A 56,090-nucleotide genomic window follows, 5' to 3' on the forward strand; every position below is an offset into this window, starting at 1 on the left:
CAAGACGGAGGGAGCGGTGAAGGCACTGCAGCACCGCGCCGTCCGCCGGCTGGCCGACCTGCTGCCGGAGGGGCTGCGGTGACCGCCGACCGGCCCGCCGTATCGGATGCCCCCGCCGGCTCGTTGCCCCGGCGAGAACACCGCCCCCACGACCACGCCCGACACCTCGGAGGCACCCGGTGAGCACGGACGACGGCACGGCGCCCCCGCGCGCCGCCCGCGCCGTGCGCGGTCGGGAGGACGTGGTCCTCGCCCGCCTGCAGACGCTGGCCACCGCTCTGGACGACGAGCCGGACCCGGCGTTCCGCACCGCCACGCGGGAGCGGCTGGTGGCCATGGCTGCGGTGCGCACCCCGGAACCGGCGGCCCGGCGGGGTGCGTGGCGGCGGCTGTCCCTGCTCCGGCACGAGGTCCGGACGGCGGCCTGGCGGACCCGGCTCACCGCCGGCCTGACCGGGGCGGCCCTGACCGTGACGGCGCTCGGCACGCTCGTGGCCCTCGCCACCGATGCCCGGCCGGGCGACGTCCTCTACGGCCTCAAGCGCGGGACCGAGCAGACCCAGCTCGCCCTGGCCGGTGACGACCGCGGGGCCACGCTGCTGGAGTTCGCGGGCACCCGGCTCGACGAGCTGGCCGCGCTGACCGACCGCAGTCCGGCCGTCGTCGTCGACGTCCTGGACACCATGGACGCCCAGACCGTCGAGGGCGCGTCGCTGCTCGCCACCCGGGCGGTGTCCGCCGCCGACGCCGCGCCCGCCGACCAGCTGGCCGACTGGGCGGCCCGGCAGGACGCGGAGCTCGCCGCCCTGCGGCCGGCCGTCCCCGGCGGCGCCGCCGCTGCCACCGGGAACTCGCTCGAGCTGCTCGCCGAGGTGACCCGGCGCGCGGCCGACCTGCGGACCGCAGTCGCCTGCCCGGGGGGACCGGCCACCCGGGGCAGCGACGAGCTGGGCCCCGTGCCCGTCGCCTGCCCGGAGGCGGCGCCGCCGTCCGGCGTCGACGAGGACGGCACCGGCGCACCGGGCAGCCCGGCCCCGGAGAGCGCGGCGGTCCCCGGGACCGCGCCGTCCTCCCCGACGGCCCCGGCTCCGGCTCCGCCCGCGCAGGGAGCGCCGCCGGCGACCGGTTCGCCGACGTCCCCAGCCCCCGGATCGGCTCCCGGCACCGGGACCGCGCCGGCACCTGACCGGGGCGGGGCGACGCCGTCCACACCGCCGGGGCCACCGGCCTCGACGCCCGCGCCGCTGCCGCTCCCCCTGCCCCTCCCGCCGCGCGGCGGCCCGCCGGGCAGCTCGTCCCCGCCCGCACCGGTTCCGCCGCTGATCGACACGCCGCTCCCGGTCTGCATCCCCCTGCTGGTGTGCTGAGCCCGCGTCCCGGCGGCACCGCGGGCTGCCACTAGGGTCACAGACCAGTCACGAACCGCCGTCGTCCCGCCGCGGGCCGCGCGGCGGCGCAGGGTCGACAGGGAGGTCGTCGTGCCGGGACTGCCGTTCCGCGGGCGCCGCGGACGCCGCTCCGCGGACCTGCCCGACGAGGGGACGCGCGCCTCCGTCGCCGGTGCCGCCTCCGCCGCAGCGGCCGAGGTCGAGCCCGCGCCCGCCGTCGTCCCCGACCTCGCCGCGGCCGCCTTCTTCGACGTGGACAACACGATGATGATGGGCGCGTCGCTGTTCTGGTTCGCCCGCGGACTGGCTGCCCGCAAGTACTTCCGCGCCCGCGACCTCGCGCTGTTCGTCTGGCAGCAGGCCAAGTTCCGGGTGGCCGGCAACGAGAGCGCCGACGACATGCTCACCATCCGGGAGAACGCGCTGGCGTTCGTCGCCGGCCGGCCGGTGGCCGAGATCGTCGAGGTGAGCGAGGAGATCTACGACGAGCTGATGGCCGAGCGCATCTGGGCGGGCACCCGGGTGCTCGCCCAGCGCCACCTCGACGCCGGGCAGCGGGTGTGGCTGGTCACCGCGACCCCCGTCGAGCTGGCCCGCATCATCGCCCACCGGCTCGGGCTGACCGGGGCCCTGGGCACCGTCGCGGAGGTGGTCGACGGGCACTACACCGGGCGGCTGGTCGGCGAGATGATGCACGGGGAGGCGAAGGCCGAGGCGGTGCGCGCCCTGGCCGAGCGGGAGGGGCTGGACCTCTCCCGGTGCACCGCCTACAGCGACAGCTCGAACGACCTGCCGATGCTGACCCTCACCGGCACCGCGGTGGCGGTGAACCCGGACACCGAGCTGCGCGCCGTCGCGCGGTCCCGCGGCTGGGAGGTCAAGGACTTCCGCACCGGCCGCAAGGCGGCCAAGATCGGCGTGCCCACGGTGGCTGCCGCCGCGGTCTCCGGTGGCGTCGTCGGCGGGGCGCTGGCCCTCCGCCGCCGCCGGCTCGAGTGACGTCCTCGCCCGGCCTCGTCAGGGGCGCGCCGAGCGAGGCGTGGGGGGACGAGGGTCTTCTCTCAGCCCCAGACGGACGAGCGCTTGAGCAGCAGCTGGTAGAGCGACTGCTGGATCGTCTCGCGGACCTGGTCGGTCAGGTTGAACACCAGCATCGGGTCCTCGGCCGCGGCCGGGCCGTAGGACGCCGTCTCGATCGGCTCCCCGAACGCGATCAGCCACTTCGACGGCAGCGGCACCAGTCCCAGCGGCCCGAGCGCGGGGAACGTCGGCGTCACGGGGAAGTAGGGCAGGCCGAGCAACCGGGCCAGGGTCTTGGCGTTGTGCAGCAGGGGATAGATCTCCTCGGCGCCCACGATCGCGCAGGGCACGATCGGCACACCGGTCCGCAGAGCCGCTGTGACGAAACCTCCCCGGCCGAACCGCTGCAGGGTGTACCGCTCGCGGAACGGCTTGCCGACGCCCTTGAACCCCTCGGGGAAGACGCCGACCAGCTCACCGTCGGTCAGGAGCCGCTCGGCGTCCTCGTTGCACGCGAGGGTCGACCCGAGCTTGCGGGACAGCGACCCGACCACGGGCAGGTCGAACACGAGGTCGGCACCGAGCAGCCGCAGCCGCCGCCGGGCCGGGTGGTCGTCGTGCAGCGCCACGGTCGCCATGAGCGCGTCGACCGGCACCGTGCCCGAGTGGTTGGCCACGACCAGCGCGCCGCCGACGTCGGGCACGTTCTCGGCGCCGTGCGTCTCCACCCGGAACCACCGGTTGAACAGCGGCCGCAGCAGGGGCAGCAGCACGTGGTCGGTGAGGTCGGGGTCGAAGCCGAACTCGTCCGTCTCGTAGTCACCGGTCAGCCGGCGGCGGAGGAACTCCAGGCCACCGGTGAGCTGGTCCTCCCAGGAGGGGGACGACGGCGGCGGCGGGTGCTGCTCGTCGTCGTCGGGCCGCAGCGGGATCACGCGGGCCTCAGGCATCCCGCACCGCCCGCAGACCCGGGGGCGCCGGGGCCGGTCGGAGCCGCTGTCCCACCGAGCCGGCCGCCGATCCCAGCCCCTGCACGAGGTGCGAGGCGCGCGACGTGGCGCGCCGGACCAGGTCGGGGGAGATCACCGGGGGCACCGTACGCGCGTAGTCAGCCAGCGCCTGCGCGGTGGTGTGGCGCGGGGTGTAGCCGAACTCCTCACGCAGGACGGTCGTGTCCACGACCCGGCCGAAGTTGAGGAAGCGCATCTGCTCCGGGGAGTAGTCGACGAAGCCCAGGCGGCGGGTCAGCCGGCTCACCGAGCCCAGCGCCGGGCTGGGCAGCGGCACCTGCAACCGCCCCAGCCGGCGGAGGACCTGCGACAGCAGCAGCGTGCCCTCGCCGCCGACGTTCACCGTGCCGTTGCAGTCCCCTGTGGTCGCCCGGGTCAGCACGGCCAGGGCGTCGTCCTCGTGCAGCAACTGCACCCGCGCGTCGTACCCCAGCGCCGTGGGCACCACCGGCATGCGCAGGAAGTGCGTCAGCAGCGAGTCGATGCGCGGGCCGATGAAGTTGGTGAACCGCAGGGCCGCGACCCCGACGTCGGGCCGGCGGCGGGCGAAGGACCGGACGTAGCCCTCGATGTCCACGCTGTCCTTGGCGAACCCGCCGGACGGGACCCGCCGGGCCTGCATCGCCTCGGTGAAGACGGCGGGATCGCGCGAGGAGGCGCCGTAGACGGCGCTGGTCGACTTCAGCACGAACCGGCGGACCGCGGGCGCGCGCTGACAGGCGGCGAGGAGCTGCATCGTCCCGATGACGTTGAGCTCCTTCATCGGCCCCCGGCCACCGGAGCCGGCGGGCGTGGAGCTGATGTTCATGTGGACGACGGTGTCGACCGAGGCCGTGGTGATGACCTTGCCGATCAGCGGGTTGCGGATGTCGGCCCGGACGAACTCGGTGCGGCCGAGCCGGCGCAGCATCTCCGGCGACGGGGGGACGGTGTCCACCCCGATGACCCGCTCGATCGAGCGGTCCTGAGCGAGCTCGGCCGCCAGCGCACCGCCGAGCCACCGGCTCACGCCGGTGACCAGCACGACCGCAGGCGGCACGAGCGTCAGCTCACTTCTTGTTGCGTCGCTGGACGCGGGTCTTCTTGAGCAGCTTGCGGTGCTTCTTCTTCGCCATCCGCTTGCGGCGCTTCTTGATGACCGAACCCATGTCCCAGTGCTCCCGACGTCGTCGCTGCGCGGCGTCCACCGGTGACCGGGAGGTCATGCCGGACGCCACGCGAGGTGATCAGCTCGTGTGCGACGGCCCGGACCGCAGGGTCCCGGCGTCGCTCGGCGTCCGAGCGTACCCGGCGCCCCCGCGGCGACGCTGCCACGGGAAGGCGACCGGCTGGTGCAGCTCCCCGCACGGGGTGGTCCCCCTGCCGCGCCGCACGAGAGGTGACGAGGACGGGCGACCGTCGTGCAGGGACCCGCCGCGAGCTCGCGAGCGGTGGGGGTAGCGAGGTCCTCGTTCAGGCGATGTCGGTGTAGGCGTCGCGCAGGTAGTCCTGGACGGCGCGCTCGGGGACCCGGAAGGACCGGCCGACGCGGACGGCGGAGAGGTCGCCGGCGTGCACGAGGCGGTACACGGTCATCTTCGAGACGCGCATCATGCTGGCGACCTCGGCGACCGTCAGGAAGGTGACGGCGGCGCGGGGCTGGGGCACGGGCGGGCGACCCACCGGCATGGCGGCCGGATGGGCCGGGCCGATCGGGCGGGCCATGCTGGCGGCCGAGATCGGGCGGGGCATCTGACGCGGGCCGGGGACGCCCGGGCGGGCGTAGGCGGCGGCGGTGGCGGTGCGCTGGGGCATGGTCATGTCTTCATCTCCGGACCTAGCACGCGTCGGGCGCCGGCTTCCCCACCGACTACGGGACACGCACGTGCTGATACAGAGAGTAGGGGGAAGGGTGTGACAGAAGCGATGGAAGAAACGAACATGCGGACCGGTCCGTCCTGGGCAGAACTACACCTATGTGGCTCTGTCGACATGTGCCCTGGCGCGTCCTCGACGACACGTCCTCGTCCAATCACGCAGCGTCGACATGTCGGCCCGCTCCCGCGGTAGGTTCAGCGGTCCCCTGAGCCCCGGCCCAGCTCCACCGAGCGGGCGTGCGCGGCCTCGATGGCGGCGATCAGTGCCGCGCGGACGCCGTGCCGCTCGAGTTCCCGGATCGCGGCGATCGTCGTCCCGCCGGGGCTGGTGACGGCCTCGCGCAACTGGACCGGGTGCTCTCCCGAGTCGCGGAGCATCACCGCGGACCCCAGGGCGGTCTGCACGATCAGGTCCGCGGCCAGCGCGCGCGGCAGCCCGAGCAGGATGCCGGCGTCGATCATCGCCTCGACCAGGAAGAAGAAGTACGCCGGGCCGCTGCCCGACAGCGCGGTCACGGCGTCCTGCTGGCCCTCCGGCACCCGGCGCACCCGGCCCACCGCGGCCAGCAGCGCCTCGGCCTCGTCCAGGTGGGACTCGTCGGCGTGCGCCCCGGCCGAGAGCACGCTCATGCCCTCGTCCACCAGCGCCGGGGTGTTGGGCATGACCCGCACGACCGGCACGCCCGCGGGCAGCGCCGCCTCGAGGGTGGACGTCGGGACGCCGGCGGCCACCGACACCACCAGGTGCCCGGCGTCGACCGTGTCCGCCAGCAGCCCGAGCAGGGTGCCGATGTCCTGGGGCTTGACCGCGAGCAGGAGCACGCGGGCGCGCGCGGCCGCCTCGGCCAGCCCGAGCACCGGCACGCCGTACCGGGCGGTCAGTTCCGCCCCCCGCTCCGGGCTCCGCTCGCAGACGACGATCCCGTCGGGCCCCCCGCGCCGCACCAGCCCGGAGAGCAGGGCCTCCCCGATCTTGCCGCCGCCGATGATCGCCAGCCCTCGGCGCCCTTCCCCCGCGGCGGTCACGACCGGCCCGCGAGCCGGCGCAGCACGGCGGCCGGGGCGCCCTCCCCGGACGGCACGGCCACACGCACCCCGTGCCCGCCGGCGACCAGCCGGCGCTGCTGCTCGGTGCTGACTCTCCACGGCATGACGTACTCCCAGCTCTCGGGTGCTCGCTCGTTCCAGGCGGCGCGCTCGCCGGCGATGGCGACCAGCCGCGGGTCGGTGGTGCCGATCGCGGGCTGGCCGGCCCCGGCCATCAGCACGTCCAGGCAGCGCACGAAGGCGAGGTCGGCCGCCGCTCCGCGCCCGCCGGTCAGCCGGACCCGCCCCCCGGCCAGCGCACGACAGCGGTCCTCCGCATCGGGCCGGTGCGCCGGCATGACCACGGTGGCCGAGGGCAGCCGCTCCGCCAGCGCACGGACGGCGGCGGACTGCCCGGCCAGGGCGACACGCAGCCCGGCCTCGGCCGCGGCGCGCGCGACCGGGGCCGCTGCGGCGCCCAGCCGGTCCACCGGCACCGTCAGCTCGCACCGCGCGGCGAGCCCGGCGCCGGCCACCCGGCCGGCCAGCTCGACCAGCTCCGCGGCGGGGTCGGAGGCGCCGGGCACGTGCTCCAGCGCGACGGTGAGGCCGGTGGCGGTCAGCTCGCCGGCCACCCGGACGGCGTCGTCGACCCGCGGTCCGGCCCCGGCGAGGACGCCGGCCGGCCGGCCGAGCAGGCGGCGCAGCGGGGTGGGGTTCAGCGCGCGCACGCTGCGAACCGTAGTGCCGCCGGGTGTGCCGCTCGCGGGGCCGGGGTAGCCGCCGCCGCATGGCCGACGAGCTGAACGGGATGAAGGTGGCGGTCCTCGCGACCGACGGTGTCGAGCAGGTCGAGCTGGACCGGCCCTGGCAGGCCCTGGAGGAGGCCGGCGCCGAGCCCGAGCTGGTGTCCCTGGAGGCGGGGGAGATCACCGCGTACGACCACATCGACAAGGCCGACACCAAGAAGGTGGACGCCGTCGTCAGTTCCGCCGACCCCGACCGCTACGCCGCGCTCCTCCTCCCGGGTGGCGTCATCAACGGCGACTTCATCCGCGCCGACGCCGACGCGGTGGCCTTCGTGACGGCGTTCTTCGAGGCCGGCAAGCCGGTGGCCGCGATCTGCCACGCGCCGTGGGTGCTGGTCGAGGCCGACGTCGTCCGCGGCCGGCGGATGACCTCCTGGCCCTCGCTGCAGACCGACCTGCGCAACGCCGGGGCGACGTGGGTGGACGAGGAGGTCGTCGTCGACGGCACCCTGGTGACCAGCCGTCAGCCCGACGACCTCGACGCGTTCTCCGCCGCCATGGTCGAGCAGTTCGCCGCCGGCCCCGCGGAGGAGGACGACGAGTAGGAGGACCCCGTCCTCCCCGCCCTCCGCACGCGCGGGGCGGGACCCGGGACACGGCCCCTCTGCGGGGGGCCGTGTCCTCTCTCAGCCGCCGGCGAGCAGGCCCGCGGCCGGGGCGATGGTGAGCAGCGTGCCGGCGAAGACGAGGACGGCGGTCAGCCGGGCGCCGATGTGCTCCTTGTCCTGCCGCTGCCGCCAGGCCCCGACCCCGGCCACCAGCGCGGCGACCGCCACGGGGGCCAGCAGGACGGCGAGGTAGGGCAGCAGCTCCCAGAGCACGGTGAACAGGAAGTAGATGCCGACGCCCGCGGCCAGGGCGACGACGAGTTCGCCGGCGAAGCGGAGCCAGGCGAGCGCCCCCTCCTGGGCGCCGAGCGCCTCGTCCTCGAGGAGGGGTGTGTCGGCGTCGGCCCGGACGACCGGGATCGGGCCGGTCGAGGGGCCCGCGTCCGACGTCCTCGCGCGGCCGGTGCCGGCCCGGACGGCGCCGGTGTCGGCGGCACCGGCGAGCACGCCCGTGGTCGACGTCGCGCCCGGGACGCCGGGCTTCCGGGAGGGCCGCAGCCCCGGGATGGCCGCGGTCGAGGGCTCGGGCCGGCCGCGCCGACGGTCGGGGGACGGCGCGGGAGGGGCGAGGTCCCCGGTCCGGTCGGCCGCCCGCCGGCCCGAGGGGAGCCCGGCCCGGCCGGTGTCGGACATCCGCCCGCCGTCCGCGCCGCGACGCCGGATGCCGGTGTCGCCGGTCTCCCCGACGTCACCCCGCTGGCGGATGGGGGCGTCACCCGTCTCGCCCGGGCGGCGGCGGCGCCCGCGCGCCGGCGACTCGACCCCGGCCTCGCGCAGGATGTCGGCCAGCGGACGGCCCCCGGTGTCCGGGTCCCGCCGGACGCTGTCGCGGTCCCTCGCGGAGCTGGTCATCCCTGTCCTCCCAGCCAGTCCAGTCGGCGCAGGATGACGCCCTCCCTCAGTGCCCACGGGCAGATCCGGACGGACGGTACGTCGAGGGCCCGCATCGCGGCCTGCGCCACGACGGCACCGGCGGGCACCTGGTGGGCGCGGTCGGGCGACACGCCGCGCAGCTCGGCCAGCGCCGAGGACTCGATGCGTGACACGAACCCGATCAGCTGGCCGAGGCCGTCGAGGGTGAGGTGCCGCGGCACCTGCAGCCCGGCGGAGTACGGGGCGGCACCGGTCAGCCGGGCCAGGGTGCGGAAGGTCTTGCTCGTGGCTGCGACGAGGTCCGGCGGACCGTCGGCGAGCAGCTTCTTCGCCGCCGGCCGCAGCAGGTCCGTGGCGTACGCGTCGAGTTCGTGGAGGGCGGCGAGGTCCGGCCGACCGCCCGAGTGCGCCTCCGGCAGGAAGCGGCGGGTCATCCGCCCGGCCCCCAGCGGCAGCGACAGCGCGACGTCGGGGTCCTCGTCGTACCCGCTGGCCAGTTCCAGCGAGCCGCCGCCGATGTCGAGGACCAGCAGCCGCCCGGCGCTCCAGCCGTACCACCGGCGGACGGCCAGGAAGGTCAGCCGGGCCTCGTCCTCGCCGGTGGTCACCTGGAGCTCGACGCCGGTCTGCTCGGCGACCCGTGCCAGCACGTCGAGGCCGTTGTCCGCGTCGCGGATGGCCGAGGTGACCAGCGCCAACACCTCGTCGCACTTCTGCCGCTCGGCCTGCTCGCACGCCTTGCGGACGGCCTTGACCAGCGCCTTCTCGCCCTCCTTGGACAGCACGTTGTCCGCCCCGACGTGCTCGGCCAGGCGCAGCACCGAGCGGTCGTCGTGCATCGGGGTGGGGTGCGCACCGGTGTGGGCGTCGACCACGAGGAGGTGCACGGTGTTCGATCCGACGTCCAGAACCCCGAGCCGCATGGGTCCAGTCTGCCGGTCCGGCTCGGGGCGGGCTGATCCGGCCGGTGGCCGAGCCCGGCGAGACGGTCGCGGTGGCGGCCACCGGGCCCCGGGGCCCGCGCCGGGCGGCCACCTACGCTCGGCCGGTGCCCGACGCCCCACCTCCCGAGGTGCAGCCGGACTTCGCCCGCGAGTGGGTGGAGTTCCCCGACCCCGCTGATCCGGCGCACGTGGTCCGCGCCGACCTGACCTGGCTGGCGTCGGCCTGGACCTGCGTGTTCGGGCGGGGCTGCGCCGGGGTGGTCGAGGGTCGACCCGACGACGGCTGCTGCAGCCACGGCGCCTTCTTCACCGACGCCGACGACCTGGCGCGGGTCACCGCGGCGGTGGCCGACCTGGACGACGAGGACTGGCAGCTGGCCGCGGTCGGCCGGCGGAGCTGGACCGAGGAGGACCTGGCGGACGAGGAGGGATCCTCCGACGGCGCGGACCCGGTGCGCTCGCTGCGCACGCGGCTGGTCGACGGCGCATGCGTGTTCCTCAACCGGCCCGGGTTCCCCGGCGGCGCCGGCTGCGCGCTGCACCGCATGGCCGTGCGCGAGCAGCTGCACCCGCTGCTCACCAAGCCCGACGTGTGCTGGCAGCTGCCGGTGCGCCGTGAGCAGGAGCGCGTCGAGCGACCCGACGGCAGCACGGTGCTGGTCTCCACGATCGGCGAGTTCGACCGGCGCGCCTGGGGCCCCGGCGGTGCCGACCTGCACTGGTGGTGCACCGGCTCCCCCGCGGCACACGTGGCCGTCGAGCCGCTGGTCTCGACCTACGCCGCGGAGCTGACGGCCCTCCTCGGCGTCCCGGCGTACACCGAACTGCGTCGCCTGACCGAGGCCCGGCTGGACCTCGGCCTGGTCGCCCCGCACCCCGCGAGCCCGGCCCCGCAGCCCCTCGTCCTGCACCGCCGACGGCCCGGGCCGACTCCCCCGACAGGGGTGCAGTCGCACTGACCCGGGGCCGCCCGCCACTACCCTTCCCAGGACGGGGCGGACGAGCGGACGGCGAGGACTGTGACCGAGGACCACGCGGCGGCGGGCCCACCCCGGACCGGGGAGCGGTCGGGCGCTGACGCGCGTCCCGACAACGCCTTCCTCGCCCTCGTGCGCATCCCCGTCTTCCGCCGGCTGTGGGCAGCGATCACCGTCTCGAGCCTCGGTGACTGGCTCGGCCTGCTGGCCACCACCGCGATGGCCCAGCAGCTGACCCGCGACGAGTCGCTCGCGGTCCAGGGAGCGGCGATCTCCGGGGTCATCCTCACCCGGCTGCTGCCCGACCTGGTGCTGGGCCCGCTGGCCGGGGCGCTCGCCGACCGGCTGGACCGGCGCACCACCGTGATCATCGGCGAGCTGCTGGCCTTCTCCCTGTACCTGTCGATCGCGGTCAGCTACGAGCTGACCTGGCTCTACGTCGCCCAGTTCCTCGTCGAGGCGGTCGGGCTGTTCACCAACCCGGCCAAGCAGGCGATGTGGGTGGCGATCGTGCCCCGCGAGCGGCTGGCAGTGGCCAACCAGGTGTCCCTGTTCTCGGTCTACGGCGCGGTCCCGATCGCCGCCCTGCTGTTCGCGCTGCTGTCGACGGTGAGCCGGGTGTTCCCCGGCTCCGAGGGCAGCGAGGCGCAGGCGGCGATCGTCGTCGCGCTGGTGTTCAACGCCTGCACCTTCCTGGTCAGCTCGGCCACCGTGCTGCTGTCCCGCTCCCTCATCCCCGGCACACCGGCCGACCGGGACGGCGCCCAGCGCAACGTCTTCTCCCTCGTCGTCGAGGGCGTGGCGTTCCTGCGGGGACAGCCGCTGATGCGGGCGCTCTACGTCGGCGTCATCGGTGCCTTCGGTGCCGGGGGCCTCACCATCGGCGTCGCCCAGCTCTACGTCGCCACCCTGCAGGCGGGCACCGCCGGCTACGGCGTGGTCTTCGGCGTCGTGTTCACCGGCCTGGCGATCGGCATGCTGGTCGGGCCCCGCATCCTCCCCACGGTGCCCCGGCGCAGCGTCTTCTCGCACGCGATCGGACTGGCCGGACTGGCGCTGCTGGCCATGTCGGTGCTGCGGGACTTCGTGCTGGCCACCGGCGCCGCCTTCCTCGTCGGCCTGTTCGCCGGGGTCAGCTGGATCATCGGCTACACGCTGATCGGCTTCGAGGTCGAGGACCGGCTGCGTGGCCGGGTGTTCGCGTTCGTCATCTCCTCGGTGCGCATCGTGCTGCTGCTCGCCGTGGCGGTCGGTCCGGGCCTGGCCGGCCTGCTGGGCACCCACGACCTCCGCCTGGGCAACCTGGTGCTGACCCTCACGGGGCCGGGGCTGACCCTGCTGATCGGTGGGCTGCTCGCGCTGGTGGTGAGCGCCTACGCCACCCGCCAGGTCGCTCCCGGCCGGTCCCGGACCCGGTTCCGGGACATGCTGCGACTGCTGTGGGGCAGCTCGGACATCCTGTCGGCGTCGGCCAGCGGCGTGGGGCTGTTCATCGTCGTGGAGGGTGCCGACCGCGACCTCACCCGCCGGTACACCGCCGACCTCGCCCAGGTGCTGCGCGAGTGCGGCTGCCCGGTGGAGGTGACCTCCGAGCCGAGCGACACCCACCTGGGCCGGCAGGTCCGCAGCGTGCTGTTCCCGCCGTCGCCCGGCACGGGCACCGGCTACCCCGCCCCGGAGGAGCTCGCGCTCGACGACGACGGGCGTCCGGTGGGCGCGTACACCGCCGCGCTGCTGGCCGCGGCCGACCGCGCCCAGCACGTGGCGACGGTGATCCGCCCGGCGCTGGAGCGCAACCAGGTGGTCCTCAACACCCACTACGTGGACACGTCGATCGCCTTCCACGGCGCCGGCCAGGGGCTCGACGCCGACCGCATCTTCCGGACGTCGCTGTGGGCGACCCGCGGGCTGCTCCCCGACCTCACCGTCGTCGTGGACTCGCCGGTCACCGCCGCACCCGCCGGCGCGGACGGCTCGGCGGTGCGCCGCGCGTTCCTGGCCCAGGCCGAGGCCGCGCCCGACCGCTACGTCGTCGTCCCGGGAGAGCTGTTGGAGGCGGGCGCGGTCGAGGGTGGCACCGGGCTGGTCTCCCCCGCCGTCCGCCGGCGGGTGACCACCCTGCTCGCCCTCCGCTACCCGGCCGCCGCCGAGGGCGCGGTGCACCCGTCGAGCCCGCCGGCCGACCCGCCGGTGGCCGCCACCTCGGCCGGTCCGACGGGTCGGGGCGACCGCTCCGTAGGCTGACCGGGTGAGCGCTCCCGCGGTGTGGACCGCCGAGGACACCGAGGACGTGCGCTGCTGCCTGTGCGGCATCCCCGGCACGCTCGTGCACGACGTCTCCCCGTTCGGCGTGGTGCGCTGTCCGCGGTGCGACCTCGTCTTCATCAGTCCCCGGCTGCGGCCCGAGGCCCTTCAGCGGCTCTACGACGACGCCGGCTACTTCGAGGGCGGGGTCTACGGCAGCGCGGTGTCCTCCGCCGACGAGGGCGGCACGGCGTCGGCCGCCGGTGGGCGGTTCTCCCCGGCGATGGTGCTGCAGAAGACCTGGACCGCCGGCCGGTTGCGGCTGATCGAGCAGACCCTGGGCGGCGCGCCCACGGGCGGGCGGCTGCTGGAGGTCGGCTCCGGATACGGCCTCTTCCTCGCCGCGGCCCGGGACGCGGGCTGGACGACGTCGGGCGTGGAGCTCTCCCGCACCGGCGCGGGGCACGCCCAGGGAACGCTCGGGCTCGACGTCTTCTGCGGCCAGCTAGAGGACGCCCCTCTGCGCCCGGGCTTCGACGTGGTGGTGGCCTGGGACACCGTCGAGCACGTGCCCGACCCCCTGGCGTTCTGGCGGACGGTGCGGTCGCTGGTGGCCGACGACGGCGTCGTGCTGTTCTCGACGCCCTACGTCTCGTCGCTGCCGGCTCGACTGCTGGGCACCCGCTGGTGGACGCTCAAGCCGACCGAGCACATCTGGCACTTCACCCCGCGCACCCACGCGCTGGTGGCGGCCCGCGCCGGTCTGGCGCTGACCCGGGTCATCCGCAGCCCCCTGGCACCGGCCAACGCCGGCCGGCTGGACTCCCTGGTCGGCATCGCCCGGCCCATCCCCCAGTCCTCCTGACAGCGGACCGGCTGCCCCCACCACCCGCGGCTCGAGGCCGGACGCCGCGGGAGTCGCGCAGGCGCTACGCGGCCTGGTCGTCGTCCCCCTCGCTCGCGGCGGCCCGGAACGTCTGCCGGTAGGCGCGGGGGGAGACACCGCGCCGGCGGGCGAACTGCTCCCGCAAGCCCGCGGCGGTGCCGAAGCCGACCAGCCGGGCGATCTCCTCGACCGGCGCATCGCTGTTCTCCAGCAGCGCCTCAGCGGCCGACAACCGCTGGCCGAGCAGCCAGGCGTGCGGCGTCGTCCCGGTGGTCGCCTTGAACCGGCGGGCGAAGCTGCGCGGGCTCATCAGCGCCCGCCGCGCGAGCGCGTCGACGCTGATGTCCTCGGCCAGGTGCGCCGAGGCCCACTCCAGCACGGCGCCGAGCAGGTCGTCCTCGCACGCGGGCACCGGCGCGTCGATGAACTGGGCCTGGCCGCCGTCCCGGTGCGGCGGGACGACCATCTCCCGGGCCAGCGCGTTCGCCGCCGCGGCGCCCCACTCGCGGCGCACCACGTGCAGCAGCGTGTCCACGCCCGCGGCGGTGCCGGCCCCGGTGATGATCTGGCCGTTGTCGACGTAGAGCACCATCGGGTCGACGTGCACCGCGGGGTAGCGCGCGGCCAGCTCACCGGCGTACTTCCAGTGCGTGGTGGCGCGCTGGCCGTCGAGCAGCCCGGCGGCGGCCAGCACGAAGGCACCGGTGCACTGGCTGACGATCAGCGCACCGTTCGCGTGCGCGGCGCGGAAGGCGTCGAGCAGCTGCGGCGTGGGCACGCGGCTGAACAGCTCCCACGCGGTGATCGCGACGATGTCGGAGGTGGCCAGCCGCTCGAGGCCGTGCTCGACGGTGATCGAGATCCCGGTGTCGGTGCGGACGACGCCCGGCTGCTCGGTGACCAGCCCGAAGTCGAACGCCGGCAGGCCCATGTCACGGCGGTCGTAGCCGAAGACCTCGGCCGCCACCCCCAGCCCGAAACTGCCCACCAGCCCGTCGGCCACCACGGTGCTGACGACGAGAGGACGCCCGATCGCGGTCATGCCACCATCATGGCAGGAAATCGGCGATCTGGGTCACATCTGCCACTCGTCCGGCGGCCGGGCCGCGAGCACGCTCCTCCCATGCTGCTCATCACCTGCCCCGTCACCCGGTCCGACGAGCTGGTCGCCGACCGGCGCATCCGCTCCGTGGTGAACCACCCGACGCACATCGCCCTGCACGTGGAGTGCCCGTGCGGCGCCGTGCACGTCTACCGCACCGGTCGCCGGTGGGACGCCGTCCGCGGGCAGCGGGCCGCGAGCGCGGCCGCGCCGGCTCGCGCTGCGCGGGAGCTCGCACCCGCCTAGCATCGAACACATGAGCGAATCGAACAGCACCGACCGCAGCGCCGAGAAGGACCCGTCGGACTGGGTCACCGGCGACGAGCCCGCCACCGGGGCCCAGAAGAGCTACCTGAGCACCCTCGCCCGCGAGGCCGGCGAAGAGGTCCCCGAGGACATCAGCAAGGCCGATGCCTCGATCAAGATCGACGAGCTCCAGGAAGAGACCGGCCGGGGCGCCTGACGAAGGGACCCGTCCTCCTCACCACTCGCGTGCTGGCGGCGAGCCCCTGGACGGGGGCCGCCCCGGCGGCGGCTACACCTCGAACTTGTAGCCGAGCCCGCGCACCGTCACCAGGTACTTCGGGTTGGCCGGGTCGGGCTCGAGCTTGGCCCGGAGCCGCTTCACGTGGACGTCGAGGGTCTTGGTGTCGCCGACGTAGTCCGAGCCCCACACCCGGTCGATGAGCTGCACCCGGGTGAGCACGCGCCCGGCGTTGCGCAGCAGCAGCTCGAGCAGGTCGAACTCCTTGAGCGGCAGCGCCACCGGCTCCCCGTCGACCGCGACGACGTGCCGCTCGACGTCCATCCGGACCGGCCCCGCCTCCAGGGTCGCCTCGGCGGCCGGCTCCCCCGCGTCCCCGCGGCGGCGCAGCACGGCCCGGATCCGGGCGACCAGCTCGCGGGCGGAGTAGGGCTTGGTGACGTAGTCGTCGGCACCGAGCTCCAGCCCGACCACCTTGTCGACCTCGGCGTCCTTGGCGGTCAGCATGATGATCGGCACGCTGCTGCGGGCCCGGAGCGAGCGGCAGACCTCGGTCCCGGGCAGTCCCGGCAGCATCAGGTCGAGCAGCACGATGTCGGCACCGCCCCGGTCGAACTCGGCCAGCGCGTCCGGGCCCGAGGCCGCGACGACGGCGTCGTAGCCCTCCCTGCGCAGCATGTACGACAGCGCGTCGGAGAAGGACTCCTCGTCCTCCACCACCAGCACTCGGGTCATGACCGTCCCTTCGGGGCGTCGGGGGTGGTGACGGCGTCACCGCTCCGGGTGGCGTCGCCGGCGACGGCGTCACCGGTCGGCGCGGCGGAGACGCCGTCACCGGCGTCGTCGGGTGTGGGGTCCGCCGCGGCACGGGCGGCCAGCGGGATCCGCAGGGTGAACGTGGAGCCGAGGCCCTCCTCGCTCCACACGGTGACCGATCCGCCGTGGTTGCTGGCCACGTGCTTGACGATCGCCAGCCCCAGGCCGGTGCCGCCGGTGCTGCTGGCCCGTGACTGGTCCACCCGGTAGAAGCGTTCGAAGACCCGTCCGCGGTCCTGTCGGGGGATGCCGATCCCGCTGTCGGTGACGGCGATCTCGGCGAAGCCGGACCGGGCCCGCGCGCCGACGGCGATCCGGGTGCCCTCCGGGCTGTACGCGACGGCGTTGGCGAGCAGGTTGGTCACCGCGGTCGCCAGCTGCGACTCCACGCCCCGGACCACCAGGCCGTGCTGCCCGCCGGAGGCGATCGAGATGCCCTTGGCGTGCGCCGCCAGCCCGGTGCGGTCGACCGCCTCGGCGATGACCCGGTCCACCCCGAGGGGCACCAGGTCGGGCAGTGGCTCGCCACCCTGCAGGCGGGACAGGTCGATGAGCTCGCGGACCAGCCGGGCCAGGCGGTCGGCCTCGTGCGACATCCGGTTCGCGAAGCGCCGGACGGTCTCGGGGTCGTCCGCGGCGTCCTCGACGGCCTCGGCGAGCAGGGCCAGGGCCCCGACGGGGGTCTTGAGCTCGTGTCCGACGTTGGCCACGAAGTCGCGACGGACCGCCTCGACGCGGCGGGCCTCGGTGACGTCCTGCAGCACCAGCGCCACCGGTCCGGGACCCGACGTCGGGCCGCTCTGCAGCGCGATCCCGTGCACGCCGACCTGCCGCGGTCCGGCGCCGACGAGAGAGCCGGGCAGGGCGACGTCCGCGCGCCGCCGTCCGCCGCCGCGGACCGCCCGGGCGACGTCGAGCAGCTCGGGGACCAGCAGCCGGGTGTCGCGGACGATGCCGAGGGCCCGCGCGGGCGGGTTGGCGATCAGGACGACGTCGTCGCTGTCGAGCAGCACCACGGCCGGGTCCATGAGGTCGAGCAGGCGCCGCGCGAGGTGCGCCTCGGGCTGGACCGGTCCCGGCGGCGGGGGCGCGCCGTCCGGGTGCGCGCGGTGGTAGCGCAGCAGGACGGTGGCGACCAGGACGCCACCGACGACCAGGCCCACCACGAGGGCGACCGTGGGGCTCACACTGCCGATGCTAGGCCGGGCCCGGCGGCGGTCATCCCCCCTTCGGGTGGCGGGCGCGGCTCGTACCAGGACTGTTCACGTTCCCGTGCCCCGTCGTTCACCCATCACGCAGGAGGCCGCCGCACGGCGGACCTACCCTGAGGACAGGACAGCACCGGGGGCCGAGGAGACAGGCGTCCCGGTCGCGGCTGCCACGGTCGGACCGGCCGGTGACGAGGAGGACGACGGTGCGTCAGCACTACCACGAGGAACTCGACGACATCAACAACTGCCTGGTCGAGATGGCCAACTCGGTGGGCTCCGCGATGAGCAAGGCGACGACCGCGCTGCTCGACGCCGACATCTCCCTCGCCGACCTGGTCATCGCGGGTGACGAGCGCATCGACGCCACGCGGGAGAGCATCGAGCAGCGCTGCTTCACCCTGCTGGCCCGCCAGGCACCGGTGGCCACCGACCTGCGCACCATCACCGCGGCCATGCGCATCATCAGCGACCTCGAGCGCATGGGCGACCTCGCCGTGCACGTGGCCAAGCTGGCGCGGATGCGGTTCCCGGAGCACGCCGTCCCGCAGGAGCTCCGGCCGATCTTCCTCGAGGCCGGGCACGTGGCGGAGAGCCTGGTCAGCCAGACCGCGACGGTGATCGCGAAGCTCGACGTGGACGCGGCCGTCGCCCTGGAGGCCGACGACGACCTCATGGACCAGCTGCACCGCCAGCTGTTCAGCGAGCTGCTGTCCAAGGAGTGGCCGCACGGCATGGAGGCGGCGATCGACATCACCCTGCTCGGGCGGTACTACGAGCGCTTCGCCGACCACGCGGTCAGCGTCGCGCGGCGGGTGGTCTTCCTCGTCACCGGCGAGCGGGAGATGCACGCCAGCGTCGGCTGACCCGGCGGACGGCCCCTCTGCAGGGTCCCGCCCCGAGCTGGCGAGGGGTGGGACCCTGCAGAGGGGTCCTTCAGTTCTTGCCCTGGTTCCTGACCGCCTCGATCGCCGCGGCGGCGGCCTCGGGGTCGAGGTACTCACCGCCCGCCTTGAGCGGCCGCAGGTCGTCGTCGAGGTCGTAGCGCAGGGGCACGCCGGTCGGGATGTTCAGGCCGACGACCTCCTCGTCCCCCATGCCGTCGAGGTGCTTCACCAGCGCGCGCAGGCTGTTGCCGTGCGCCGCGACCAGGACCGTCTGCCCGCTGCGGAGGTCCGGCACGATCGCGTCGTACCAGTAGGGCAGCATCCGGACGACGACGTCCGCGAGGCACTCGGTCGCCGGGCGCGCCTCGGGCGGCAGGAACGAGTAGCGCGCGTCGCCGTCCTGGGAGTACTCGCTGCCGGGCTCCATCGGCGGCGGCGGGGTGTCGTAGGACCGGCGCCAGGTCATGAACTGCTCCTCGCCGTACTCGGCGAGGGTGGCGGCCTTGTCCTTGCCCTGGAGCGCGCCGTAGTGCCGCTCGTTGAGCCGCCAGGAGCGCCGCACCGGGATCCACTGCCGGTCGGCCTCGGCCAGGGCCAACTCGGCCGTGCCGATCGCCCGCTTGAGCAGCGAGGTGTGCAGGACGTCGGGCAGCAGTTCCTGCTCGGCCAGCAGCTGCCCGCCGCGGGCGGCCTCGGCGCGGCCCTTCTCGGACAGCGGCACGTCCACCCATCCGGTGAACAGGTTGGCCTTGTTCCACTCGCTCTCGCCGTGGCGGAGCAGCACCAGCGTTCCGGTGGGGGTCCTCGTCACCCGGCTCATCCTGCCCGACGGGCCGGCGCCGGGCTCATCCGGTGAGCACCGGCCAGAACAGCCACAGCTCGAAGGCCGCCGGTGGCGCCAGGCCGGCGAACAGCCACGGGCTGCGCACCGGCCGGGCCACGCCCCACCGCAGGGCGGCGACGAGGGCGACGCTGCACGTGACGGCGACGAGCAGCCAGACCACGACCGCGGCCACGTCGACGACGACGAGCTGGGCGAACAACAGCTGGACGGCGCACAGCAGCAGCGGGTACACCAGCGCCGAGGCCACCACCACGCCGACGAGCACCCGGACGAAGCGCTGCTGCGCGGGACCGTCCTGCATCGGCGTCACGCTAATCGTCGTGGGCAGCCGATCGCCGGGCCCGCCGCCTCAACGCGGCCGCCAGCACACCGGTGGTGTGGTGGGCCGACACCCGCGGCTCACGGTGCAGCCGCCTCGATGGCCGCGACGACGGCCTCCGGGGTGAGCGGCAGATCACGGACCCGGACACCCACCGCGGCGGCCACCGCATTAGCGAGGGCGGCGGCAGTGGGTCCCTGGGCGGCCTCGCCGGCCCCGACGGACGGTCGATCGGGACGGTCGATGACGTGCACCGAGACCGGCGGGACCTCGCTGAACCGCAGGATCGGGTAGCTCTCCCAGTCGTCGCTGGTCACCCTGCTGCGGTCGAACCGCACCCGTTCCTTGAGCGTCCAGCTGGTGGCCTGGACCGCGCCGCCCTCGATCTGCATGCGCACGCCGTCGGGGTTGACCACCCGACCGACGTCGACGGCGAGCGTGAGGCGTCGCACCCGGATGTCGGTGCGGGCCTCGACCTCGGCGACCACCGCGCAGTACGCCCCGCGGTCCTTGTACCGGGCCAGGCCGATTCCGCGGGCCACCCCGTCAGGGCTGGGATCCCCCCAGTCGGCGGCCTCCGCCGCGGTGGTGAGCACCGCCCGGGCACGCTCGTCGGGGAGGTGCCGGAGGCGGTGCTCCAGCGGATCCGCGCCGACGGCCGCCGCGAGCTCGTCCATGAACGACTCGATGGCGAAGACGTTGTGATGGGCGCCCAGTGCCCTCAGTGCCGATGACCGGATGGGCGAGTCCAGCAGCCGGTGACCGGTGATCCGGCGTCCGGGGAGGTCGTAGACCGGGACGGCGTTGCGCACCGTCCCCCCGCCCGTGCGGGTCGGGGGGTCCGCCGCCGCGGGCAGGGGCGGCGCGCCGGCGAGGTGGGCTCCCGCGAGCAACCCCGGCACGCCCGCGTAGCCGGGCCGGGAGTTGTGGCCCTGACTCCAGACGTCGAAGGACCAGGAGACGACGGAACCCGACGCACCCAGGCCCGCCTCGACGTCGACCACCATCGCCGGACCGAACGGCGCCCAAGCGAGCTCGTCGCGTCGGCTCCACTGCACCTGCACCGGCCGGCCCGGCGTGCCCCTGGCCAGCAGGACCGCGTCGAAGGCAGCGTCGTCCGCCGCGTTGTGCCCGTAGCACCCGGCGTTCTCGACGTGCTGCACGGTCACCGTGGTCGACGGCAGGTCCAGCGCCCGGGCCACCGCGTCGCGCAAGCGGTGGACCCCCTGGGTGTGGCTCCAGATCGACACCGAGCCGTCGGGCTCCCACCGCGCTACCCCGCAGCTCGGTGCGATGGAGGCGTGCGCCAGGAAGGGGCGGGTGTAGCGCGCCCGGAGCGTGCGGACGGCCGGCATCCGGGGTCCCTCGTCCGCGACCACGGGGATCGCCTCGTGCGGTCCCCCGGTCAGGAAGGTCGCGAGGTCGTCCTCGTCCGGCAGCCGGTCGTGCTCGGCCCAGGTGGCAGCGCGCCGGAGCCGCTCCGCGGCCGACACGACGACGGCCTCGTCGGCACCGACGACGCCGAGGAACGAGCCGTCCCGGACCACGTCGACGGCGACGCTGCCGACGACCTCGGCGTCCACCGTGATCAGCCGGGCCCCCGGGGACGGCGGGCGGACGACCCGGCCGAACAACTGTCCCGGGAGACGCAGGTCGGCGATGTAGCGAGCGGCTCCGCTGACCTTGTCCGGCAGATCCAGGCGGGCGGCACTGCTGCCCACCAGCCGGTAGGTGCGCGGGTCCTTGGGCGTCACGTCGGCTCGGGCCGGGGTCCGCAGGTCGACGGCGGCGGCCAGAGCCCCGAAGGTGGTGCACCGGTCGCCGGCAACGGTGCAGAGGTGGCCGTCGACGACCGTCACCTCCTCCGGGAGGACGAGCCAGCGACGGGCTGCGGCTGCGACGAACAGCGCCCGGACGTTCGCACACACGACCCGGAGCGCCGAGCCAGCATCGGCCACGGACGTGCTGCCGGCCGTCAGTCCCTCGTCCGGCCCGGTGCCGGTGTTCGCCGGCAGCATGCGCAGCTGCGACACCGGGACGTCGAGCTCCTCGGCCGCCACCTGGGCGAGCGCCGTCACGATGCCCTGGCCCAGCTCCACCTTGCCCACGCGGATCTCGATCGCCCCGTCGTCGCCCACCCCCACCCACGTCGCGAGCGAGGGGTTCACGACGACGTCCCGCGGGAGTGCGGCACCGGCGACCACCGGACCGCCGTGGACGCTCACGGTTCGCGGCGTGCGGCCGCCACGACGGCCGCGACGATCCGGCGCTGCGCCCCGCATCGGCACAGGTTGCGGTCGAGCGCCGCGGCCACGGTGGCGGCGTCCGGAGACGGCTGCTCGTCCAGGAGGGCCGCGGCGCGGACGACGATCCCGGAGATGCAGAAGCCGCACTGCGCCGCCTGGCCGTCCAGGATGGCCTGCTGCACGCGGTGCAGCGCACCGTCCGCGGACAGGCCCTCCACGGTGCGCACCGTGCGACCCTGCGCGGCCCGGAGAGGGGTGTCGCAGGACGGCACGACTGCGCCGTCCAACTGCACGAAGCAGGCACCGCACAGGCCCATCCCGCACCCGAACCGACTGCCCATCAGGCCGAGCTGGTTGCGCAGGACCGACAGCAGCGGGGTGGCCGGGTCCGCGGTCACCTCGACGACCCCACCGTTCACCGTGAGCCTGACCCGCTCGGTCACCGGCACCTCTCGCCTCGCCCGCTCTGCACCACGGTCAGCGGTAACCGGTGTAGGGACCGCCTCCGGAGATGTAGGTCCCGAGGAGGTTCCCGGACGTCACCGGGACGAGCAGTTCCGAGGGGTGCTCCTCGTTGTGGAACACCGTCACCCGCGACGGCAGGCGGCGCCGGATGTGGCCGGCCGCGATGGCCTCCAGCGAGTTGGCGCTCGCGTCGTCCGCCCCGGCGATCTTGATCTTCAGCCGCGAGCCCGGGCGGAAGAGATTGGCCGTCGGCACGATCGGGATGTCGTAGCGCTCCACCGCCCCGGGGGTGATGGGCAGCCGCTCGGTGTGCGGGTGGTGGGGCAGCCATGGTGTCCCCGCCGACGGGTCGACGGCGCGGTGGGTCCCGCGCAGCCAGCCGCGGGTCAGGACCCGCTCCTCCCCGTCGGGGTCGACCTCACGGACGCTGACGAACCAGAACACCTCCTCGTCGGTGGTGGACGCGTGCAGCCGGAGCACCATCGGGCCGATGACCTCGGTCTCCTCGACGAGCGGGGACGTCGAGAACTCGAGGAACTCCCGTCCCCACGGCGAGTCGCTGTAGGACGAAGACCCCTCGTTGGGGAAGTGCTCGCGCTCCCAGAGCCGGCCCTTCTCGTGCAGGTAGAACGACGTCCACCTGGTCTCGGGCAGCGGCCATTCGGTCGACTGCTTCCACCGGCCCGTGCCCATCACGAAGACGTTGACCGGCGGCTCCTCGTCGAGCCCGACGTCCATGCCCTTGAGCCAGGTGTCGTACCAGCGCAGCGACTCGTACTGCAGCTGGGACAGCGGTCGGTCGAGGTACGGCGTGGGCCCGACGATCATCCGCCGCGGCACGTGGGACAGCGCCGCCCAGGTCCGGAAGGTCCCCGGCAGGTGCAGGCCGTAGTTCGCCCAGTCGGCGCCCAGGTACACCGGGACCTGGATCTTCTCGTAGTCGAACGAGCGCCGCCGCCAGAAGTCGGTGTCCCGGTCGTTGAGCATGACGTCGAGGACGAACCGGTGCGTGGGTCGGTGCGGGTCGGCCAGCACCGCCGCGAGCTCGGGGTCCTGGGCGATGTCGGGATCGGCCCGCAGCCGGTCCAGCCGCTCCTCGAGCTCCTCCTCCGACAGGCCGCTGACCACCTCGCTCTCGTACCGGGTGTTCCGCAGCGAGGACCGGCCCCAGTACAGCGGCCAGTCCTTGCTGAAGATGCCCCCCTGGTAGAAGACGTCGCGGTACTGGTCGGAACTGGCCCACGGGGCGAACAGGCACTTCAGGTGCGGCGGCTGGGTGGCGGCGACGAAGTACTGGATCCGCGCGAAGTAGGAGACGCCGAACATCCCCACCCCGCCGTCGCACCAGTCCTGCTCGGCGATCCACTCGATGACGTCGTGACCGTCCCTGGCCTCCTGCTCGGAGAGGTACTGGTAGACGCCCTCGGACTCGCCGGTCCCCCGGATGTTGACGAGGACGTAGGCGTACCCCCGGCGGGCGTAGAAGTTCGGGTCGCCGGCCTCGATCCAGCCGTTGCCGCTCTCCTGTCCCGGACCGAAGTGACCCACCGCCGAGATGGCCGACGGGGTGATGGGGGCGGTCTGGGCGGCCGAGGCGTAGGGGTGGTACCCCAGGACGGCCGGGAAGGCACCCGGCGCGGACGGCCGCCAGACCTGCGCGGCGAGCCGCACGCCGTCCGGCATGGCGATCTGGATCCGCTCGTAGGTCACGTCGTGCTGGCGGGGCGAGGTCTGCCATCTGGTGCTGAACATGGGGGCACTCCCGGATGTGCTCGGTGGTCGTACGGCGATCAGCGGCGTCGGGCCCCGCGCCGCAGCAGCAGCTGCCCGGCGGCCGCGGGCCGGCGGTCAGCTGTCGAGGGGCTGCCAGACGAAGCGCGTGTGCCCCGCGTCCCCGCCGGGGAAGGCGGTCAGCACCGGGAAGGCGTAGAAGCGGCCGCGCTGACCGCCCACCTCGCCGAGGTTGGTGAGGTTCTCGGTGATCAGCACGTCGTTGCCCAGCAGCGTGCGGTGGACGGGGTACTGGAAGTTCGCGTTGTCCTCGCGCCGGTCGATGGGCTGGTCGGGGCTGAACATGTCGACGCCGACCATCGTCAGACGACGCTCGACCGCCCAGTCGGCGACGTCCTGGTGCAACCACGGGTGGTCCTCGTACGCCTCCGCGTCGGCGAAGTGCTCGTCCCACCCGGTGTGCAGCAGCAGTGCCTCGCCCGGTTCCGCGGCGGGCCCCCCGTCGAGCACGTCCTGCAGCGTGATGACCTCCCCCGGTCCGCGCGACACCGAGGAGACGACGGCGGTGCCCCAGAAGCGCTCGAGGGGCAGGTCGGCCATGCGCCGGCCGCCGTCGATCGCGTGGACCGGGGCGTCGATGTGGGTCCCGACGTGCGAACCGACGTGCAGCACGTGGGCGCGCAGCCTGGACCCGAGGACCTCGATCTCCACGTCGGGCTGCAGCGGATACCGCGTCATGCCCGCGCTGATCGCGTGCGAGAGATCGATCAACTTGCCGTCCAAGCCAGCACCTCCGACCCAGCGGGGCCCGTTCGCGGCCCCCTCGGACGGAGACTCGCGCGCCGCCCGGCCGGAGGACATCCGCGCGTCTCACTTCCCGGGACGCTGTTGCACCGAGCAACCGGAGACGGCCGGTCAGCGGCGGGGGGTCCGTCAGGCGGCGCCGACCACGGGCGCGAAGTACCCGGAGAGCGGGACACGCCCCCCACCCATCCGCTCCCGGAGCTCCGCGACGAGCTCCAGGCCGGTGCGGACGTCCTCGGCGGAGGGGCGCGGCGTCGAGCGCAGGGAGCGTTCCGACTCGTAGAGCGCCCGTGCCTCCTCCGCGCCGCAGGCCCGTGCCTCCATGAGCAGCTCGGTGGCCCGGTCCGCGTGCGCCGGGTCGTGCGCCCAGGCGACCGCGCGGTCGACCGCCCGGCAGTAGGCGGCCAGCTCGGCGCGACGGTCCACCGCGGCCGCCGCGGACGTCGCCACGACCAGGTTGGGGTAGCCCGGGAACGAGTCGGCCGCCCGGGCGATGACCGACAGGCCCTCCGCCAGCGCGCGAGAGGCCAGGTGTGGGTTGAGCAGTCCCACGTCGGCGGTTCCGCTGCACAGCTGCTGGAACCGTGGGGCGGGTCCCCCGACGGGCAGCAGCTGGTACTCGGCACGGGAGATCCCCTGGTCCTCGAGCAGGCTGTAGAGGACGTAGGCGTAGCCGGAGTCGGCGGCGTCCACGGCCACGCGACCCCCGCGGACGTCGGCCCACGACCCCAGTCCCGCCCGGGCGACGACCATCTGGTCGATCCCCAGGTCGGCCACGTGGACGATCCGAGCTCCTCCCCGCCCCGCAGCAGCGAGGCCGATGACGTTGTCCGCAGCGGTCTGGGCCACGTCGACGTCCCCGCTGGTCAGCTGCTGCATCTGCGCCCGGGAGCTCGTGGTGCTCTCGAAGGACACCTCCAGTCCCTCGTCCGCGAAGAACCCCTCGGCCGCGGCGGCCACCAACGGCGTCTGCAGGGCGAACACGCTCGTCCGGAGGTGCACGGTCGGCTACCGCCCCTCAGAGCGAGACGACGAGCGCGTTGCGCTCGGTCGACCGGCGCCGGAAGGTCGCGACCATGCCGGACTCGATGCGGGCGGCCGTCTGCCGGGCCGCCTCGGTGATGCGAGCCCGGTCGCGGTGCATCGACCGGCTGTCGCCGACGATCGAGATGGCCGCGTGCACGTCACCGTCCGGGTCCTGCAGGGGCACGGCCAGCGCCGTGACGCCCGGCACGTACTGACCGACCAGGAAGGCGGCCGCCTCGCGGCGGACGACGTCGAGCTCGGCGCGGAGGCGGGCCTCCGTGGTGAGCGTGCGCTCGGTGTAGGTCTGCAGGCCCTCGGCCAGCACCTCGGCGAGGAGCGTGTCGGCCCCGTAGGCCAGGAAGACCAGGCCGATGGCGGTGGCGTGCAGGGGCCCGCGGTGTCCCACGCGGGTCCGGATGCCCTGGGCCTGGGCGTGGGCGCCGTGCGCGGCCTCGAGGTAGAGCACCTGGTGGTCCCGGAGGACGGCGAGGTGGGCGCGGTAACCGGTGCGGTCGGCGAGGGCCTCGACCTCGCTCCCGCAGCGGTCCCCCAGCCTGCGTCGCTCGGGAGCGAGGACGCCCAGCTCGAACAGGGAGACGCTGAGCGTGTAGTGCCCGTTCGGGACCTGCTCCAGCGCCCCGGCATCGCGCAGGCTGAGCAGGAGCCGGTGTGCGGTGGCGCGCGGGATCCCGAGGCTGGACTCGCACAGCGAGGCGGTGAGGACGGTGTGTTCCCTGAACAGCTGGAGGATGCGGAACGCCTTCGCGATCGTGCTCGAGGACGCTGTCGCCATCATGCTCCCGGGGTCCTGGCCCGGAGTCGTCCTCCAGGGCACCGGCGGCATGTTACGCACGCCACAGTGGCTGGGACGTGCGTTCGGCCACGTGGTGGTCCTTGAGGATGAACAACCCGTGGTTCTTGTCGCTGATGTAGACGTAACCGCGGGCGTCGACCAGCACGTCCTCGGTCTGCGTGGCCAGCTGTCGCGGGAGCAGCCCGCGCCGGACCGTGGGTGCCGCCGGGATGAAGTGGTCCCGGACGCGCGGCAACCGGGGATTGGAGATGTCGAACGTCCACAGTCCGGCGTTCTCGTAGGTGACGTGGACGTGGTCCTCGACCGCGGCCAGCCACGGCAGCCCGTGCGGCAGGTGGATGTTGTGCGGTCCGAACCGGCCACCGAGCTCGTCGAAGTCCGCGATCCGGAGTTCCGCGGGTGGGACGGGGACCGGGAAGTGCCCCAGGGGCCGGGGTCGTGTCTCGTCCGACAGGTCCACCGTCACGACCAGGTTCATCGGGTCCTGGCCGCCCTCCATGATGACCTCCGTGCTGACGACGGCCAGACCGCGCTCCGGGATGGGCAGGACCGAGTGGACGCCGATGATGCTGCCGAAGTCACCGATGTCCAGCCTGCCCACCAGGCGGGGTTCGGACTCGACGGAGAGGTCCAGGATGACGAAGCCCGCCCGCCCGTAGGGCACGTAGGCACGGTCCCCCAGCACGTACGGCGGGCCGTGCAGGTAGTGCTCGTCGTCCGGGGTCTCACCGCCGGCGATCCACTGGCCCGGGAAGTGCCACCGCCCCACCTCCCGGGGATCGGCCGGGTCACTGACGTCGAGCGAGACGAAGATGTTGCCCCGGTACCCCGCCATGTTCGCCGCGAGGTAGGCCCGGTCACCGCCGACGTAGTAGTTGCGGTGGGTGCCCGCGCCACCGGTCCGGAACTGCCCGAGCCGGCGAGGCGCCTCCGGCTGCGCGAGGTCCCAGAACAGCACCCCCTCGTCGTGCGGCACGCCCCGCTGCCGGCCCCAGAGGGCGACGGCCCGCTCCTCGTCCGGACCCCCGATCTCCTCCAGGGCGGTCACCAGCAGGCCGTCGGCGACCTGGACCTGGAGGGTCCACGTGTTGGGGGGTCCCTCGACGAAGGCGCGGAACTCCGGTGCCGCGGGGTCGGTCACGTCCAGCACGCTCCAGCCGTTGTGCCAGATGTGGCCGGTGTACAGCAGCCAGCGGCCGTCGACCGGATGGAGGGCCAGCTTGAACGCCGGCCGCTCCTCGAGGTCGTGGTACGAGACGAACTCCAGGCCCGGGCTGTTGGTGTAGGCCGGGACGCTCGCCGCCGTCGAGGTCATCGTCGACTCCTCTGGTCCGTCCGTGCGAGGAGCGGGGCTCCGCTCCCACCGGGTGTGCAGTCAGTCCGCGGCGCAGGTGGGGAAGGCCAGCGGCCAGCCGTGCAGCGGTTCGGCCCGGTCACGACCGACCCGGACGGCGCACCCTGCCTGCAGCCCCGCGGTCCGGTCCCGGGTGACCGGGTTCGGCTGCACGATCACCACCTGGTTCTCCGCGAAGGTCCACGGCTCGGGGTGGTGCGGTGTCCGCCGCGTCCCGAGCTCGGGGTTCTTGCCGCCCTCGCCGTGCACGACGCTGTCGAACACGTCGAAGCCGGCCTCCTCGATGACCGCCGCCGCGTCGAGGACGTCCTCGCTGGTCGCCCCGTCCCGCAACGCCGCGCACACCGAGCCGAACCCCGCGGACGCGGCCGCGAACAGGTCCCGGTACAGCGGGGTCGGATCGCTGCCGATGGCGAAGGGGCGGTGGATCTGGGCGCCGTAGCCCCACCAGCTGATGGTGATCTCGGTGATGACGACGTCCCCGCGTTCGAGCCGGCGGCCGGTCGCGAACTGCCAGGGCGAGATCCGATCCGGGTCGGCCATGGCGGTGCTGGCGATGAAGGCGATCCCGAGGTGACCGCCCCGCGGCAGGAACGACGCGTGGAGCAGGGCCTCGACGTCGTGCTCGGTCAGGCCGGGGCGGAGCTCCGCGACCAGGACGTCACACGCCTCGTCGAGCAGGCGACCGCTGGCGCGGAACCAGTCCAGCTCCTCCTCGCTCCGGATCCAGCGCAGCTGGTCGTACGGACCGGCCAGGTCGGTGAACTCCGCGTCCGGCAGCGCCGACCGCAGCTGGTCGAACTGGGCCGCCGGGATGGACGTCGACAGGCCCACGACGCCGATCCGTCCTCCGGCGCACCCCCGCTCGCCGAGCAGCTCGGTGACGGCCCGGGACGCCGACGGCCAGTAGCAGCGCACGTCGGGGACGACGGACAGCCGCTGTGCCGTCGGCACGTGGTTGAGGAAGTGCAGGAGCAGCACCGGCTCGCCGGGCAGCACGAGCAGCCAGGTGGGCTGCCGCGGCAGGTACCCGCTCAGCCAGTGGACCGGGCCCGGAGCCCCGGAGTGCACGAGCAGGGCGTCGACCCCGGCGCGCTCCATCAACCCCCGGACGGCGGTCCACCGCCGCGCGTACTCGCCTTCGCTGAACCGGGGGAACTCCCGGCCGACGCCCCCACCGGGTCCGGACGCCACGGCCGCGGGCCGGCTCACCGCTCGGACGCCTCGTCGACGAGCTCGGCGCTCCAGGGCCGGGTCTGCACCGTGCCGGCGAGATCGACGAAGGAGTGCTCGGAGTCCATGGGCACACCGTCCACGCGCGCCCGCAGCCAGTCCGCGACGTAGGTGCCGGCGTGCGGTCCGAGGCTGCTCGAGGTGCCGGTGTGCAGCCCGTGCGACTCCCCCTCGTAGACCAGCATCTGCTTGGGCGTCTGCATCGCGTCCAGCAGCCGGTAGGTGTGCTCCACCGGGCTCAGCTCGTCGTCCTCCCCCGCGATGGCCAGGTAGGGCGCGGTGACGCGCTCCGCCAGGGGCAGCACGTCGAGCTTCGCCGCCCACCGGTCGAACTCCTCCTCGTCGGAGAACCCCGCCATGTACATGAAGCGCACCTTGAACGTGGGGGACGCGGTCTCGAACAGCGTCCGCAACCCGGGTTCGTGGCAGACGAACGCGACGGCACACGCCGCCAGGTCGGGGACGGCCGCGGCCACCTGGGTGGCCCAGAAGGAGCCGAAGCTGGCCCCGAAGACGGCGATGCGGTCGCCGTCGACGTCCGGGTGTCCCCGCAGCCAGGCGACCGCCGCCCGGCCGACGTCGGCGAAGGCGTCCTCCGTGACGCGGATGCCGCGGCGGACCAGCGCGGTGCCCTGCCCCGGCCCGTCGATGGCCAGCACCGCGAACCCGCGCTGGAGGAGCTTGTCGCCGTAGAGGGCGCAGCGCATCTCCTTGAAGGAGTCCATCCCGCTGATGCCCAGGACGGCGGGCACGGGTGTCCCGGCCGGCACCCCCGGCGGCATGTGCAGGTACGCGGGCAGGGTCGTGTCCCGGAAGGGGATGGACACCTCGTGGATCACGCGGTCGGCGTGCCGGACGTAGGCCTGGTAGCAGGCGGTCTTGGCGTCGTCGAGGCGCACGTTGCGAGCGTTGTTCTCGAAGATCGGCCACTGCGCACCGCCGTAGAGCAACGCGGCGATGAACCAGCTGTCCCGCGCGGAGACGAACGCGCGGCCGGCCTCGAACGCGCGCGCCATGCGCTCCCGACGGGCGGCGGCCTTCTCGAACGCCCGTGAGATGTCACTGAACCGTCGCGCCCGGGCCCGGACACCGGCGAAGTCCCCCGCCGCCTCCGTGCCGCACGGCCCCAGGGTGTAGGAGATCCGGGCCTGGTCCCACTCGATCCCCACGGCCTTGATGACGTTGTCGACGACCCATCTCTGCTCGTCCCACCGCCTGGCGCGGGGGACCCCGCTCGCGACTGACTCACTCACCGCTGTCTCCTCCTGTCGGAACCTCTGGACGGCGTGCCGCGCACCCGACGGGCAGGCCGGCGCTCCGCCCACGAGGGAGCGCCGCACTCCCGCTGCACGGCACTCCTGCTGCGTCACCGCGGTCGAGGTGGCCGCCCACCCGAGCGGGCGGCGCTCCCCTGCCGCCGGTTCAGGACTGGAAGTACCGCCCGATGGACGTCACGTACTCGACGAACTGCGGGGACTCCCGGACGGCGATCCCGCGAGGGTGCGGGATGTCGATCGAGACGATGTCCAGGATCGTGCCCGGACGCCCGCTCATCACCACGACCCGGTCGCTCAGGAAGACCGCCTCGCTGATCGAGTGGGTGACGAGGACGGCCGTCTTGCGGGTCTCCAGCCACATCTTCCCGAGGTCGAGGACCAGCTGGTCCCGCGTCATGGCGTCCAGGGCGCCGAACGGCTCGTCCAGCAGGAGCACGCTCGGGTCGTGGACCAGCGTCCGGCACAGGGCCACGCGCTGCTTCATGCCGCCGCTGAGCTGACCCGGGTAGGCGTCGGCGAAGGACTCCATGCCGACCGTCTCCAGGAGGTCGCGCGCCCGCTGCTCGTAGTCCTCGATGCGCAGCTTGCGGGACTCGATCTGCAGGAGCACGTTCCGGAGCACCGACCGCCACTCGAGCAGCAGCGAGTCCTGGAAGGCCACCCCCATCTGGGTCTGCACGCCGGTCACCGACCGGTCGTCGACGAGGATGTCGCCGTCGCTGCGGGGCACCAGCCCCGCGCACATCTTGAGCAGCGTGGACTTGCCGCAGCCCGAGGGGCCGACGATGGACACGAACTCCCCGTCGGCGATGTCGAAGGACACGTCCTGCAGCGCCTGCACCGGCCCGGACTGGATGCGATAGGTCTTGCCGACCGATCGGAACGCCAGACTCGCCATCTCCAAGCCTCCCAGTCGAGCTCTACGCGGACGCCGTGAAGGCGGAGTGTTCCCTGCGCCACGGCATGGCCAGGCTCTCGGCGAGCTCCACGAGCTTGAAGGCGACCAGCCCGAGCACGACGATCGCGATGATCCCCCCGAAGCTCTGCGCCACGTTGAAGGCACTGCTCGAGGACTGGATGTAGTAGCCGAGCCCGGACTGGCCGGTGACGAACTCGCCGACCACCGCGCCGATGAGCGCGAGCGTCATCCCCACCTTGAGCCCGGAGAAGATGGCTCCCAGCGCGTACGGGATCATGATCTTGCGGAAGAGCCGGGCGCCACGCAGGCCCATGGAGTTCCCCAGCATGACCAGGTCCCGGGGCACCTCGCGCAGTCCACCGGCGCCGGAGACGGCGACGGGGAAGAACGCGATGATCACGACGATGGTGATGATCGTCGGCTGCCCGAAGCCCAGCCAGACGACGAGCAACGGAGCGATGGCGACCTTGGGGATGGCCTGCGAGATGACGAGGGCCGGGTAGAACAGCCGAGCGACGAGCTGGCTCGCGGTCATGAGGATGGCGCAGCCCAGGCCGAGCACCGCAGCGATGAGGAACCCGACCACGACCTCCTGCGCCGTCACGAGGGTGTGACCCCAGAGGACCGCGGCGTTGGCCCACATCTCCTCGAGGACCTGCTCCGGCGGGGGCAGGAGGAAGTCCCGGATGCCGAAGACGACGGTGACGAGCTTCCACAGCAGGAGCAGCACCACCACGATCGCCAGGATCTTCGCTGCTCGCCGCAGGAAGGCGGAGGCGCCGTGGCCGGCCCGGGCGCGGAAGGTCGGCCGCGCCGGGACCCCCACCGACTCCTGCGCCGCGTCACTCATCGGCGTCGGTTGCTGGACGGCGGTCATGCACGGCCTTCCTACTCGTTCTCGACGAACTCGTTGGTGTAGTACTGCTCGGGGTCGGAGGGATCGTCCAGGGCACCCGCGTCGGCCATCACCTGGACGGAGCTCTCCCAGAGCTCGGGCGGCATGACCCCGTAGGGCGCCTCGACGTTCTGGTTGACGAACTCGAGGATCGCGACGGGGTCGCTGAACGCCCCGATCTCGGCGGGGTAGCTGGCGCGGACGTCCTCGACCGCGTCCTCCGGGTTCTCCACGGTGAACTCCAGTCCCCGGACGAAGCAGTCCACGACCGCGTCGACCAGGTCCGGGTCCTCCTCCACGAGGTCCTGCCGGGTGACCAGACCGGCGCCCAGCACGTCGAGCCCGAGGTCGGAGTAGGCGAGGAACCCGGCGTCGGGCATCTCGTCACGCACGCCGAGCAGCGTGCTGGCGCCACCACCGGCCGCGTCGACCTGCCCGGACAGCAGGGCGGAGGTCACCGCGGGACCGGCCACCGTCTGCACCTGGACCGAGTCGGCAGGGACGTCGTTCACGGACAGGAACGGCCCGAACAGGGTGGTCGGGGTGGCGAACTGGGACAGCGCGACGCTCTTGCCCTCGAGGTCGGCCGGCTCCTCGATCCCGCTGTCGGGCGAGGTCACCAACCCGAACTCGGTGAGCGTGTCGCGGGCGGCGACGGCGACCAGCGGCAGGCCCTCCTGGACGGCGACCGCCGTGTCCGGCAGGCCGCCGAGGACGAAGTCCGCCTGCCCGTTGGCGACCAGCTGCTCGCCCTCGACACCGGGCCCGCCCGGCATGATGGTGACCTCGACGCCCTCCTCCTCGCAGTACCCCTGCTCCACCGCGGAGAAGATCGACGCGAAGTTGGGGCTGGCGGTGAAACCGAGGACGACGGTCGCCTCACCCACGTCGGCGGCGGCGCCCGACGCGCCTCCGCCTCCGCCTCCGCCTCCGCCGCCACCGGAACCACCGCTGTCGGCCGCTTCGCCGCCACAGCCGGTGAGCGCGGTGGCCGCGGCGAGGGCCAGCGCCACCGTGGACCGGCGCGATCGGCGGCGCGTCGACACCCCTCGACCCATGCGGCCGCCTGCTCCGGAACCGTGATCCGACATCTGGTCTCCTCTGACGGTGGGTGTCGCGCGCCTCGACCGGACACCGCTGCCGGCCGGCCGCACCGGGGACCCGGGACGTGTCCCTCGTCCGGAGATGGCGGCCACGTACCGAGCGGTGTTCATGTCGCCCGCAGTGTTGATCACAGGGGGCCGGACCCACGACTGCGACGTCTCACAATCCGAGATGCCTGCGGACGGCGTCGGCTAGCTCGCGGCCGTGGCCCTCGCCCGGCGGCCGGGCAGCCAGGTGAAGACCACGACGGTGGCCAGGAGCGTGGCGGCGGCCGTGCCCAGCGCGGTGACGTGCATGGCCGCGACGAACGCGTCCTCGGCGGCGTCGGCCAGCCCGGAGACGGCGGCCGCGGCCTCGGCGTCCCCCTGGACCGCCTGGGTCGCCTCGAGGGTGGCGACGATGGACGTGCTGGCCTCCGCCCGCGCCGGGGCGGGCAACGCGTCGACGGCGTCCCCCAGCTGCGCGGAGTAGGAGGCGGCGAGCAGCGAGCCGAGGATGGCGACCCCGAGGGCGCCGCCGACCTGCCGGACGGAGTTGTTCACCGCCGCGCCCGCGCCGGCCTTGTGCCGTGGCACGACGGACATGATCGACTCGGTCGTCGGGGCCATCACCGCCCCCATGCCCAGGCCCTGGACGGCCAGCACGACCAGCAGCAGCCCCAGCGACGAGGTGCGGTCGAGCAGCTGGACGGCGCAGACCGCACCGGTGATGAGCAGGAACCCCGAGCCGACGACGGCCTTGGCGCCGTACCGCTCGGCCAGCCGGGCGCTGACCTGGGCCATGAACGCCAGGCCCACGGCCATCGGGATGAGCGCCGCCCCGCTGGCCAGCGGCCCGTAGCCGCGGACGCCCTGCAGGTAGTAGACGAGGTAGAACGTCGCGCCCATGAGGGCGAAGAAGTTCAGCGCGAGAGCGGCCGCGGCGGCGGAGAACGCCGGCGTGCGGAAGAGCGAGACGTCGAGTGCGGGGTGGTTGGAGCGGGCCTGGAGCCAGACGAACAGGGTGAGGAGCGCCAGCCCGCCGACGATGGGCACCAGGACGCCCGCCGAGCTCCAGCCGGCGCCGGAGCCGCCGTGGATGATCCCGTAGACCAGCGCGGTCAGGGCCAGGATGGACAGCAGCACACCGGGGACGTCGAGCCGCCCGGGAGCCGGGTCGCGGGACTCCGGGACGACGACCAGCGTGGCGACGATGCCGACCAGCGCGACCGGCACGGCGAGCAGCAGGATCGACCCCCACCAGAAGTGCTCGAGGACGGCGCCGCTGGCCAGCGGACCGGCGGCGACGGCCAGTCCGCCGGCGCCGGCCCAGACGCCGATGGCGCGGCCGCGCTCACGGGCCGGGAAGACGTTGGTGATCACCGCCAGGGTGGCCGGCTGCACCGCCGCGCCCCCGATCCCCGTCACCGCCCGCCAGAGGATCAGCTCTCCGGGGCTGCTGCTGAAGGCGCCGAGGAGCGAGGCGACGGTGACGATCGACAGACCGATCAGCAGGACCCTGCGGCGGCCGATCCGGTCGCCCACCACACCCCAGGAGAAGAGCAGGCCGGCGAAGACCAGGATGTAGGCGTCGATCGCCCACTGCAGCTCGCCCTGGCTGGCGCCCAGGTCGCGCTGCAGGGTCGGGATGGCGACGTTGAGCGTGGTGTTCCCCATGATCACCACGAGGATGCAGACCACCATGGTGGCCAGCACCCACCAGCGGCGGGCGGAGGCGGGCTGGTCCGGCTCGGGGGCAGCGGCCTGCTCCGGGGCAGCGGCCTGCTCCGGGGCGGCGGCCCGCGGGTGGTCGGTGCCGGTCACGCCCCGCCGTCCGGGCGGCTCGCGGGTGGCGGCCTCCGGGACGGATCGGCGAAGGCGGCGAACGCCTCGAGGTTGCGCAGCGACTCACCGCGCTTGACCCGCCAGTCCCACTCGCGGCGGATCGAGGTGCCGAAGCCGATCTCCAGCATCGTGTTGAAGGGGTCGTCGGCGTAGCTGAGCACCGAGCCGAGGAGGCGGTCGAGCTCCTCGGGGCTGACCGCGGCGTGCGGCAGCCGCCCGGTGAGGTAGACGTCGCCGACGGTGTCGATCGAGTAGGCGACGCCGTACATCCGGGCGTTGTGCTGCAGCAGGAACGTCCACAGCTGCTCGCGGTTCTCGTCGGGCTGGCGGCAGACGAAGGCCTCGACGCGCAGCGCGTGCTCGCCGACGATCAGCCCGCAGACGGTCTTGAGCTTGTGCGTGCCGGGGAGGTCGACCAGCCAGCGGCCGGGGCCGAGGTGCTCGTGCGCGAGGTCGCTGTCGCGGAGGGTCTGCTCGATCACCGCGTCGAGCTCGGCGATGGTCCGCCGTCCGCTCACCGGACCGCCCGGGAGGTCACCGGGCCACCTGCGCGCCGGGCAGCGGACGCAGCGCCGCGAGCGACCGGGCCGGCCGCAGCAGCGCACCGGCGACCTCCCGGCGGTGCGCGGTGGCCATGTCCGCCGCGGCCGCGGTGTAGGCGGCCACCAGGGAGTCGACCGTGCGTTCCCAGGAGAACCCGCCGGCGTGCCGGCGCGCGCCGGCCGAGAGCAGCTCGCGCCGGGCCAGGACGGCGCGGATGGCGGTGGCGTAGTCGGCCGGGTCGCGGCCCTCGACGAGCACGCCCGAGACGCCGTCCCGCACGGCGGTGCGCAGCCCGCCCACCGACGCCGCGACGACCGGCGTCCCGCACGCCTGCGCCTCCAGGGCCACGAGGCCGAAGGACTCGTTGTGGCTGGGGACGACGGCGACGTCCGCGGCCCGGTAGTGCTCGGCCAGCCGCTCGGCGTGCTGGGGCGGCAGGAAGCGGACGAGGTCGGCGATGCCCAGGGTCGCGGCGAGCTGCTCGAGCTGCCGCGGCGCCTCCAGCCCCGATCCGCTGGGGGCGCCGATGACGTGCACCTGCAGCCGGTCGCGCAGGCCCGGGTCGTCGGCGAGCATCCGCGCGGCGGCCTCGAGCAGCAGGTCGGGCGCCTTCAGCGGCTGGATGCGGCCGACGAAGAGCAGGACGACGGCGTCCTCGTCGACGCCCAGCGCACGCCGGGCGGCCCGCCGGTCGCCGGGAGTGAACCGGTCGAGGTCGACCCCGGGCGGGACGACGAGGATGCGGCGGGGGTCGGCGGCGTAGTGGTCGACCAGCTCGCGGGCCTCGTCGGCGGTGTTGGCGATCAGCCGGTCGGCCTCGGTCACCACCTGCTCCTCGCCGATCACCCGGGCCCGCGGCTCGGGCCGGTCACCGGCGGCGAGCGCGGCGTTCTTCACCTTCGCCAGCGTGTGCGCGGTGTGGATGAGCGGCACGCTCCACCGGTCCCGGGCCAGCCAGCCGACCTGGCCCGACAGCCAGTAGTGGGAGTGCACGACGTCGAAGTGGCCGGGCTCGTGCTGGGCCTCCTCGCGCAGCACGGCGGCGGTGAAGGCGCACAGCTGCGCGGGCAGCTCCTCCTTGCCCAGGCCCTCGAACGGCCCCGCGCTGACGTGCCGCACCGTCACGCCGGGGCTCATCTCCACCACCGGGGGCAGGTCGCTGGAGGTGGCCCGGGTGAAGACGTCGACCTCGATGCCGCGGGCGGCCAGCCGGCGGGAGGTCTCGACGACGTAGACGTTCATGCCACCGGCGTCGCCCGCGCCGGGCTGGTCCAGCGGGCTGGTGTGCACCGACAGCGTGGCCACCCGGCGGGGTGCGGCCGACCGGGGACGGCGGCGAGCAGCCACGTGCGTCCTCCCGCCCTGACATCCTGCGCCGGCACCGGAGGGGCACCCGCTCGACTCCGCATCCTGCAACAGGGCCAGGATCGTTCTCATGCCCGGCCCCAGCCCCCATCTTCCGTCCGGTCCCCGCACCCTGCCCGGCGAGGGCCGCACCGCCGTGGTCACCGGCGCCTCGAGCGGCATCGGCGCGGCCACCGCCACCCGGCTGGCCGCCGAGGGCTTCGACGTCGTCCTCGGTGCCCGCCGCCTGGACCGCCTGACGACCCTCGCCGACTCGATCGGCGCGCGGGCCCTGCCACTGGACGTCACGGACGAGGCCTCCGTGGCCGCCTTCACCGGCGCCCTGGACCGGGTGGACGTGCTGGTCAACAACGCCGGCGGCGCCTTCGACGCCCGCCCGGTGGCCGAGGCCGACCTGGACTCGTGGGCACGGACCTACGAGGTGAACGTGCTCGGCACCGTCCGGCTGACGGCGGCGCTGCTGCCGGCCCTGCGCGCATCCGGCGCCGGCGACGTGCTGTTCGTCGGGTCGACCGCGGGGCTGGTCAGCTACGAGGGCGGCGCCTCGTACACGGCGGCCAAGCACGGGGTCCACACGCTCGCCGAGACCCTGCGGCTGGAGCTGGTGGGTGAGCCGGTGCGGGTGATCGAGATCGCACCGGGGATGGTGCGCACCGACGAGTTCTCGCTCAACCGGCTGGGCTCGGCCGAGGCCGCGGACGCCGTCTACCGGGGGGTGCGCGAGCCGCTGGTGGCCGAGGACGTCGCGGACTGCATCGCCTGGGCGCTCACCCGCCCGCACCACGTCAACGTCGACCTGCTCGTCGTCCGCCCGCGCGCGCAGGCCGCCCAGCACAAGGTGCACCGCGAGTAGGCCGCCCGGGGGTGTCCGGACGGGCGGCCAGCCTGCCGCCGTGCCGGAGCAGGTGCCCCCTTCCTGATGTCCACGGGCGACGCCGAGCGGGCGATGGAGCTCTGCACGTCGCTGTTCGACGACGCGCGCATCATCGCCCTCACCCGCTGGGGAGCCGGGGGCAGGGCGCGGAGGGGACGGTGGAGCAGGCCACCTCCTCGATCGCCGGTCAGGTCTTCCGCTGCTCCGACAGCCCCCAGTTCATGCCGTCACCGTCACGCCGTCGTTCTCGATCTTCGTCGACGTCGCATCGGCCGAGGAGCTCGACCGGCTGTTTCGCGGGCCTCTCCGACGGTGGTGTCCTGATGCCGCTGGGCGACCACGGCTTCAGCCGCCGCTTCGGCTGGGTGGACGACCGCTTCGGCGTCTCCTGGCAGAACCTCCCCGGCGCGAGGAGGTGCCGTGATCAGGGACGGACGGCGGTCGGTTCGCGGTCGAGGGTGACGCCGAAGCGATCCCGCACGGTGGCCACGACCGCGTCGGCGAAGGCGAGCAGCTCGGCGGCGGTGGCGCCGTCCTCGGTGGTCAGCGCGAGGCTGTGCCGGGAGGAGGTGCCGACCCGGCCCCGCCGGGTGCCCCGGCCGAACCCGGCCGACTGGACCAGCCAGGCGGCGCTGAGCTTGACCCGCCCCTCGCCGGCCGGCCAGCTGGGGCAGCCCTCGACGGTCTGCTCCGCCGGCACGACGGGGTTGGTGAAGAAGGACCCGGCGCTGCGGCTGTCGGGATCGGCCGGGTCCCAGACCATGCCCTTGCCCCGCCGCAGCTGCAGCACCGCGGCGCGGACGTCGGCCAGTGGCACCGTCGCGCCGAGCTCCACGCCCAGGGTGCGGGCCAGCTCCGCGTACCGGACCGGCCGGGAGCGGTCCCCGGGCGTCAGCTCGAACGTGACGTCCAGGACGACGAACCGGCCGGGTTCGCGCTTGAGCCGGCTGTCCCGGTAGGCGAAGCCGCACTCGGCCGGGGTGAGCGTCCGCTCGGACTTCTCCGCGCGGTCGTACACCGAGACCGCGGTGATGACCTGCGCGACCTCCTGGCCGTAGGCCCCGACGTTCTGCACCGGTGTCGCGCCCGTCGAGCCGGGGATGCCCGACATCGCCTCCATGCCGGCCAACCGCTGCTCGACGGTGACCGCCACCAGGTCGTCCCAGGACTCGCCCGCCTGCACCCGCAGCTGCCCGCCGTCGCGCTCGATCCCCCGGGACCGGACGGCGACGACGTCCCCGGGCCAGCCGTCGTCCGGTGCGATCAGGTTCGACCCCCCGCCGAGGACCAGCAGCGGCCGGCCGGCCTCGTCGGCCTCCCGGACGGCGTCAACCAGTTCCCGGGCGTCGGTGACCTCGACCAGCCGATCGACGGGACCACCCACCGCCAGCGTCGTCAGCTCCGCGAGGCGGGCGTTCCGTCGGACCTGCACCCCTCCACGCTAACCGCGGCTAGGCTCCCGGCCGTGGAAGGACCCCGTCCTGCCCGCCCGTCGCCGGCTCAGGGTGGTGCCCTGGACGGGGCCGCGGCAGGTGACCACAAGCGCCGGGCCACCTTCGCCCCCAGGAAGCCGCCCCGACTGGCCGCCGGGCGGGCGCGGGCGCTGGGCCTGCCCACCCGCGGCACGACGAACGCCAACCGGCTGCGCCGGATCGACCGCTGGCTGCTGGCCACCCAGGTCCCCCGGCTGCGCGACGCCGTCCGGCCGCTCGTCGTGGACCTGGGGTACGGCTCCTCCGCGGTGACCACGCTGGAGCTCGCCGACCGCCTGGGACCGGAGGTGCACGGGCTGGAGGTCGTCGGCCTGGAGATCGACCCCGAGCGGGTGGCCGCCGTCGCCGCCGACCGGGACCCGCCTCGGGTGGACTTCCGGCTCGGCGGCTTCGAGCTGGCCGGGCTGCGCCCCGTCCTGGTGCGGGCGTTCAACGTGCTGCGCCAGTACGACGAGCAGTCCGCGACCCGGGCCTGGGAGACCATGTGCGCCGGGCTGGGCCCGGGCGGGCTGCTGGTCGAGGGCACCTGTGACGAGTGGGGACGGCGGGCGACCTGGGTGGCCCTGGACGCCGACGGTCCGCTGACCCTGACGCTGTCGGCGCGGGTGGCCGACCTCGACAAGCCCTCCGACCTGGCCGAGCGGCTGCCCAAGGCCCTCATCCACCACAACCTGCCCGGCCGGCCGGTGCACGAGTTCCTGCGGGCCCTCGACGCGGCCTGGGCGACCGCGGCCGGGCTGTCCACCTTCGGCCCGCGGCAACGGTGGACCGCCGCCGTGCAGGCCCTGGCCGACGCGGGCTGGCCGCTGGTCGGGTCCACCCGGCGCTGGCGGCAGGGCGAGCTCACCGTCCGCTGGTCGGCGGTCGCGCCGGACTGAGCTCGGGCGGCCGCCACGCGCCCGTCTCCCCCGGTGGCCGCCCGCCCTGGCGGAGGGGCGGCCGGCCTGACCACGCCGTCGGGCACGATGGGCGGCATGACACCGCCGGCCGGGAACGCTCTGCGGCAGCGGTGCCTCGAGGCCGTCGCCGAGGAGGGCCGGCGGGTCCGGGTGCTGGTCGAGGACGTCGAGGCCGGGCGGACGGACGCGCACTGGGGCACGCCGGTGCCGTGGGTGCCCGCCTGGACCGTCCGCGACCTCGTCGGCCACCTGGGCGCCGTGCACCGGTGGGCCACCGCCATCGTGCGGGCCGGGTCCACCCGACAGCCCGCGGCACCCCCCCGCCCTCCGGAGGACGGGCTGGCCGACTGGTACGCCGCCGGTCTCGCCGACCTGGTGACCGCCCTGCGCGACACCCCCGCCGATGCCGCGGCCTGGCACATGAGCCCGACCGCGGAGAAGACGGCCGCATCCTGGGTCCGGCGCCAGGCGCACGAACTGACCGTGCACCGGATGGACCTCGAGGTCGCTGCCGGCGTCCCCGTCTCCGGCGTCGACCCCGCCCTGGCCGAGGACGGCGTCGACGAGGTGCTCCGGGTCGTCGTCCCCCGCTGGGCGCACACCGAGCCGCTGCGGACCGCCACCGCGACCGTCGCCGTGCGCAGCGTGGACAGCGGCCGCGCGTGGCTGGTCCGCGTGACCGACGGTGGGGTCGAGGTCCGGAACGCCGACGCACCCGCCGATGCCCGGCTCGAGGGGCCGGCCGACGCCCTCCTCCGCCGGCTCTGGGGCCGCCCGGCGGAGGTCGTCCTCACCGGCGACCCGGCCGCCGAGTCCCTCCTGCGCGGCCGGTGAACCGGCGCGCTGCCCCCGGCGTGGTCCCTCCGGGCCCCACGCCCGTGGCCGGCGGTACCGCCGAGCTGCTCGGGGACGCCGACCGGGACGGCTCGTGGGTGCTGCTGGTGGACGGGACGCCGCAGTCGCACGTCGACCTCGACGACCCGGCGCACCTGGAGTTCGAGTACGTGCGCCGGATCGGGCACGTCCTCGACCTGGCCGCCGGGGAGGGCGCGCCGCTCGACGTCGTCCACCTGGGCGGCGGGGCGCTCACCCTCCCCCGCTACGTCGCGGTCACCCGGCCGGGATCGCGGCAACGGGTGGTGGAGATCGACGAGCCGCTGACCGACCTGGTGCGCGCGCACCTGCCGCTCCCCCGCGGCGCCCGGGTGCGGGTCCGGGCCGCCGACGCCCGCGCCGGCCTGGAGGCGCTGGCGGCGGGGAGCGCCGACGTGGTGGTGAGCGACGTCTTCGCCGGGGCACGCACCCCGGCGCACCTGACCAGCGTGGAGTACGCCCAGCAGGCACGGCGGGTGCTGCGCCCCGGCGGGACCTACGCGGCCAACGTCGCCGACGGCCCGCCGCTGCGCTTCGCCCGCGCCCAGGTCGCCACGCTGCGGGCGGTGTTCGCGCACGTGTGCCTGCTCGCCGAGCCCGGGACCCTGCGCGGCCGCCGGTTCGGCAACCTGGTCGCGGTGGCCTCGGACGCCGAGCTGCCGCTCCCCGGCCTGGTGCGCCGCTGCGCCGGGGACCCGATGCCCAGCCGGGTGGTGGCCGGCGCCGACCTGGAGCGTTTCGCCGGGACCGCCCAGCCGGTGCACGACGTCGAGGCGGTGGCCTCACCGGAGCCCCCGGACGGCGTCTTCAGCCGGTGACGGGCGTCCGGCCGCCCGTAGGGTCGAGGCCATGACCACACCTGCGCGCATGCCGTTGCGCCGCGACACCCAGCACAAGATGATCGCCGGCGTCTGCTCGGGCATCGCCCGGCGCTACGGGCTGTCCACCGGCGGCCTGCGCCTGGCCTTCGTGCTCTCCTGCATCCTGCCCGGGCCGCAGTTCATCGCCTACCTGCTGCTGTGGGTGCTCGTCCCGGCCGACGACCGCCGGTGAGCGGTCCGCCCGGGACGGGTCACCAGCCGGTGCCGCCCCGGCGCAGCCCGCGCACCGCGGGCCGGACGTCGACCAGGTAGACGACGGCCGCGATGATCGCCGGCAGCCCGAGGAAGCTCATCGGGCCCTGCAGGAAGACGACCACCACGGCGAGTCCGGTGATGGCGGCCCAGGCCGGCTTGGTGAGCTTCCCCGCCGCGACGTAGCCGCTCGCCGGCCGGATGAGGGCGTCCACGAGGGCGTAGGCGGTCAGCGCCAGGGCGCCGTAGTAGAGCCCCACGTAGACGACCCCGTCGAAGGACAGCATGTCCGCAGGGTACCCGCCGGCGAGCACACGGACGGGTGACGCGCAAGCGCGGACAGCACAGGGCCCCGGAGCGCAGGTGCAGCTCCGGGGCCCTGAGATCGTGGCCCGTTCCCGGGCGGCCCCTCCAGAGAGGAGGGTGGCCCCCTCCGGGAGGAGGGGGTCCTTCGTCAGTCGGTGCTCTTGGCGGGCACGACCGTCGGGTCGGTGCGCTTGGCCGTCTTGGCGCGGGTCACGCGGGCCGAGGCCTTGGCGGGAGCGCCGGTGCGGGCGGCCGAGCTCTTCTTGGCGGGCTTGGCCGGCGCCGCGGCGTCGGCCTCGGCGATGGTGGCCTTGGCCGAGTCGGCAGCCTCGTGCGTGGCCTCCTCGGCGGACTCGATGACCTTCTCGGCCTTCGCCGCGGTCTTCTGCGCGATGGAGGTCACCTCGTTCGAGGCCTCCGCGACGGTCTCGGCGGTCTCCTCGAGGACGTCCTCGAGACGGTCCTCGACGGCGTCCACGGCGCGCTCCGCGCGGCTGACGACCTTGCGGAAGCCCGGCTGGCGACGCAGCTCCTCGACGACCTGACCGCCGCGGACGGCGAGGGTCTCGATGGTGGCCACGGCCTGGGTGCGCGCGGTGCTGACCAGCCCGGTGACGGCGTCCTTGACCGCCTCGGGGCGGACGGCGGAGGCGAGCTGCTCGGCCGAGGTGCGAGCGGTCTGCACGGCACCGCGGGCGCGGCCGGCGGCCTCCTCGGCGCGGGTGCGGGCCTCCTTGGTGGCCAGGTCGATCTGGACCTGCGCCTCGCCGGGGAGGGCCTCGGCGCGCGAGCGCAGGGTGCCGACGACGGCGCGGGCGCGCTCGACAGCCAGGTCACCGGCGCCGACGGCGGCCAGCAGGACGGTCTTGTTCTGGACGGCGACGGTCTCGCCGTACTTCTTGAGGGTCTCGGTGGCGGTCATGCCGACTCCTTCGTCGAGGTGCTGGGGGTGGGGGTCTCGGGTGCGGTCGGTGCAGGTGGCCGGCTCGCGGCGTGCTCACGGACGTAGGTCTCGTAGAGCTCGATCAGGACGGCCTTGTGCCGCTCCGACAGCGAGTCGTCGCCGCGGATGGCCGCCACCGTGTCGGGGTTGCCGGCCCGGCGGTCGAGGATGCCGGCCTGCTCGTAGAGCGTCTCGGCCGAGATCTTCAGGCCGCGGGCGATGGCGGCCAGGATCTCCGCCGAGGGCTTGCGCAGCCCGCGCTCCACCTGGGAGAGGTAGGGGTTGCTGACCCCGGCGCTGCGGGCGAGCTCCCGCAGGGACACCCGCGCGGCACTGCGCTGCTCCCGGATGAAGTCACCGACCTGCGAGCTCACCGCCGAGACGTTCGACCGCTCACCGGCGACCGTCTCCGCAACGCTGCCCGCGAGCTGGTCCACCTTCTCGCGGACGGTGGTCACCTGCTCACGGACGAACTCGCCTGGTTTCTGCACGTCGACGACGCTATCCGCGAGTGCTAGCTGCTGCAAGCGTTGAAGCTAGCACTCGGCGGTGAACCTCCTCACACCGGTCCGGTCGGCTCAACCCCGCAGGCCGGCGGCCGAGCGGACCTCACCCACCACGCCGTCCCCGCCGGAGACCGGCAGGACCGACCAGGCCCGCAGCTGCTCCTCGGGGACGCCGAGCCGGACCAGCCCGGCACACAGCGCCGGCGTCCGGCCGCGGTCGCCGCCGTCGTCGAGCTTCAGGGCCACCGCCCCCCGACCGGGCAGCGCGGCCACGTGCACGCCGTCGGCGCCGCCCTTGACCAGCAACCCGTCGACGGCCCCCATGAGGTCGGTGTCCTCGCGGCCGGTGCCGGCGACGAACCACGGGTGCGCCCGCATGGCGTCGGCGACGGCCCGCCCGGCCGTCCCCGCCGCCGCCTCGACCAGCGACGACACCCCGCGGGCCAGCCCGGTCAGCGGCAGCGCGTGCTGCGGCGCACCGCAGCCGTCGACCACCACCGCGGTCACCGGCGTGCCGGCGGCCTCGCCCAGCCGCGCCTCGATCGCCTGCTGCAGCGCGTGGTCGGGCGCCAGGTAGCCCTCCGTCGGCCAGCCGGCCGCCACGCAGGCGGCCAGCATCGCCGCGTGCTTGCCCGAGCAGTTCATGGCCAGCCGCTCCGGCGCCCGGCCGGTCGCCAGCCACTGCGCGCGGGTCCGCTCGTCCGAGGGCAGGGCCGGGGGGCACCCGAGGTCGTCGGGGCCGAGCCCGGCTCCGGTCAGGATCGCGGCGGCGAGCTCCCGGTGGGCGTCCTCCCCCGAGTGCGATCCGGCGCCGATCGCCAGCTGCTCGGCCGAGCCGGGCACCCAGCCGGCGGCCAGCAGTGCGGTGGCCTGCACCGGCTTGTTCGACGAGCGGGGCAGCACCGGCCGGTCGACGTCCCCCGCCGCGGAGACGACGCTGCCGTCGGGCCCGACGACGACGAGCGCTCCGCGGTGCACCGACTCGAGGAACCCGGAGCGCTCCACCTCCACCAGCACCGGGTTCTCCGGCCACGGTGACGAACTGGACCCGCGCCGAGCTGGCGAGGCGTGGGGGGAAGAGTGGTCCGTCACCGGCCCTCGTCGGCCAGCAGCGCGGCGACGTCGGCCTCCCCGTGCTGGTACCGCCGGCCCAGCTCCGAGGCCAGGCCGTCCATCACCTGCTGCACCCCCCGCCGGCGCTCGGACAGCGAGCTCTCGGCGGCGGCCAGGGCGCGCGCGGCCCGCTCCAGGTCGGCGTCGGCCAGCTCGGCGAGCGCGGAGAGGTCGACACCGCGGGTCAGCGCGTTCACCCAGGACTCGTACTCCTCCGGCGCGGCCGGCTGCACCGTCTGGTGCCGGCCGAGGCCGTGGGCGGGACCGCGGCCCTTCTCCGCGAGGATCTCCGGGAGCAGGTCGACCAGGGACCGGCCGTCGTCCTCGGCCCGCCGCTGCAGCTCCCGGCGGACGATGTCCAGCCGGCCCTGGAGCAGCCGGCGGGTGTAGGACAGGTTGACCTCCTCCTGCTCGGCCTGGCGGCGCAGCAGACGGACGTCGGCCATCGGCCGCTGCACGGCGGCGTCGAGGAAGCCGGGGTCGAGCAGCGTGTCGACGGCGGCACCGCCGGCGGGGGTCGGTTCGCGGGTCACGGGAGGGCCTCCACGGTCGAGCGGGTGGGACGGGGGATGCCGAGGAGCGCTCGGGCGTCGTCGGTACTCATCGGCGGGCGTTGGGCGATCCGGGCCAGTCCGGCGGCCCGGGCCACCAGCTGGGCGTTGTCGCGGACCGGCTCGCCGGGGGCGTAGGTCAGGGTGTCCTCCATGCCGACGCGGAGGTGACCGCCGGCCGAGAGAGCCGCCAGCATCACCGGCAGCGACGTCCGGCCGACGCCGGTCGCGGCGAACGTCGCGCCCGGCGGCAGGTGCGGCAGGCAGGCGGCGAGCGCCTGAGTCGTCCCGGGCATCCCGCCGGGGACGCCCATGACCAGGTCGACGTGCACGTGCCCGCCGTGCGGGGGACCGTGCCGGTCGAGCAGCCGGGACAGGGTGGCGAGGTGCCCGAGGTCGAACACCTCGTACTCGGGGACGATCCCGCGCTGCTGCATCTGGGTGTGCAGCTCGACGATCAGGTCCCACGGGTTGGCGAAGACGTCGCGGCCGAAGTTCACCGTGCCCAGCGTCAGCGAGGCGGCGTCGGGTGCGGCGTCCAGCACGGCCAGCCGCGCGTCGAACGGGTCGGTCACCGCCCCGCCGGTGGAGAGCTGGACGACCAGGTCGGTGGTCTCGCGGACGGCGGCGACCACCTCCCGCACGTGGCCGAGGTCGAGGGTGGGCCGGGTGTCGGCGTCCCGCACGTGCAGGTGGACGACGGCCGCACCCACCGCCTGGCAGTCGCGGGCGGTGGCGACGACCTCCGCCACGGTCACCGGCAGGGCCGGCACGTCGGCCTTCGCCGACTCGGCGCCCGTGGGCGCGACCGTGATGAGGGTCCCGGACGTCACCGTTGGATGGTCGCAGACCGGACGGCGCGCACCCGCTCCCGCGCCGCAGCCCTCGTGTCGTCGACCTGCGCGGGCGCGTCGTCGGGGTCGATGGCGGCACGGGCACCGCCCACGGACAGCTCTGCGTCGGTCGCCACGGACTGCTTGACCAGCGCGAGGGCGACGACCCCGAGGTCGTGGTGCCGCACGACCGTGCCGACCCGGCCGACCTCGCGGGCGCCGGCGAGCACGGGCGTCCCCGGCTCGGGCAGTTCCTCGCTGACGCCGTCCAGGTGCAGCAGCACCAGCCGGCGCGGCGGGCGGCCGAGGTTGTGCACCCGGGCGACCGTCTCCTGGCCGCGGTAGCAGCCCTTGTCCAGGTGGACGGCGCTGGTCAGCCAGCCGGTCTCGTTGGGGATGGTGCGGTGGTCGGTGTCGACGCCCAACCGCGGCCGGCGGGCCTCCACCCGCAGCGCCTCGAACGCGTCCAGCCCGGCCGCCCGCGCACCGGCGGCGAGCAGCGCCGCCGCCCGGTCGGCCAGCTCGGCCCGGGGCACGAGGAGGTCGACGACGGCCGCGCCGTCCCCGATCGGCGGCATGCGGCGGACGAAGCCGCCGCCGTCGAGCGGCAGCACCGCGGACGGCGCCGGGGGGACCGGCAGCCCGGCGGCGGCCAGGACGTCGTCCGAGCGCGGCCCGACGAGGGAGAGCACCGCCCAGTCGGCCGTGACCAGCTCGGGCTCGACCCGGAGCAGGAACCGCATGCGGTCGAGGAAGGTGTGCAGCGCCGCGCCGGTTCCCGGCTCGACGTCGATCCAGGTGCTGCCGGCGAGGTCGGCCAGCACGAGGTGGTGCTCGACGTGCCCCTGGGGGGAGAGGACCAGCGCCTCGGCGCCGGTGCCCTCGGTCAGCCGGTCGAGGTGCTGGCTGGTGAGGCTGTGCAGCCACGACAGGCGGTCGGCGCCGGACACCACCAGGACGTCGCGGCCGCTGCGGTCGACCAGCCCGGCGCCCTCGGCGAGGGCACGCTGCTCCCGCAGGGGGTCGCCGTGGTGCGCGGGGACGGCGCCGTCCGGCCCGGCGACGGCCCCGGGCAGGGCGAGCAGGGGTGATACGGGGCGTGCGGTGGTCATGGCTTCTCATCTCCGGCGCGGTCGCGGCAGGTCCGGCACGTCCCGGACAGCGCGACGTGGCCCACGTCCAGCTGGAAACCCAGATCGGTGGCCAGACGTTCCGCGGCGGTGTCGAGCAGCGCCGGGTCGGCCGAGGCGATCTCGCCGCAGCCCTGGCAGACGACGTGCAGGTGCGGGTGCTCGGCGGCGTGGTAGACCGGCGCGCCCTTGCCGAGGTGGGTGTGCCACACGAGGCCGAGCCGTTCGAGCAGCTCGAGGTTGCGGTAGACGGTCGAGGCGTCGGGCGCCGCGCCACCCGGGCCGGCCTCCTCGCGCAGCCGCGCCCCGATCGCCTCCGGGGTGGCGTGGTCGAGGGCGGCCACGGCGGCCAGCACCCGCTGGCGCTGGGTGGTCAGCCGCAGGCCGCGGGCGCGCAGGCGCTCGGCCAGCGGCGCCGCGGACCCGGTCTGGTGCGAGTCGGCCACGCGGTCGAGCCTATGCCCGGGCACGTGCCCGCAGGTCGGCGAGCAGGTCGGCGTAGGCGTTCACCGGCACGCCGTCGACCGAGTCCCCCGGGAGCCCGGTGACCCCGTCGATGCCCCCGGCGCCGGTGGCGGCCGCCAGCACCGCGGCGTCGACGGCGGGGTCCAGCAGCGCGCGCAGCGCCGCCCCGCGGTCGGGCACGAGAACGGCCAGCGCGGCGACGAGCGCGTAGCAACCCCAGTTGGACGTGCCGGCCGCCACCAGCGCCCCCACGGGCACCCGGCAGGCGATCCGCTCACCGTGCTGCACGGCCGCGGCGACCACCGCGGCCGGCACGTTGCCCATGCCGATCTCGTTGCCGCCGTCGCCGACCGCGCCGGTGACCAGTCCGGGGAGGGTGAACGCCGCGTGCAGCGGAGCCGTGGTGCGGGTGACGTCCACCGCCCGCATCGTCATCACCCGCCCCTCGGCGTTGGGGCCGAGCCGCTCCACGGCGACCAGGTGCGACAGCCCCAGGTCCGCCACCCGGCCGGCCACCGCCGCGTCGTCGGCCCCGACCGGGACGACGGTCAGCCGGCCGGCGCCCAGCACGCCGAGGCACGCCGCCGTGACGTCGGCGCACGGGTCGTCGGTGACGACGACCGGCTCGGCTCCGAGCACCGCCAGTGCCGCGGCGAGGACGGCGACGCCGACCGGGCCGTCGGTCTCCGCCGCCGGTGCCGGCGCCCAGGCGATGTGCACGCCGGTGACCAGGCCGACGCGGCTGCCGGCGGACCCGGCCGCGGCCAGCCCACCGGCCAGCTCGGCCAGCTGTCCCGCCACCGCGGCACCCAGGCCGGCGACGTCCCGGGCGCCGGGGCGCAGCACGGCCCGTTCGATCGCGGTGAGCCGGGAGCTCACCCGACGGGGCGGCGCGCGCCGGCCAGCGTCCGCCGCAGGGACGCCAGGTACTGCTCCGGCACCGCGTGCGCGCCGCGCGGCTCGAGGAAGCCGGCCACGGTCTCGCCGGTGACCGCGGCATAGGAGGCCGCCTCCTCGCCCAGCGCCCGGACGACCGGGAACGCGCCCCAGGCCGCGCTGTGCGCCAGGTGCGCCATGGCGGCGGCGCTCTCGGCCCGCTCGCCGACGCAGTCGAAGGGCTTCTCGGTGGCCCAGAGGACGCGGAACCCGTCGACGAGGGACAGGTCCTCCAGCGGGTTGCCGCCGAACATGGCGACCGCCTCGGCCGGCTGCAGGAAGACCGCGAAGCACAGGAACGTGAACAGGCACTTGTCGCAGTGCAGGCACCAGCGCTGCGTCGCCTCACCGCCCAGGTGCCGCTGGGTGTAGGAGCGGTTGCAGCTGAGGATCTGCCCGCGCAGGTCGGGCAGCTCCGCGACGGCGGACACGGTCGCCAGCTCGGACAGCTGCCGGGTCAGGCTGAAGTAGCCCACGCCCAGCTCCCCGGCGGCGGTCGCGAACAGCTGTTCGAACTCGTAGGACTTCGAGTACTGGTGGTTCACCGAGGCGCCGCCCACGGTCAGCGTCTCCTCGTCGGCCGACCGCTCGTTGGCGAAGACCACGGGGTCGAACCCGCCGAGGACGGCGACCAGCGTGGCGATCGCCGAGTTGATCGCGGTCACCGGCACGTGCCCGTTGCGCCCGCCGGCCGCCGTCCGCTCGGCCAGCAGCGGGTCCAGCCGCCGGCGGACGCCGACCAGCGGCACCCCGGCCGCCGACGTGACGTCCCGCTGGGCGCCGGTGGGGTTGATCGCCAGCGCGGTGGCGGGCGTGACGACGACCAGGGCCAGCGCGGAGTCCTTGCCGCCGCCCACCGGCAGCAGGGCACCGGAGCCGCCGGGGACGGCGGTCCCGGACGCGGCGTCGCGCAGCTCGACGTCCCACTCCACCGCGTGCGGCACCGGCAGCCGGTTGACCGCGGCGAACTCCCCCAGCCCGTGCGTGTACGCGGCTTCGGCCACCGCGTGCTGCGCCTTCGTGATCGGGCGCCGCACGGTCACCCGGCCCGGCGCGCGCAGCTTGTAGTAGCTGGTGCCCATGACCAGGTGCACGAGGTCCAGCGCCGCGTCCAGCCGCTCGGAGTCGACGTCCCCGCCGAGCAGTGCCGGGTCCAGGGTCAGCCGCTCGGTGAACTCGTCGTCGCCCAGCCGGTAGCCGAAGGCGGCCTCCCCGGTGGCAGGGTCCAGCGAGCGGTCGGCGACGACGAACTCCGCCTCAGACACGCTGCGCTCCGGCGTCCGCGAGGATCTGCTCATAGGTCCGTGCCAACTCCTCGTAGTTCCGGTAGCGGTTGTAGCTGGGGGCGCCGGGGGACAGGAGCACCACGCCACCGGCCGGCGTCGTGGCCAGCGCCTCGGCCACCGCGTCGGCCAGGGACCCGGCCTCGGTGACCGGCGCCGGTCCGTCGCCGGCCGCCGCGCGGATGTCGGCGGCCAGGCGGACACCGGTGTCGGGCACGGTCACCACCCGCACCGCGCCGCCGCGGGCCACGACGGCGCGGGCCAGGTCGGCGTAGTCCAGGCCGCGGTCCTGCCCGCCGGCGATCAGCGTCACCGGCTGGGCGGCGAAGGCGTCCAGGGCGGCCAGCACGGAGACCGGCGTGGTGCTCAGGGTGTCGTCGACGAAGGTCACCCCCGCCCGGGTGGCGACCGGCGACAGCCGGTGCGGCAGGGCGCGGAACCCGGCGACGGCGGCTGCCACGGCGTCCTCCTCCGCGGCGAGGTCCACCCCCATCGAGACGGCGGCGGCGAGGGCGACGTGCACGTTGGCCACGTTGTGCACCCCCGGGAGGTGGGCGGGCCGGAACCGCGGGAGCACCACCTCGGGGACGACGTCGGCCGGGTCGACGAGCACAGCCGGGTCGAGGTACCGCTCGGCGACGGCGCGGGCCTGCGCGCCGACGACCACCGAGGCCGGCCCGCAACCGGCGAAGACGTGCAGCTTGTCGCGGTAGTACGCCGCCTCGCTGCCGTGCCAGTCCAGGTGCTCCGGTGCCAGCGTGGTGACCGCGCCGTGTCCGGCCCAGCCCTCCACCCCGGCCGCCTGGTAGCTGGACACCTCCACCACCAGCGTCGTGCCGTCGGGCACGTCGGAGGCGGCGGAGAACCGGTCGAGCAGGACGTCGAGCAGTGGCGTGCCGATGTTCCCCGCGTGCACGGCCGGCCGCCCGGCGGCACTCAGCACCACCGCGGCCAGCGCGCTGGTCGTGCTCTTGCCCTTGGTCCCGGTGACGCAGAGGGTCGGCACCGACCGTGCGGCGAACTCCGCGAGCGCGAGTCCGGTGCCGGAGGTGACGCAGGTCCGGGCGGCGAGGTCGCGCGCGTCGTCGCGGTACGGGCTGATCCCCGGGGACCGGACGACGACGTCGCAGCCGGCCAGTGCGGTCACGTCGGTGCCCGCCTGCGCGCCCGGCGGGAGGTCGTCGGCGCCCGGGGGGACCGTGTCGACGACGACGATGCCCTGCGCCCCGGCGGCGACGGCGGCCCGGACGGCGGCGCGCCCCTCGCGGCCGTGGCCCCAGACGCCGACCCGGCGCCCGGCCAGGTCGGCGACCCTCACCGGCCGCTCCTCGCCGTCGCCGAGCGCGGTGTTGCCGAGCGCAGTGCCACGGCGTCCACTGTACGGACGGCGGCCCCCGGGAACGGCGGGCACCGGCGGTCGCCGGTAGGGTCACCGCCAGGTGCGCCGGGAAGTCTGGTCGGCAACGTCCGAGCCGACCCCTCATCCCCTGGAGCCGCCCCGTGACCAGCCCCGCCCGCCTCTTCGGACGCGGCTCCTGGACCGAGGCCAGCAGGATCGCCGCGGTGCTCCGCCAGGAGACCGTGGGCGGGGCGCTGCTGCTGGCCGGGGCCGCGATCGCGCTGGTCTGGGCCAACTCGTCCTGGGGCGGCGCCTACGAGTCACTCCGCGACACCCGCGTCGGTCCGGCGTCGCTGCACCTGGACCTCACGCTCGGCACCTGGGCCGCCGACGGGCTGCTCGCGATCTTCTTCTTCGTCGCCGGTCTGGAGCTCAAGCGCGAGTTCGTCGCCGGCGACCTCCGCGAGCCGCGTCGCGCGGTCCTCCCGATCGCGGCGGCCGTCGGTGGGATGGCGGTGCCTGCCCTGCTCTTCGTCCTGTTCAACCTGGGTGGCCGGGAGGGCGCGCTGCGGGGGTGGGCGATCCCCTCGGCCACCGACATCGCCTTCGCCCTCGCCGTCCTGGCGGTGATCAGCACCCACCTGCCGACCGCCCTGCGGACCTTCCTGCTGACCCTCGCCGTGGTCGACGACCTGCTGGCGATCGTCGTCATCGCGATCTTCTACACCGAGCAGCTGTCGATCGGCTTCCTCGCCCTCTCCCTGCTGCCCATGGCGGCGTTCGGCCTCCTGGTGCAGAGGCGGGTCCGCTCGTGGTGGCTGCTGCTGCCGCTCGCGGTGCTGACCTGGGTGTTCATGCACGAGTCGGGAGTCCACGCCACCGTGGCCGGCGTCCTGCTGGCGTTCACCGTCCCCGTCGTGCGCAGCGACGCCGCCGGTGGTCCGGACGCCGGGCCCGGGCTGGCCGAGCACTTCGAACACCGCATCCGCCCGCTGTCGGCCGGTGTGGCCGTACCGGTCTTCGCGTTCTTCTCCGCCGGTGTGGCCGTGGGTGGGCTGTCGGGTCTGGGCGCCTCGCTGGGCGACAGCATCGCGATCGGCATCATGGTCGGCCTCGTGCTGGGCAAGGCCATCGGCATCACCGGTGCCACCTGGCTGGTCGCCCGGTTCACCCGCGCGCAGCTGGACGAGGACCTGGGGTGGCCGGACGTCGTGGGCCTCGCCCTCCTCGGCGGGATGGGGTTCACCGTCTCGCTGCTGATCACCGAGCTCGCCTACGGCGCCGAGAGCGAGAGCTACGACCACGCGAAGGTCGGGATCCTCGCGGGCACCGTGGCGGCGGCCCTGCTCGCAGCCGTCGTCCTCCGGCTGCGCAACCGCCGGTACCGCCGGATCGCCGAGGAGGAGTCCGTCGACGCCGACGCCGACGGCATCCCCGACGTCTACCAACGGCCTTCCGCCGAGAGCTGAGAATCGGCGTTGCCGACCCCCGATCCCGGACGTACCGTCGGGGTACACGAGAGAGGAGGTGGTCCGTAACTTGCTGAGCTACAGGACTCGTGAGGTGGCTGTCCGCTAGCCGCCGTCCAGATGGGCCGCCCGTTTCGGACGCCGTGACTGAAGGCGTCTGAGCGACGGCAGATCGCCCGTCCGTCGAACGGCGGCGAGCGAGAACCGGACAGTCACCCGACCCCCGGGCCGCCGACCATTGTCCAGTCGGCCCGCGTGCAGCTCCCCCGCTCCCGGCGGGGTACAGCGCCGCGGAACAGCCCGGGGGTTGTCCGTTCTCCGGGGAGGCCAGGTGCAGTTCGCCGGCCGGTCCCCCGAGACCGACGTCTCCCCCGGCGCCTGGGTCGCCGCCGCGGTCCGTCCCTTCGGTGAGCACGTCGTCGGCGGCCTCGTGCCCCCGGTCTTTCCCGCCTACGCCCGCGTGTTCCACCCCGCGGCGCGCTACGTCGGCCTCGAGGACGTCGACGTGACGTGGGCCGAGGTGGCCGCCGCCAACCGGACCGTCGCCCACCCCGCCATGGAGTGGGGCTCGATCACCGGCGCGATGGAGTTCTTCGACGAGGCCGACCAGTCACCGCTGTGGGACGGCGCTCCCGCCATGGGCCACCTCCCCGAGAGCGTCGCCCGCCGGCTGGCCGAGGTGCTGGCCCGGCACACGACGACCCCGGAGGACTGCTGGTTCGGCGTCTGGTCGGGGTTCGCCGCCCTGGTCGCCGACGCCCCCACCCTCGCCCTGCCCGGCCGGGAGCACTGGCTGGTCCGCGGCCCGCTCGGGCTGGCCGCGGCCAACCTCGCGCAGGAGCCCGCCGAGCAGGGCGCCTCCCTGTGGTGGCCGGCCGACCGAGCCTGGTTCGTCGCGACCGACATCGACCTGGTCAGCACCTACGTCGGCGGTACCCGGGCCTGCGTGGACGACGTCCTCGCCGCCGCCGGCCTGGAGACCTCCGAGGTCTCCCCCACCCAACGGGTCACCTGGGACGCCGACAGGGTCAACCCACCACCCTTCGACGCCCCCGACTGACGAAGGAACCCCCCGCCCCCCACCGCTCGCTGGCTCTCGGTGGGCCCCTGCGAGGGGCCGGGGGGCTACAGCAGGGCGAGCTCCGCGGCGAGGTCGTCGAGGCCGAGGGAGCCCTGCGACAGCGCCGCCATGTGCCAGGCCTTGAGGTCGAAGGCGTCGCCGCGCGCCGCCTGCGCCGCCGCCCGGCCCTCCAGCCAGGCGCGCTCCCCGAGCTTGTAGCTGATCGCCTGGCCCGGCATGCCCAGGTACCGGACCAGCTCGCTGTCCAGGAAGGCGACGTCCGCTCCGGAGTTCTCGCCGAGGAAGGCCCGCGCGAGCTCCGGCGTCCACGGCTGCCCGCGGTGCCCGGCCAGCGCGCCCTCGGCGTCGTCGGGGATGGGCAGTCCGAGGTGCATGCCGATGTCGATGACCACCCGGACGGCGCGCAGCTGCTGGGCGTCGAGGTAGCCCAGCCGCGCGGCGGGGTCGGTCAGGTAGCCCAGCTCGTCCATCAGCCGCTCGGCGTACAGCGCCCAGCCCTCGACGTTGGCCCCCACCGACCCCAGCGACGTCTGGTAGGTCGACAGCTGCCCCGAGACGTAGGCCCACTGGGCCAGTTGGAGGTGGTGGCCGGGAACGCCCTCGTGGTACCAGATCGAGACCAGGTCCCAGAGCGGGAAGCGCTCACGGCCGAGGGTCGGCAGCCAGGTGCGACCCGGGCGGGAGAAGTCCTGGGCGGGGCGGGTGTAGTACGGCGCGGCCGCGCTGCCGGGCGGGGCGATCATCGCCTCCACCTCGCGGACCGGCTCGGCGAGGTCGAAGTGCGTGCCGTCGAGGGCCTCGATCGCCTCGTCCATCATCGCCTGCAGCCGCTCGCGGATCGCCTCCACGCCCTCGACCGCCGGGCCGTGCACGTCCAGCCAGCGCATGGCCTCCATCGGCGTACCGCCGGGCACCACCTTCTCCGCCTCGGTGCGCTGCTCGGCCCGGATCCGGCGGTACTCGCCCCACCCCCAGGCGTAGGCGTCCTCGAGGCCGCTCCCGGCGCCGAGGTCCGAGCCGGTCCAGCGACGGGCGGCGATCGCGTAGCGCTCCCGGCCCACGGCGTCCGGCGTCCCCTCCGCCCGGGGTGCGTACTCGTCGCGCAGGTGGTCGCGGATCGCGGCCACCGCACCGTCGGCCGCGGCCGCCGCGCGGTCCAGTTCGGCGCGCAGCGACTCCGGACCGGCCGCGACGAACGTGGTGAAGTACGGCCCGGCCAGCCACTCGTCCAGCTGTCCGACGACGGTGTGCACCTGCCGGGGCGCCACGAACAACCCGCGGCGGGCGCCCTCCTCCAGCGCGGCCTGGAAGCCGGCGTAGGCCTCCGGGACCCGGGCCAGCCGCCGGGCCACGACGGCCCAGTCCTCCTCGGACTGCGTCGGCATGATGAGGAAGACCTGGCGCACCGAGTGGATCGGGCTGAAGAGGTTGGACAGCGCCCGGTAGCCCTCGCCGGCCTCGTGCGCGGCCAGCTCGGCGCCGAGCCGCTCGCGGAGCAGCCGCGCGCAGCTGCGCTCGACGGGGTCGTCGAGCAGGGACGGGTCGGCCTCGAGCACCCGGTCCAGCTCGGCGAGCGTCGCGCGGTTCAGCTCGGCCTCGGCCTCCAGGCCCGCCGGACCGAAGTCGGGCAGCCGGTCGTCCCCGGGGCGGGTACCGAGCGAGGCGGCGGTGATGGGGTCCAGGTCGCAGACGGCGTCGACGTAGGCGTCCGCCACCTGTCGCGGGGTGGTGGTCATCGGATCCGTTCGAGTCGGGCGGACATCCAGGGACGCGGCGCCTCGTCCGGCCCGGCCCGGTCGATGGCGTACATGAGGGCGCCCTCGACGATCCCGTAGAGGCGGACGGCGCGGGTGACGTCCGGGGCGTCGGGGGTGCGGGCCAGGACGTCGGTGGTCAGCTCCCAGCTGGTCGTCGTCCGGGCGCGGCCCACGTAGATCTCGACCAGACCCTCGGGGCCGGCCACGAGCAGCTCGACGTCGTCCTGCCCGCGCGGCCGCCAGAAGCCGGACTCGCGGACGCCGGG

At 74.7% G+C, this 56,090-nt stretch carries 59 protein-coding genes and 1 pseudogene (2 of these 60 only partly in view); 18 read left to right on the top strand and 42 right to left on the bottom strand.

Annotated elements, in window-relative coordinates; translation table 11 throughout:
* The 3 genes from GCU56_RS10100 to GCU56_RS10110 form a co-directional block, all read left to right on the top strand.
* On the top strand, window positions 1-82 hold the final stretch of the coding sequence (locus tag GCU56_RS10100; RefSeq protein ID WP_163481581.1) for a sigma-70 family RNA polymerase sigma factor. 620 nt of this gene lie to the left of the window's left edge; only the last 82 of its 702 coding nucleotides appear in the window; the start codon falls outside the window, past its left edge; its stop codon occupies window positions 80-82.
* 97 nt (window positions 83-179) lie between these two features.
* Window positions 180-1,367 carry a DUF5667 domain-containing protein gene (locus tag GCU56_RS10105; protein ID WP_163481582.1) on the top strand — a complete coding sequence of 396 codons (1,188 nt, stop codon included), beginning with the start codon at window positions 180-182 and terminating at the stop codon, window positions 1,365-1,367.
* A 111-nt stretch (window positions 1,368-1,478) separates the two neighbouring features.
* A complete protein-coding gene (locus GCU56_RS10110) occupies window positions 1,479-2,387 on the top strand; it encodes an HAD-IB family hydrolase (RefSeq protein ID WP_163481583.1) in 909 nt (302 codons plus the stop codon).
* A 62-nt stretch (window positions 2,388-2,449) separates the two neighbouring features.
* Here the strand turns inward: GCU56_RS10110 and GCU56_RS10115 are convergent, their stop codons facing one another.
* The 6 genes from GCU56_RS10115 to GCU56_RS10140 all read right to left on the bottom strand — a co-directional run bounded on the left by GCU56_RS10115 (window position 2,450) and on the right by GCU56_RS10140 (window position 7,031).
* Complete coding sequence (locus GCU56_RS10115; RefSeq protein ID WP_163481584.1) at window positions 2,450-3,358, bottom strand: lysophospholipid acyltransferase family protein; 909 nt, start codon at window positions 3,356-3,358, stop codon at window positions 2,450-2,452.
* Window positions 3,351-4,457 (bottom strand): NAD-dependent epimerase/dehydratase family protein, encoded by a 1,107-nt coding sequence (locus GCU56_RS10120; RefSeq protein WP_163481585.1) that lies wholly within the window; start codon window positions 4,455-4,457, stop codon window positions 3,351-3,353. The genes GCU56_RS10115 and GCU56_RS10120 overlap by 8 nt, the downstream gene beginning before the upstream one ends.
* Before the next feature lie 10 nt (window positions 4,458-4,467).
* A complete protein-coding gene (locus tag GCU56_RS25855) occupies window positions 4,468-4,623 on the bottom strand; it encodes a 30S ribosomal protein bS22 (protein ID WP_440588739.1) in 156 nt (51 codons plus the stop codon).
* 247 nt (window positions 4,624-4,870) lie between these two features.
* Window positions 4,871-5,218 (bottom strand): helix-turn-helix domain-containing protein, encoded by a 348-nt coding sequence (locus GCU56_RS25860; protein WP_239522013.1) that lies wholly within the window; start codon window positions 5,216-5,218, stop codon window positions 4,871-4,873.
* Between the two features lie 251 nt (window positions 5,219-5,469).
* Window positions 5,470-6,300 carry a pyrroline-5-carboxylate reductase gene (proC, locus tag GCU56_RS10135; protein WP_163481586.1) on the bottom strand — a complete coding sequence of 277 codons (831 nt, stop codon included), beginning with the start codon at window positions 6,298-6,300 and terminating at the stop codon, window positions 5,470-5,472.
* Entirely contained in the window at window positions 6,297-7,031 is a 735-nt protein-coding gene (locus GCU56_RS10140; RefSeq protein WP_163481587.1) for a hypothetical protein, read from the bottom strand. Before GCU56_RS10140 ends, proC begins: the two co-directional genes overlap by 4 nt.
* 59 nt (window positions 7,032-7,090) lie before the next feature.
* Between GCU56_RS10140 and GCU56_RS10145 the strand changes: the two genes are divergently transcribed.
* A complete protein-coding gene (locus tag GCU56_RS10145; protein ID WP_163481588.1) occupies window positions 7,091-7,654 on the top strand; it encodes a type 1 glutamine amidotransferase domain-containing protein in 564 nt (187 codons plus the stop codon).
* 81 nt (window positions 7,655-7,735) lie between these two features.
* Here the strand turns inward: GCU56_RS10145 and GCU56_RS10150 are convergent, their stop codons facing one another.
* The gene (locus GCU56_RS10150) at window positions 7,736-8,569 is read right to left on the bottom strand and encodes a hypothetical protein (protein WP_163481589.1); all 834 of its coding nucleotides are present in this window, start codon (window positions 8,567-8,569) and stop codon (window positions 7,736-7,738) included.
* Window positions 8,566-9,513, bottom strand: a complete 948-nt coding sequence (locus GCU56_RS10155; RefSeq protein ID WP_163481590.1) for a Ppx/GppA phosphatase family protein — start codon at window positions 9,511-9,513, stop codon at window positions 8,566-8,568. The genes GCU56_RS10150 and GCU56_RS10155 overlap by 4 nt, the downstream gene beginning before the upstream one ends.
* Before the next feature lie 125 nt (window positions 9,514-9,638).
* Here GCU56_RS10155 and GCU56_RS10160 point away from each other — a divergent pair, with 125 nt between their 5' ends.
* Genes GCU56_RS10160 through GCU56_RS10170 form a run of 3 tightly spaced genes read left to right on the top strand, consistent with a single transcriptional unit; the run spans window position 9,639 to window position 13,620 of the window.
* The gene (locus tag GCU56_RS10160; protein WP_163481591.1) at window positions 9,639-10,493 is read left to right on the top strand and encodes a hypothetical protein; all 855 of its coding nucleotides are present in this window, start codon (window positions 9,639-9,641) and stop codon (window positions 10,491-10,493) included.
* Between the two features lie 60 nt (window positions 10,494-10,553).
* Complete coding sequence (locus tag GCU56_RS25160; RefSeq protein ID WP_163481592.1) at window positions 10,554-12,755, top strand: MFS transporter; 2,202 nt, start codon at window positions 10,554-10,556, stop codon at window positions 12,753-12,755.
* Between the two features lie 4 nt (window positions 12,756-12,759).
* A complete protein-coding gene (locus tag GCU56_RS10170; RefSeq protein ID WP_163481593.1) occupies window positions 12,760-13,620 on the top strand; it encodes a methyltransferase domain-containing protein in 861 nt (286 codons plus the stop codon).
* 64 nt (window positions 13,621-13,684) lie between these two features.
* Here the strand turns inward: GCU56_RS10170 and GCU56_RS10175 are convergent, their stop codons facing one another.
* The gene (locus GCU56_RS10175; protein WP_163481594.1) at window positions 13,685-14,683 is read right to left on the bottom strand and encodes a helix-turn-helix domain-containing protein; all 999 of its coding nucleotides are present in this window, start codon (window positions 14,681-14,683) and stop codon (window positions 13,685-13,687) included.
* Window positions 14,684-14,764: 81 nt separating this feature from the next.
* Here GCU56_RS10175 and GCU56_RS10180 point away from each other — a divergent pair, with 81 nt between their 5' ends.
* Complete coding sequence (locus GCU56_RS10180; RefSeq protein ID WP_163481595.1) at window positions 14,765-14,989, top strand: hypothetical protein; 225 nt, start codon at window positions 14,765-14,767, stop codon at window positions 14,987-14,989.
* 10 nt (window positions 14,990-14,999) lie between these two features.
* A complete protein-coding gene (locus GCU56_RS10185; RefSeq protein ID WP_163481596.1) occupies window positions 15,000-15,206 on the top strand; it encodes a DUF3072 domain-containing protein in 207 nt (68 codons plus the stop codon).
* A 72-nt stretch (window positions 15,207-15,278) separates the two neighbouring features.
* On the opposite strand, the gene GCU56_RS10190 is transcribed toward GCU56_RS10185, so the two are convergent.
* Complete coding sequence (locus GCU56_RS10190) at window positions 15,279-15,962, bottom strand: response regulator transcription factor (protein ID WP_163481597.1); 684 nt, start codon at window positions 15,960-15,962, stop codon at window positions 15,279-15,281.
* Window positions 15,959-17,230 (bottom strand): ATP-binding protein, encoded by a 1,272-nt coding sequence (locus tag GCU56_RS10195; protein ID WP_163481598.1) that lies wholly within the window; start codon window positions 17,228-17,230, stop codon window positions 15,959-15,961. Before GCU56_RS10195 ends, GCU56_RS10190 begins: the two co-directional genes overlap by 4 nt.
* 227 nt (window positions 17,231-17,457) lie before the next feature.
* Between GCU56_RS10195 and phoU the strand changes: the two genes are divergently transcribed.
* The gene (phoU, locus tag GCU56_RS10200) at window positions 17,458-18,117 is read left to right on the top strand and encodes a phosphate signaling complex protein PhoU (protein ID WP_163481599.1); all 660 of its coding nucleotides are present in this window, start codon (window positions 17,458-17,460) and stop codon (window positions 18,115-18,117) included.
* A gap of 70 nt (window positions 18,118-18,187) precedes the next feature.
* Here the strand turns inward: phoU and GCU56_RS10205 are convergent, their stop codons facing one another.
* The 17 genes from GCU56_RS10205 to mshA all read right to left on the bottom strand — a co-directional run bounded on the left by GCU56_RS10205 (window position 18,188) and on the right by mshA (window position 36,882).
* A complete protein-coding gene (locus GCU56_RS10205) occupies window positions 18,188-18,949 on the bottom strand; it encodes a phosphoglyceromutase (protein ID WP_440588740.1) in 762 nt (253 codons plus the stop codon).
* 34 nt (window positions 18,950-18,983) lie between these two features.
* A complete protein-coding gene (locus tag GCU56_RS10210; protein ID WP_163481601.1) occupies window positions 18,984-19,283 on the bottom strand; it encodes a hypothetical protein in 300 nt (99 codons plus the stop codon).
* A gap of 98 nt (window positions 19,284-19,381) precedes the next feature.
* Window positions 19,382-21,526: a molybdopterin cofactor-binding domain-containing protein gene (locus tag GCU56_RS10215; RefSeq protein WP_204331768.1), complete on the bottom strand. Its 2,145-nt coding sequence runs from the start codon at window positions 21,524-21,526 to the stop codon at window positions 19,382-19,384.
* Entirely contained in the window at window positions 21,523-21,990 is a 468-nt protein-coding gene (locus GCU56_RS10220) for a 2Fe-2S iron-sulfur cluster-binding protein (protein ID WP_163481603.1), read from the bottom strand. The genes GCU56_RS10215 and GCU56_RS10220 overlap by 4 nt, the downstream gene beginning before the upstream one ends.
* A gap of 34 nt (window positions 21,991-22,024) precedes the next feature.
* A complete protein-coding gene (locus tag GCU56_RS10225) occupies window positions 22,025-23,764 on the bottom strand; it encodes a CocE/NonD family hydrolase (RefSeq protein WP_163481604.1) in 1,740 nt (579 codons plus the stop codon).
* Window positions 23,765-23,860: 96 nt separating this feature from the next.
* Entirely contained in the window at window positions 23,861-24,526 is a 666-nt protein-coding gene (locus GCU56_RS10230) for a cyclase family protein (RefSeq protein WP_163481605.1), read from the bottom strand.
* 150 nt (window positions 24,527-24,676) lie between these two features.
* Window positions 24,677-25,549, bottom strand: a complete 873-nt coding sequence (locus GCU56_RS10235) for an ABC transporter substrate-binding protein (protein WP_163481606.1) — start codon at window positions 25,547-25,549, stop codon at window positions 24,677-24,679.
* Window positions 25,550-25,565: 16 nt separating this feature from the next.
* Window positions 25,566-26,369 (bottom strand): IclR family transcriptional regulator, encoded by an 804-nt coding sequence (locus GCU56_RS10240; protein WP_163481607.1) that lies wholly within the window; start codon window positions 26,367-26,369, stop codon window positions 25,566-25,568.
* Between the two features lie 49 nt (window positions 26,370-26,418).
* Window positions 26,419-27,702: an LVIVD repeat-containing protein gene (locus GCU56_RS10245; RefSeq protein ID WP_163481608.1), complete on the bottom strand. Its 1,284-nt coding sequence runs from the start codon at window positions 27,700-27,702 to the stop codon at window positions 26,419-26,421.
* 60 nt (window positions 27,703-27,762) lie between these two features.
* Window positions 27,763-28,953, bottom strand: coding sequence for a M24 family metallopeptidase (locus GCU56_RS10250; protein WP_163481609.1), 1,191 nt, complete (start codon window positions 28,951-28,953; stop codon window positions 27,763-27,765).
* Window positions 28,950-30,227 carry an alpha/beta fold hydrolase gene (locus GCU56_RS10255; protein ID WP_163481610.1) on the bottom strand — a complete coding sequence of 426 codons (1,278 nt, stop codon included), beginning with the start codon at window positions 30,225-30,227 and terminating at the stop codon, window positions 28,950-28,952. The genes GCU56_RS10250 and GCU56_RS10255 overlap by 4 nt, the downstream gene beginning before the upstream one ends.
* A gap of 169 nt (window positions 30,228-30,396) precedes the next feature.
* Window positions 30,397-31,149: an ABC transporter ATP-binding protein gene (locus GCU56_RS10260; protein WP_163481611.1), complete on the bottom strand. Its 753-nt coding sequence runs from the start codon at window positions 31,147-31,149 to the stop codon at window positions 30,397-30,399.
* A gap of 22 nt (window positions 31,150-31,171) precedes the next feature.
* Window positions 31,172-32,047: an ABC transporter permease gene (locus tag GCU56_RS10265; RefSeq protein WP_163481612.1), complete on the bottom strand. Its 876-nt coding sequence runs from the start codon at window positions 32,045-32,047 to the stop codon at window positions 31,172-31,174.
* Between the two features lie 11 nt (window positions 32,048-32,058).
* Window positions 32,059-33,123 (bottom strand): ABC transporter substrate-binding protein, encoded by a 1,065-nt coding sequence (locus tag GCU56_RS10270; RefSeq protein WP_163481613.1) that lies wholly within the window; start codon window positions 33,121-33,123, stop codon window positions 32,059-32,061.
* A 237-nt stretch (window positions 33,124-33,360) separates the two neighbouring features.
* A complete protein-coding gene (locus tag GCU56_RS10275; protein ID WP_345771756.1) occupies window positions 33,361-34,971 on the bottom strand; it encodes a DHA2 family efflux MFS transporter permease subunit in 1,611 nt (536 codons plus the stop codon).
* Window positions 34,968-35,510 (bottom strand): YbjN domain-containing protein, encoded by a 543-nt coding sequence (locus GCU56_RS10280; RefSeq protein WP_345771757.1) that lies wholly within the window; start codon window positions 35,508-35,510, stop codon window positions 34,968-34,970. The genes GCU56_RS10275 and GCU56_RS10280 overlap by 4 nt, the downstream gene beginning before the upstream one ends.
* 16 nt (window positions 35,511-35,526) lie before the next feature.
* Window positions 35,527-36,882, bottom strand: a complete 1,356-nt coding sequence (gene mshA, locus GCU56_RS10285; protein WP_163481614.1) for a D-inositol-3-phosphate glycosyltransferase — start codon at window positions 36,880-36,882, stop codon at window positions 35,527-35,529.
* A gap of 88 nt (window positions 36,883-36,970) precedes the next feature.
* Here mshA and GCU56_RS10290 point away from each other — a divergent pair, with 88 nt between their 5' ends.
* Entirely contained in the window at window positions 36,971-37,753 is a 783-nt protein-coding gene (locus tag GCU56_RS10290; RefSeq protein WP_163481615.1) for an SDR family oxidoreductase, read from the top strand.
* 179 nt (window positions 37,754-37,932) lie between these two features.
* Window positions 37,933-38,109, top strand: a pseudogene (locus GCU56_RS25495) (VOC family protein); the annotation flags it as partial.
* An 89-nt stretch (window positions 38,110-38,198) separates the two neighbouring features.
* Here GCU56_RS25495 and GCU56_RS10300 read toward each other — a convergent pair.
* Window positions 38,199-39,206 (bottom strand): UDP-N-acetylmuramate dehydrogenase, encoded by a 1,008-nt coding sequence (locus GCU56_RS10300; protein ID WP_163481616.1) that lies wholly within the window; start codon window positions 39,204-39,206, stop codon window positions 38,199-38,201.
* A gap of 33 nt (window positions 39,207-39,239) precedes the next feature.
* Here GCU56_RS10300 and GCU56_RS10305 point away from each other — a divergent pair, with 33 nt between their 5' ends.
* The 4 genes from GCU56_RS10305 to GCU56_RS10320 all read left to right on the top strand — a co-directional run bounded on the left by GCU56_RS10305 (window position 39,240) and on the right by GCU56_RS10320 (window position 42,092).
* Window positions 39,240-40,145 carry a class I SAM-dependent methyltransferase gene (locus GCU56_RS10305; protein WP_345771758.1) on the top strand — a complete coding sequence of 302 codons (906 nt, stop codon included), beginning with the start codon at window positions 39,240-39,242 and terminating at the stop codon, window positions 40,143-40,145.
* A 96-nt stretch (window positions 40,146-40,241) separates the two neighbouring features.
* Window positions 40,242-41,000: a maleylpyruvate isomerase family mycothiol-dependent enzyme gene (locus GCU56_RS10310; protein ID WP_163481617.1), complete on the top strand. Its 759-nt coding sequence runs from the start codon at window positions 40,242-40,244 to the stop codon at window positions 40,998-41,000.
* Window positions 41,001-41,044: 44 nt separating this feature from the next.
* Window positions 41,045-41,857, top strand: a complete 813-nt coding sequence (locus GCU56_RS10315) for a spermidine synthase (protein WP_345771759.1) — start codon at window positions 41,045-41,047, stop codon at window positions 41,855-41,857.
* A gap of 31 nt (window positions 41,858-41,888) precedes the next feature.
* Window positions 41,889-42,092, top strand: a complete 204-nt coding sequence (locus tag GCU56_RS10320; protein ID WP_163481619.1) for a PspC domain-containing protein — start codon at window positions 41,889-41,891, stop codon at window positions 42,090-42,092.
* A 19-nt stretch (window positions 42,093-42,111) separates the two neighbouring features.
* On the opposite strand, the gene GCU56_RS10325 is transcribed toward GCU56_RS10320, so the two are convergent.
* From GCU56_RS10325 to murD, 11 genes are all read right to left on the bottom strand, one after another.
* Window positions 42,112-42,399: a DUF2516 family protein gene (locus tag GCU56_RS10325; RefSeq protein WP_163481620.1), complete on the bottom strand. Its 288-nt coding sequence runs from the start codon at window positions 42,397-42,399 to the stop codon at window positions 42,112-42,114.
* A 167-nt stretch (window positions 42,400-42,566) separates the two neighbouring features.
* The gene (locus GCU56_RS10330; protein WP_163481621.1) at window positions 42,567-43,340 is read right to left on the bottom strand and encodes a hypothetical protein; all 774 of its coding nucleotides are present in this window, start codon (window positions 43,338-43,340) and stop codon (window positions 42,567-42,569) included.
* Complete coding sequence (locus tag GCU56_RS10335) at window positions 43,337-43,852, bottom strand: helix-turn-helix domain-containing protein (RefSeq protein WP_163481622.1); 516 nt, start codon at window positions 43,850-43,852, stop codon at window positions 43,337-43,339. The genes GCU56_RS10330 and GCU56_RS10335 overlap by 4 nt, the downstream gene beginning before the upstream one ends.
* Before the next feature lie 87 nt (window positions 43,853-43,939).
* Window positions 43,940-44,884 (bottom strand): asparaginase, encoded by a 945-nt coding sequence (locus tag GCU56_RS10340; RefSeq protein ID WP_163481623.1) that lies wholly within the window; start codon window positions 44,882-44,884, stop codon window positions 43,940-43,942.
* Between the two features lie 71 nt (window positions 44,885-44,955).
* Complete coding sequence (locus tag GCU56_RS10345) at window positions 44,956-45,513, bottom strand: RsiG family protein (protein WP_163481624.1); 558 nt, start codon at window positions 45,511-45,513, stop codon at window positions 44,956-44,958.
* A complete protein-coding gene (locus GCU56_RS10350) occupies window positions 45,510-46,364 on the bottom strand; it encodes a 3-keto-5-aminohexanoate cleavage protein (RefSeq protein WP_163481625.1) in 855 nt (284 codons plus the stop codon). The genes GCU56_RS10345 and GCU56_RS10350 overlap by 4 nt, the downstream gene beginning before the upstream one ends.
* Window positions 46,361-47,476 carry a CAF17-like 4Fe-4S cluster assembly/insertion protein YgfZ gene (gene ygfZ, locus GCU56_RS10355; RefSeq protein ID WP_163481626.1) on the bottom strand — a complete coding sequence of 372 codons (1,116 nt, stop codon included), beginning with the start codon at window positions 47,474-47,476 and terminating at the stop codon, window positions 46,361-46,363. Before ygfZ ends, GCU56_RS10350 begins: the two co-directional genes overlap by 4 nt.
* On the bottom strand, window positions 47,473-47,940 hold the full coding sequence (locus tag GCU56_RS10360) for a transcriptional repressor (RefSeq protein WP_163481627.1): 468 nt from the start codon (window positions 47,938-47,940) through the stop codon (window positions 47,473-47,475). Before GCU56_RS10360 ends, ygfZ begins: the two co-directional genes overlap by 4 nt.
* Before the next feature lie 10 nt (window positions 47,941-47,950).
* Entirely contained in the window at window positions 47,951-48,838 is an 888-nt protein-coding gene (locus tag GCU56_RS10365) for a glutamate cyclase domain-containing protein (protein WP_163481628.1), read from the bottom strand.
* Window positions 48,835-50,160 (bottom strand): hypothetical protein, encoded by a 1,326-nt coding sequence (locus GCU56_RS10370; protein WP_163481629.1) that lies wholly within the window; start codon window positions 50,158-50,160, stop codon window positions 48,835-48,837. The genes GCU56_RS10365 and GCU56_RS10370 overlap by 4 nt, the downstream gene beginning before the upstream one ends.
* A complete protein-coding gene (murD, locus tag GCU56_RS10375; protein WP_163481630.1) occupies window positions 50,153-51,496 on the bottom strand; it encodes a UDP-N-acetylmuramoyl-L-alanine--D-glutamate ligase in 1,344 nt (447 codons plus the stop codon). The genes GCU56_RS10370 and murD overlap by 8 nt, the downstream gene beginning before the upstream one ends.
* Before the next feature lie 182 nt (window positions 51,497-51,678).
* Here murD and nhaA point away from each other — a divergent pair, with 182 nt between their 5' ends.
* Together nhaA and GCU56_RS10385 are read left to right on the top strand one after the other, a co-directional pair.
* On the top strand, window positions 51,679-52,986 hold the full coding sequence (nhaA, locus tag GCU56_RS10380) for a Na+/H+ antiporter NhaA (protein ID WP_163481631.1): 1,308 nt from the start codon (window positions 51,679-51,681) through the stop codon (window positions 52,984-52,986).
* A 331-nt stretch (window positions 52,987-53,317) separates the two neighbouring features.
* Entirely contained in the window at window positions 53,318-54,046 is a 729-nt protein-coding gene (locus GCU56_RS10385) for a hypothetical protein (protein ID WP_163481632.1), read from the top strand.
* A 65-nt stretch (window positions 54,047-54,111) separates the two neighbouring features.
* Here the strand turns inward: GCU56_RS10385 and GCU56_RS10390 are convergent, their stop codons facing one another.
* Together GCU56_RS10390 and GCU56_RS10395 are read right to left on the bottom strand one after the other, a co-directional pair.
* Window positions 54,112-55,803: a DUF885 domain-containing protein gene (locus GCU56_RS10390; protein ID WP_163481633.1), complete on the bottom strand. Its 1,692-nt coding sequence runs from the start codon at window positions 55,801-55,803 to the stop codon at window positions 54,112-54,114.
* A protein-coding gene (locus tag GCU56_RS10395) for an FABP family protein (RefSeq protein WP_163481634.1) crosses the window boundary here: on the bottom strand, window positions 55,800-56,090 show its 3' portion. It continues 243 nt past the right edge of the window; the window shows 291 of its 534 coding nt (coding positions 244-534); its start codon lies off the right edge, out of view; it ends in the stop codon at window positions 55,800-55,802. Before GCU56_RS10395 ends, GCU56_RS10390 begins: the two co-directional genes overlap by 4 nt.

Origin of the sequence: Geodermatophilus sabuli (assembly GCF_010686765.1) — a bacterium.
Lineage (GTDB): Bacteria > Actinomycetota > Actinomycetes > Mycobacteriales > Geodermatophilaceae > Geodermatophilus > Geodermatophilus sabuli_A.

Bases quoted from the DNA above. Each gene is read 5' to 3' on its own strand.
- GCU56_RS10115 (WP_163481584.1), bottom strand. From the start codon at position 3,358: ATGCCTGAGGCCCGCGTGATCCCGCTGCGGCCCGACGACGACGAGCAG.
- GCU56_RS25855 (WP_440588739.1), bottom strand. From the start codon at position 4,623: ATGACCTCCCGGTCACCGGTGGACGCCGCGCAGCGACGACGTCGGGAG.
- GCU56_RS25860 (WP_239522013.1), bottom strand. From the start codon at position 5,218: ATGACCATGCCCCAGCGCACCGCCACCGCCGCCGCCTACGCCCGCCCG.
- GCU56_RS10145 (WP_163481588.1), top strand. From the start codon at position 7,091: ATGGCCGACGAGCTGAACGGGATGAAGGTGGCGGTCCTCGCGACCGAC.
- GCU56_RS10150 (WP_163481589.1), bottom strand. From the start codon at position 8,569: ATGACCAGCTCCGCGAGGGACCGCGACAGCGTCCGGCGGGACCCGGAC.
- GCU56_RS10155 (WP_163481590.1), bottom strand. From the start codon at position 9,513: ATGCGGCTCGGGGTTCTGGACGTCGGATCGAACACCGTGCACCTCCTC.
- GCU56_RS10175 (WP_163481594.1), bottom strand. From the start codon at position 14,683: ATGACCGCGATCGGGCGTCCTCTCGTCGTCAGCACCGTGGTGGCCGAC.
- GCU56_RS10180 (WP_163481595.1), top strand. From the start codon at position 14,765: ATGCTGCTCATCACCTGCCCCGTCACCCGGTCCGACGAGCTGGTCGCC.
- GCU56_RS10185 (WP_163481596.1), top strand. From the start codon at position 15,000: ATGAGCGAATCGAACAGCACCGACCGCAGCGCCGAGAAGGACCCGTCG.
- GCU56_RS10190 (WP_163481597.1), bottom strand. From the start codon at position 15,962: ATGACCCGAGTGCTGGTGGTGGAGGACGAGGAGTCCTTCTCCGACGCG.
- GCU56_RS10210 (WP_163481601.1), bottom strand. From the start codon at position 19,283: ATGCAGGACGGTCCCGCGCAGCAGCGCTTCGTCCGGGTGCTCGTCGGC.
- GCU56_RS10225 (WP_163481604.1), bottom strand. From the start codon at position 23,764: ATGTTCAGCACCAGATGGCAGACCTCGCCCCGCCAGCACGACGTGACC.
- GCU56_RS10240 (WP_163481607.1), bottom strand. From the start codon at position 26,369: ATGATGGCGACAGCGTCCTCGAGCACGATCGCGAAGGCGTTCCGCATC.
- GCU56_RS10245 (WP_163481608.1), bottom strand. From the start codon at position 27,702: ATGACCTCGACGGCGGCGAGCGTCCCGGCCTACACCAACAGCCCGGGC.
- GCU56_RS10260 (WP_163481611.1), bottom strand. From the start codon at position 31,149: ATGGCGAGTCTGGCGTTCCGATCGGTCGGCAAGACCTATCGCATCCAG.
- GCU56_RS10265 (WP_163481612.1), bottom strand. From the start codon at position 32,047: ATGACCGCCGTCCAGCAACCGACGCCGATGAGTGACGCGGCGCAGGAG.
- GCU56_RS10270 (WP_163481613.1), bottom strand. From the start codon at position 33,123: ATGGGTCGAGGGGTGTCGACGCGCCGCCGATCGCGCCGGTCCACGGTG.
- GCU56_RS10290 (WP_163481615.1), top strand. From the start codon at position 36,971: ATGCCCGGCCCCAGCCCCCATCTTCCGTCCGGTCCCCGCACCCTGCCC.
- GCU56_RS10310 (WP_163481617.1), top strand. From the start codon at position 40,242: ATGACACCGCCGGCCGGGAACGCTCTGCGGCAGCGGTGCCTCGAGGCC.
- GCU56_RS10320 (WP_163481619.1), top strand. From the start codon at position 41,889: ATGACCACACCTGCGCGCATGCCGTTGCGCCGCGACACCCAGCACAAG.
- GCU56_RS10325 (WP_163481620.1), bottom strand. From the start codon at position 42,399: ATGCTGTCCTTCGACGGGGTCGTCTACGTGGGGCTCTACTACGGCGCC.
- GCU56_RS10330 (WP_163481621.1), bottom strand. From the start codon at position 43,340: ATGACCGCCACCGAGACCCTCAAGAAGTACGGCGAGACCGTCGCCGTC.
- ygfZ (WP_163481626.1), bottom strand. From the start codon at position 47,476: ATGACCACCGCACGCCCCGTATCACCCCTGCTCGCCCTGCCCGGGGCC.
- GCU56_RS10390 (WP_163481633.1), bottom strand. From the start codon at position 55,803: ATGACCACCACCCCGCGACAGGTGGCGGACGCCTACGTCGACGCCGTC.